The organism is Corynebacterium sp. p3-SID1056 (assembly GCF_025152525.1).
Taxonomy (GTDB): domain Bacteria; phylum Actinomycetota; class Actinomycetes; order Mycobacteriales; family Mycobacteriaceae; genus Corynebacterium.
Map to the genome: position 1 here is coordinate 55,684 of NZ_JALXXL010000008.1, position 55,953 is coordinate 111,636.

Below are 55,953 nucleotides of genomic sequence, written 5' to 3' on the forward strand. Positions count from 1 at the left end.
ACCGAGCTCACCCCGGCGCTGGGCATCGGCTCGTTTGCCGAGAAGACCCTGGTCCACGAGCTGCAGTGCACCAAGGTGAACCCGGACGAAGACCCGGCCGCCGCGGGACTGCTCGGCTGCGGCATCATGGCCGGCCTCGGCGCCGCCGTGAACACGGGCGAGATCCAGCGCGGTGATTCCGTCGCCGTCTTCGGCCTGGGCGGCGTCGGCCTGGCCGCCGTCGCTGGCGCGGCGCTCGCGGGCGCGACCACGGTCATCGCCGTCGACCTTGACCAGCGCAAGTGTGACGCCGCCACCGAAACCTTCGGTGCCACCCACGCCATCTGCTCGAAGGGCTTGAGCGAGCAGGAGGTCATTGACAAGGTGCGCGAGCTTAGCGACGGCTTCGGCACCGACGTCGCCATCGACGCCGTCGGCATCCAGCCCACCTGGCGCCAGGCCTTCTACTCGCGCGACCTGGCAGGCCGCATGGTCATGGTGGGCGTGCCTAACCAGACCGACCACATCGACGTGCCCGCCATCGACGTCTACGGCCGCGGCGGCTCGATCAAGCCCGCCTGGTACGGCGACTGCCTCCCGGAGCGCGACTTCCCCACCTACGTCGACCTGCACCTGCAGGGCCGCTTCCCGCTCGGCGAGTTCGTCTCCGAGCGCATTGGAATCAGCGATGTGGAAGACGCCTTCGCCAAGATGAAGCGCGGCGACGTGCTGCGCAGCGTCGTCGAGTTCTAGCCCGCCCAACCCTGAAAGGACCACCATGACATTCCGTGTAGAAAACGTTGTCACCTCTGGCTTGTTCAAGCTCGACGGCGGTGAGTGGGAAGTGGACAACAACGTGTGGATCGTCGGCGACGACAGCGAGGTCTACATCATCGACGCCGCCCACGACGCCAAGGCGATCGCCGCCGCGGTGGGGGGCCGCCGTGTCAAGGGCATCATCGCCACCCACGGCCACTCCGACCACATCGACGCCGCCCCCGAGCTTTCCCGCCTGGTCAACGCGCCGGTCTACCTGCACCCCACCGACGGCTTCCTGTGGCAGCGCGAGAACCCCAACACGCACTACGAGCAGCTTCTCGACGGCGCGACGTTCACCATCGCGGGCACCGACCTCAAGGTCTTGTCTACCCCGGGCCACTCGCCCGGCTCCGTGGTGATCTACGCGCCCGAGGCAGGCGAGCTCTTCTCCGGCGACACCCTTTTCCAGGGCGGGCCGGGCGCAACGGGGCGTTCCTTCTCCTCCTTCGACACCATCATCCACTCGCTGCAGACCTCCGTACTGGACCTGCCAGCGGAGACGGTGGTGCGCACCGGCCACGGCGACCACACCACCATCGGTGATGAGGCACCGCACTTAGAGGAGTGGATCCGCCGCGGCTACTAGGGCGGCGGTTTAGAAGCCTCGCTCGTCTGCTATCTTGGCAGGGCGAGTGGGGCTAGCGCCTCTCGTGCAAGCCAAGACACAACCGGTACCGCTACCGCGTCGCCAAAACCGTAGTGGACCTGGGACTCACGCAGGCCACTGAGGTTGTACCACCCGGCACCCATGAGGCGTGCGTACTCGAGTCCGGTCATCCAGCGAACTCGGATCTGGCCGTGTCCCATAACCGCTACCGCCTGCTTCGATGAACCGCCGCGCGCTGTGCGCAAGCAACCCGCGATGTCTTCAGCGCGCATTTCCCAGGTGGGAACGCCGTTGCGGGTTCTCCGGTAGGCAGTACGCGCGGTCATAGCTCGCGCGTTGATAAACCCATCGGCGCGGAGCCGCTGCGTTGGCGACATGGAGCTGATGAAAGCCTCGGTACGCTGGCTGTCCCACCACCGCGGATCGTCGTCTGCAAGGTGCTCGATCTCGCTGCTGAACCCGTCTTTGCGGGGAGCAGCGATAGTTGGGAACGGAAACTTGAAGGTGCGCAGGTCATCTTCCTGGTGTACCCACGCCACAGAATCTGGTCGCAGCGCTGTGTCGTCTTTGCCGCCGTCAAGCGGTTGCTTTGCACCGATAAGGAAGAGTCTTGGGCGGGACTGCGGGACAAACCTGCGTGCGTCGATGGTGACGACATCCACCGCGTATCCGAGTTCGTTGAATTCCCTGATTGCAGCGCGAAGATCGTCGCCACCGTGGGAAGAAGCCAGGCCAACGACATTCTCTAAGACTGCGACGTTTGGTCTGCGATCTCTCATTCCACGAAGGACGTTGGTGAAACCAAAGAACGCAGATGATTCCCGCCCGCTGATCCCACCCCGCTTCCCAGCCAGTGAGAGGTCCGTGCAGGGAGATGAGGACCAGGCAATGTCCGCAGATGGCACCCGGTCTGGGGCAACGTCGAATACGTTCTCCAGCGCAAAGTCATCGTCGCCCCACTGGCCCGAGTACATGGCGAACTTGTTCTTGTCGTAATCGTTCGCCCAGACCGTCGAGATTCCTGCGTCAGCCATCCCAGCCCGCGCGAGACCGATGCCTGCGAAAAACTCAATCGCGGTCAGCCGGTCGGTGGCGTGGACGGGGACGGGGTGCAAATGCGGCATAGGAGGCTCGCCCTAGGACCCTACGCCCCGGCCTTCTCCAACTCGGCGTCGATAACCTCGGCGAACTTCCCGTACGGCAGCGCGCCCTCGAGGACCTGGCCGTTAATGGAGAAGCTCGGGGTGGCGTTGAAGCCGGCCTGCTGGGCGAGCTTGTTCGATTCGGTGAGCGCCTGGTCGTACTTGTCGCTTTCCATATCCGCGCGGAACTGCTCGAGGTCCGGCACGCCTGCTTCTACTGCAAAGCCAGCCAGCTCGTCGAGGCTGAAGTCCGGGTGGCCTTCCACCTTGGAAGCGGCCGCCACGTAGGCTTCCTGGAACTCGAAGAACTTGCCCTGGTCGGCGGCGGCGCGGCCCGCGCGTGCGCCGTTGAGCGCGCTTTGGCCGTTGATGACAAAGTCGTTCATCTCGTAGCGCACCTTGCCGGTCTCTACGTACTGCTTCACAATCTCCGGCATCGTCTCCGCCGCGAAGCGCATGCAGTAGGGGCAGGCCCAGTCGGAGAACTCGGAGATGACGACGGGCGCATCGACGCTACCAAGCGCCATCGGGTCATCCGCTTCTCGACGAGCAACCTCCACCTTCGCTTCCTTGTCCTCGCCCGCGGCCGGCGCCTGCTGCGACTCAGTCGCCGTCGGCGGGGTAGCGCTCTGGCTGCCGAGCACATAGCCGCCCACGCCCGTACCGAGCGCCAGCACGGCGGTAAAGGCCCACATCAGCGGCGGGATTTTCGTATCACTCACGCGGAATTACTCCTTGCTTGTCTTGTCTGTGATGCCAAGCGTATCTTCCGGGCGCACCGCGTTTTGCAAGGCCACCGCTCGCGCGAGGCGCGCGTAGCGCAGTTCCTGCTCGCGGAAGCGCGTCCATGTGGAGATAGTGGTGAAGAAGAACGCGAAGATCAGCGCGTAAAGCATCAGATCCGTGCCCCGCGAGACGCCAAGCCAGTTGGCCAGGACGGTCACGTCGTCGGGGCGCAGGATCGCCCAGATCGCCGCGAACACGAGCACGACGAACCCGAGCTTGACCCATGCTTTTGCGTTCGCCTTCTTGCGGTGGGTGAAGAAGTAGATGGCCAGCACCACGGTGGCCAGGATGAGGAAGAACTGGATCACGGCAGCCTCCTTGCCACGATGCCGTCGGCGAGGATATTCACGCCGTTGATCAGGGATTGGCCCTTGCTCATGGAGTACTCCGTGTACAGAATGTCCACCGGTTCCTCGGCGACCCGCCAGCCGTGCTCATCGATCATGGTGACGATCTCGGAGGCGTGCGACATCCCGTTCATCCGGATGTTCATCTCGCCTGCCACCTTGGCGTTGAAAGCGCGCAGCCCGTTGTGCGCGTCCGTCAATCCCAGCCGGCGGGTGCGCGGGGAGAGGAACACGACGGTCTTCAGCACGACCCGCTTGATCCACGGCACCTGCGTGTCTTCCTGCCCGGCGAAGCGGGTGCCCACCACGATGTCGATGGGCTCGGTGCGCAGCCGGTGGATCATGCGCTTGACGTCTTTGATCTGGTGCTGGCCGTCGGCGTCGAAGGTGACAAAGAACTTCGCGCCGGGCTGGGCGCGGGCGTACTCCACGCCCGTCTGGATCGCCGCACCCTGGCCCAGGTTCACCGGGTGATTGACCAGGTGCGCGCCCGCGGCGTGGATAGCTTGGGCGGAGTTGTCGCGGGAGCCGTCGTTGACCGCCACGATGTTGGGGAACGTCTCGCGCGCACTCGCCAGCACCTCTTGGATAACCTGCCCCTCGTTGTAGCAGGGGACGATCAGCCAGGTGTCGTCATAGGACTCCTGGCCTGCGTCCTGGAAAGCGTCGCGGGAATCGTTCATAGCGTGCAATACGTTACCGCGCGCGGTGGAAAAGTAGGGCGTACACGCGTGTGAGCAGCCTGTGAGGAATAGTTGGCGGAAAATCGCCTTTACTGGCGCTCACTTACCTCGATGGAACAGCAAACTGTACGCACGCTGCATAAGCTGTAACGGGAGCGCTCGGTAAAGGTTTCGGAGTACGAAGTTGAGACGCGCTCGCATCGGCGAGACAAGGCCATATTGGACCAGGGCCGACTGAAGTTCCCTTTCAGCTTCGCGCACGTTTTTCGCGGAACGGCGCCTGAACTGCTCTTGATCAACCCGGAAGTATGTCAGGGGTTCCGGAAGATTATAAAGCTTTTTCCCCTGCGAGATCATGCGTGCCCATAGGTCATAGTCCTCCATGCCATGCAGGTCACGGTAGCCTCCTGCGGCACGGACGTCGGCGGTGCGAAACATTACTGAAGGGTGGTTCATTGGGGAATTCAGACGGACGTACTTTGCGATTGCAGCGGAGGTTTCCGGCAGTGCTCTGACATTACCGTGACCCGAACCGTTGAATTCCCTCATGGATGAGCCGACTACCGAGATATCGGGATGCTCGTTAAGGAAGTGGAGCTGGGTTTCGATGCGGTGCGGGAAAGCGGCATCATCTGAGTCGAGGCGTGCGACAAACTCGGTATCGACTGTATGGAGACCTACTGCCAGAGCTTTCCCGAGACCGACATTTTCCGGCAGTGGCAGTGTATCGACTGTGTGGAGAAGTGCGCGGACTTCCGGGGCGACCGGTCCGTCGAGAACCACGAGGATGCGTTCGGGGGGCCGAGTCTGTGCTTGCAGGCTCTCCAAGGCGAAAGCAAGGTCGCCAGGCTGCGTTTTTGCGTACACGGACATGAGTACTGTGACTTCGCCTACGCGCAATGGCTTGACCTGCTTTTCTTGATCCAAAGTTGATTCATCCTTGTCTGACATAGCCGGCGTACTCTCAGCGAGCGTGGACATACCGGCTGAGTCTAGTCCCGCGCCGCGTCCAGCAGGTAGCGCCCGTAGCCCGACTTCAGCGTGGCGCGGCCAAGCTCTTCGAGCGCCTCGCGCGAGATGAAGCCCTCCCGGTAGGCGGCCACCTCGGGTGAGCCGATGATGGTGCCGGTGCGTTTCTGGATGACCTCCACGTACGCGCTGGCTTCGCTCATGGAGTCGATTGTGCCGGTATCGAGCCACACGTCCCCGCGGTGCAGGCGGTGGACTTTCAGCGCGCCCTCGCGCAGGTAGGCCTCGTTCACGCTGGTGATTTCCAGCTCGCCGCGCGCGCTCGGGGTGATCTGCTTGGCGATGTCCACGACCCGGTTGTCATAGAAGTACAGGCCCACCACCGCGAAGTTGGACTTCGGGTGCGCGGGCTTTTCCTCGATGGACAGGGCGGTGCCGTTGGCGTCGAAGTCGACGACGCCGTAGCGCTGCGGGTCCGAGACCTCGTAGGCGAAGATCGTGCCGCCGTCCACGTCGCGGATTTCGCCCAGGATGCGGGTCAGCTGCGCGCCTTCGAAGATGTTGTCGCCGAGCACGAGCGCGACCGAGTCCTCGCCGATGAAATCCTCGCCGATGATGAAGGCCTGCGCGAGTCCATCTGGGGAGGGCTGGACGGCGTAGCTGAGCATGATGCCGAAACGCGAGCCGTCGCCAAGCAGGCGCTTGAACGCGTCCGCATCCTCCGGGGTGGTGATGATGAGGATCTCCCGGATCCCCGCGCTGATCAGGGTGGTCAGCGGGTAGTAGATCATCGGCTTGTCGTAGATGGGCATGAGCTGCTTCGATATGCCCTGCGTGATCGGGTACAGCCGCGTGCCGGACCCGCCGGCCAAGATGATGCCTCGCATGCGTCCCAGACTAGCTGGTCGTTTATCCCTCGGACATCTCCTTGAGGAAGTCCTCGAACGTGTAGCGCCCCGCGGCGATCTCGCGCACGTCGAACTTCACGGCCAGGCCGAGCACCGTGGTCAGCACACCGAGGATGAGCAGCGCGATCTGCGGCTTGCTGATCTTGGAGAAGTCACCGCTGGACAGTGCCAGCATGATGTCAGGCGCCGCGGTCGTGCTTGTCGACGTCGCAGGCGTCACCGTCGGCGTGACCGTCACGGTCACCGTTGGCGTGGGCGTTGCAGTGCCAGTCGGAGTTGCAGTCGGCGTCGCAGTGCCAGTCGCGGTGGCTGTTGCGGTGTGAGTCTCGCTCGCGCTTTCAGGAGCAGCCTGCGCCGGCGCGATCACACACGCGGCACCGAGAGCAGCGGTAGTGGCAATAGCCGCGAAAAGCTTCTTCGACATTGGGAGCTCCTTTAATGTTTCTGGCAGCGAAGCAAGTACAGGGTTTAAACCTACTGCATCGCAAGGTAGAGAGCGAGTGCTGCGCGCCAATTCATCGGCGCAAACCCGGTCGCCTTGATCTTGTCCAAGCTCAGCGTGGACTCCGCCGGGCGCGGCGCTTCAGGGCCGTTGAGCTCGGCATACTGCGCGGTGGTCACCGGGTGTACCTCGGAAGGGTCGTGGCCAACCCCGATGAATACGGCCATGGCGATCTCGTCGCGTCCCACCGCATCCCCGTCCGAGGTGAGGTTGTACACCCCGTACTCGGCCTTCGTCCGCAGCAGGTGCGCGATACCCTTGGCCAGGTCCTCGGCGTAGGTGGGGCGGCCTCGCTGGTCCATGATCACCTTCGGCTCCACCCCGCGCGCGGCTAGGCCCGCCATGGTGGACATGAAGTTGTTCCCGTCGCCGAAGACCCAGGCGGTGCGCACCACGTAGTGCTTGCGCGCTACCTGCGCTGCCGTATCGCCCGCGGCTTTCGACGCCCCGTAGGCCGACAGCGGCGACGGCAGCTCCGTCTCGTCGTGGACCTCGTTGGTGCCGTCGAAGATGTAGTCGCTGGAGACGTGCACGAGCGTCAGGTCGTGCGCGTTGCAGATCGCCGCCAGGCGCGCCGGACCTGCAGCGTTAATGGCCCAGGCGGTAGCCCGGTCGTTCTCGGCACCGTTGACGTCGTTGTAGGCCGCGCAGTTGATCACCGCCCAGTACTGGGAGAAGTCCAGCTCCGGCATATCGGTCAGGTCGAACTCGGCGCGGGTGAAGAAGTCGGCCTCGTCCTCGCTGTAGATCTGCTTGAGCGCCCGGCCTAGCTGGCCGTTCGCGCCGGTGACGAGGATTTTGCGGGGCGGGACGGGCGTGGCGTCGGCAAGCGCAGGGTGCGCCTTGTCGGCCTCCGAGAGCTCGGTAGGCTGCAGCGGCCACTCGATCTCCTTGTAGGAGCAAAACGCGTACCTGCCGTCCGGGTTGTAGCGCTGATTCACCAGGTAGATGTAGGTGGTGTCGTCCTCGAGCGCCTGGAAGCCGTTGGCCACCCCGCGCGGGACGAACACCGCCGTGTCCGGGCCGACCTCGAGCCCGAAGGTTGCACCAAAGGTGGGCGAACCCGCGCGCATATCCACCCACGCGGCGTAGACGCGGCCGTTGGCGACTGAGACCCACTTGTCCCAGGGCTCGGCGTGCATCCCGCGGGTCGCGCCGCGCCGGGCGTTGAAGCTCACGTTCTGCTGCGCGGGCACAAGCGCCTGGCCGGCCCAGTTCTCCTTGAACCAGCCGCGGTTGTCCTCGTGCACGCGCAGCGAGTGGATTTGCAGGCCTTCAATCGGGGTGTCAACCATGTGGGTCAGTCTACTGGCCGCGCGCGGCGTAGCCCGCCTCTACCTCGGCCTTGCCGCCCGCCCACCAGGGCTCGTTGTCGCGGTACCACTCGATGGTCTGCTCCAGGCCCGCCCGCAGGTCCGTGTAGCGCGGGGCCCACCCCAGCTCGCGGCACAGCTTCGTGGCGTCCATGGTGTAGCGCTGGTCGTGGCCGGGTCGGTCCGCCACGTGCTCGTAAGTGCCGCCCATGAGTTCACAGATTTCCTCGATGACCTGCTTGTTCGTCACGTGCACGGCGTCCGCGCCAGTGTGGGCCCCGATGTTGTAGGTCTCGCCGAGTGTGCCGCGCTCAAGGATCGCCAGCACCGCGTCGTTGTGGTCGTCCACGTGGATCCAGTCGCGCACCTGCGCGCCCGTGCCGTAGAGCTTCGCCGGCTGCCCCGTAAGCAGGTTGGTGATCTGGCGGGGGATGAACTTCTCCACGTGCTGGTAGGGACCGTAGTTGTTGGAGCAATTCGAGATCGTCGCGTTGATGCCGAAGGAGCGGACCCAGGCGCGCACGAGGTGGTCTGAGCCGGCCTTGGTGGCCGAGTACGGCGAGGAGGGGTTGTAGGCGGTGGTCTCGGTAAACGCGTCCTTAGCGCCGAGTTCCAGGTCGCCGAAGACCTCGTCAGTGGAGATGTGGTGCAGCCGCACCTCGTGTGCGCGCACCGCCTCAAGCAGCGCGTAAGTGCCGATGAGGTTGGTGTGCACGAAGGAGGAGGGGTCGCGCAGCGAGTTGTCGTTGTGGGATTCGGCCGCGAAGTGCACCACGGTGTCCGCGCGGGCCACAAGCTTATCCACGAGCACCGCATCCGCCACATCACCCTGCACAAACTCCACGTCGCAACCCTCGAGATTCGCGCGGTTGCCCGCATACGTGAGCTTGTCCAGCACGATCACTTTGCCCGCCGTACCACGGGAGAGCACCATGCGCACGAAGTTGGACCCGATGAACCCGGCACCTCCGGTGACCAGCATTGTTTCCATGGGGGTCTACCTTACCGCCCGGCGCAGGCCCGCGATGTGCACCAGCGCACCCGCGGCCGGGCCCAAGAAGAGGGCTGTGCTTACCGACGCCACGTGGCCGCCCGCAGCCGCAGGTGCACCAAACACGATGCCGAAGGCAACGACCGTTGCGGTGAGCCAGCCCGCCACGTACCAGCCGTGGCGCTCCAGGGCGAGCACGGCCACCCCGGTGATCATCAGCGCGCCCATCCACGCGGACGCGAAGGTGAGCACGCCGAGGGTAAGCCCGCCCATGGCGTACTCCGGGGAAAAGAGCAGCCGCAAAATCAGCGGGCCGAGGGCCCAGGCGGCCATGAACCCGACCGCGCCGAGCGCGAGTACCGCGGCGATCGGCATGGCCAGCGCTGAATAGATGCGGTCGCGGTGCTCGACGAAGCGCACCACCAGCGCGGACTGGAAGCGCTGCAGCGGCACGAGCACCGGCGCGCGGGTGAGGATCACCGCGTTGATCAGCGCGGCGACCGGCGCGGCCGGGAAGGCGGCGTTGATCACGGCCGGGAAACCGGTGATCAGCACGGCCGAGGCCCCGGAGGCCACCATCGCGCTGAGCATGCGGCGTACGAACATCCCGCGGTTGACATCCACCGGCACGTGCAGGTACTCGCGGCGCAGGAGGACGAGCCAGCTCGCGGCGCCGATGACGGTGATGACGAGGAAGACGGTGACTCCCCAGCCGGCAGCCCAGGCCGCCACGGCCAGCACCAGGCGCACGCCGGAGTCCAGGGCGAACAGGCCTGCGTAGCGGTCCCACGACTGCAACCCGGAGAGGATACCCGCCAGCACCGCTTGGAAGGCGTAGCTGGCCAGCCCGATCGTCATGAGCGCGGTGGCGGTACCGGGGGACTGCGGCACGACCAACCCCATAAGCAGCACCCCGCCGAGCGCGACGACGACCAGCACGATCGCGGCGAGGCGTGCGCCGATGCGCCAGGGGTTCGCCGCGCCCAGCTTCTTCGTCTCGCGGGCGGAGGCGACTGCGCGGGTGGTCTCGTGCGTGATGCCGTCGATAAGCCCGGTGCCCGCGAAAAACACGCTCCAGAAGGCGGCGAAGTAGCGGTAGCCGGTCTCCGCGTCGAGGGCGCGGGCGGCGACCCACAGGACGACGAAGCCGCTGATCGCGGCGAAGATCGTCGCCAGCGTCAGGTTCCTCACTTGGAAGACTCCGCGGCAGTATCGCCGATCTTTTCCTCGAGCCAGGCGTAGATCATGGCCTCCACGCGCGCGACCTGCTCGTTATCGGCCGCGCCGGCGTGGCCGCCCGCGGTGTTTTCAAAGTAGTCCACCGGCTGGCCGGCCTCCCACAGCGCGAGCGCGAAAGTGCGCGCGTGTGCGGGGTGGACCCTATCGTCGCGGGTCGAGGTGGTCACCAGCGCCGGCGGGTAGGCGGGCGTACTCGCCACGTTCTGCAGTGGTGACCAGGTCTCGATGAAGGCGCGCTGCGCGTCATCGTCCGGGTCGCCGTACTCGGCCATCCAGGACGCGCCCGCGGAAAGGGTGTGGTAGCGCAGCATGTCCGTCAGCGGCACCTGCACCACGGCCGCGCCGAAGCACTGCGGGTACTGCGTGAGCGCCCCGGAGGTGAGCAGCCCGCCGTTGGAACCGCCCCGGATCCCGATCTGCGCAGGTGTTGCGTAGCCGCGAGCCACCAGGTCCTCGAGTACGGCGCGGTGGTCCTCCCACACCTTGTGGCGGTGCTCCTTAACCGCCTGCGAGTGCCAGTGCGGGCCGAACTCGCCGCCGCCGCGCAGGTTGGGCTGGACGTAGAAGTAGCCCTTGGACAGCCAGGCCAGCCCGCGCAGGTTGGAAAAGCCCGGCGTGAGTGAGACCTCGAAGCCGCCGTAGCCGCCCACCAGCGTGGGCCGCGCACCAAGCGAGAAGTCGCCGGTGATGTAGTAGGGGATCTTGGTCCCGTCCGCCGAGGTGGCCCAGTGCTGACGGGTGGTCAGCCCTTCCGTGTCGAACAGGGCCGGGGCGTGCTTGGCTTCGGTGAGCGTGGCGTCGAGAAGCATAAGCGTGCTCGGCGTGGTGAAGCTGGCGACGTTGAGCCACACCTCATCACCGTCGAGCGGGCTGGTCGCCACAATCGACGCGGTCGCCGCCTCGGGCAGCGCTACCTCGGTGCGCTCCCACGTGCCGAGGGCGAAGCGGTAGATGCGCGTGGCGACGTTTTCCAGCGTGGTGACGTAGACGCCGGTGGCGGTCAGCGAGAGGTCCTCGACCGCGGCGTCACTGACGAGCAGCGTGAACTCGCGCGCGCCGTCGAGGAAAGCGTCGAGCTCGATCACCGCGAGCGCCCCGGCCGGGATCGTCTGGGGGCCGGCTTGGTAGTCCGTGCGCGGCAGGATGAACAGCCACTGCTTGTACGTCACCGCGGTGCAGTCGGTCGGCAGGTCGAGCTCGACGCCGTCGACCCAGGTCCGCGAGGTGTAAAAGTCCAGGGCGCGGGTGCATACGGTGCGCTCGAACCCCGGGGTGGGGTCGAAGTGCGCGCCGACGGCGACGTCGGTCGGCTCGCCGCGGAAGATCTCCTCGGCCTGGTCAAGTGGGGTGCCGCGGTGCCAGCGCCGCACTTGCGCGGGGTAGCCCGACTGGGTGAGCGAGTTCTCGCCCAGGTCGGTGCCCACCAAAAGCGTGTCGCGGTCGACCCAGCTCACATCCGTCTTCGCCTCGGGCAGGGAAAAGCCCCCGTCGACGAAGCTGCGCCGTGCCAGGTCGAACTCACGGATAACCACGGCGTCGGCCCCGCCGCGCGAAAGCCTCAGCAGCGCGCGGTCGTGCGTAAGCGGCAGGACGGTCGCGCCCTTCCACACCCAGTCCTCGCCCTCGGCCTGGGCGAGCGTATCGACGCTCACCAGTACCTCCCACCGCGGCGTGGGCGACAGGTACTCGTCCAGGGAGGTGCGGCGCCAGACCCCGCGCGGGTTGTCCGCGTCGCGCCAGAAGTTGTAGAGGTACTCGCCGCGGCGCACCACGTAGGGGATGCGGTCGTTGGTGTCTAAGGCGTCGCGCAGGCGAGCCCGCAGCTCGGCCGTGTCTGGGCTGTCGAGTGCGTCTTCGGTCGCGCGCGACCACTGCGTGGCCCATTCCAGGGCTTTCGCGCCGGTGATGTCGTCTAAGAGGTGCGGATCAATCGAGCGCATTTACATCCCAAAAGCCGGGGCGATCGTGGTGTACCAGGCCTTCTTGATGTCCTGGCGCCAGTAGCCCCACGAGTGCGTCCCGGCGTTGCGGAACTCGTAGTGGGCCGGGATGTTCAAGCCCTCCAGTTTGGCGCGCAGGTCGTGCGAGCACTGGTTGATCGCGGCTTCGATCGCGCCGCCTTCCACCTGCAGGGTGGTCGCTGCGATACCGGCGGCGACCTCCGGCACGCCAGCTTCGCCAACCAGGTAGCTGACCTGGTCCTGACGCCCTGCCAGACCGGTGGAGGTGGAGATGTAGAGCTTCGTGCCGCGCAGGCGCTCCGCGTTGAGCAGCGCGTCGTTCCAGCGGTTCTTCGGCCCGCCCATCGGGCCCCACATCTGCTCCGGGGTGATCTGCTGGAAGTTCGGCACGTGCGAGGCGCGGTTGACGGTGACGCGGCCGTAGTTGTAACCGTGCGGCGAAGAGGTCGAGGCGCACCCGGAGAAGGAGGCAGCCGCGTCGTAAAAGCCGGGGCGGTGCTCCGGCAGCACCAGGGAGGTGGTGCCGGACATGGAGAAGCCGACGATGGCGCGGCGGTTATCCGCGTTGAGCGTGCGCTCGATCGGGCCGGGCAGCTCCTTGGTCAGGAAGGTTTCCCACTTCTGCGGACCCTTGAGGTAGCGGCCCTGGGGGTTGGGATCTACCCAGTCCGTGTAGTAGGAAAACGCGCCTGCCTGCGGGATGACCACGTTGACGCCCTTGCCGGCGAAGAACTCGCGGACCTCGAAGGACTTCAGCCAGTCCTGGTCCTGCTCCGCGCCGCCGGCGCCGTTGAGCAGGTAGATGATCGGAGCGTTTGCGACGCGCTGGCCCGCCGGATTGGTGGCGGGGACCACGGCGACGGGGATGTCGCGGCGCATCGATGGCGAGTACACCTTGTAGGACAAGACGTTGCGGTGGTCGACCTGGGTGGTCCAGGACTGCGGCTTATTCAGGTTCAGCGCCAGCGGTGGGTTGCTGCGCGCATCCCACGGCTTGACGACGCCAACGGGGCTGTCGCCGGCAACCTGGCCTGCGGTGACGGTGGCGGCGTCGGCTTCGGCGACCACGCCGCAGGTCAGTGCCAGCGTCGAGGCGACAGCGGCGACTATGCGCTTGATCTTCATCGGTCCAGGTTTTCCTTACATTTATGCTCGGGGGACGCGGGTGAGTCGGGTAAGTACTGCTCCGCGCGGCCGTGACGGAAGTTCATCATACGTTACCCGTGGGACAATTGGGGTTTGCGTGTGCGACAATCGGGCACACAGTTTGTAATATTTGTGCCAGCAAACGCGAACATAGAGATGTGTGCCTTGCAGTCCACTGCAAGTCCCACTGGCACCTGCCCCAAAAAGAGAAAGAGGCCCCAATAATGAACGGTTTGGAAGCACTCCAGGTCCAGATCAACACCGTGCTCGGTGAGCTCATCCACGTCGGCTCGTCGATGTCTTCCACCATCGCGTACGGGATGGGCATGTTCTAGCCCCTTCGTGGCGCAGAAAGCGCCCTGGCCGCAGCTCATCAGTTGCAGCCAGGGCGCTTTACTTTGTCAGGCCGTGTGTTAGGCGTCCGGGAGGAGCGCCGGACGGATCACGGTCTTCCAGGACTCGCGCATGTCCTCCAGCCAGGACGGCCAGGAGTGGGTGCCGGTGGCGCGGAAGTTGTAGTGGGCGGGGATGCCCTTGGCGTCAAGCTTGGCGCGCAGGTCGTGCGTGCAGGCATTCATTGCGCCCTCGATCGCGCCGCCTTCCACCAGCAGCGTCATGTGGTTCGCAAAAGCTTGGCTCGAGTTCAGCCCGCGCTGGTTCTTCAAGTAGCCGATCATGTCGGTCTCGCTGGTCAGACCGGTGCCGGAGGAAATGTAGAGCTTGGTGCCCCGCAGGTGCTCCGCCATCACCAGTGCGTCGTTGTAGCGGTTGTACTCCGAGCCCATCGGGCCCCACAGCTGATCCGGGGTGACGTTCCCGCCGGCGCGGTTGACCGTCAGGCCCACGAAGAAGGAGGGCAGCGGGGTAGAGGTGGCGGCGCAGCCGGAGAAGGATCCGACCGCGTCGTAGAACCCCGGGTTATGTTCGGCGAGCAGCAGCGACGAGGTCGCCGACATAGAGAAGCCGGACACGGCGCGCTTGTCGTTCGCGTTCATGTACGGCTCGATCGACTGCGGCAGTTCCTTGGCCAAGAATGTCGACCACATCTGCTTGCCGTTGAGGTAGCGGCCCTTTTCGGGCACGGTGAGCCAATCCACGTAGTAGGAGAACGCGCCCTCCATCGGGATGACCACGTTGACCGGCTCTTCGCCCAACGTCTTGTAGATCGTGCCGGCGGCCTGCGCCAGCCAGTCCGTGTTCTGCTCCGAGCCACCCGCGCCGTTGAGCAGGTAGTACGTGGGCGCGTTGTCGATCGGCTGCCTCTGGGCATCCGTCGCGCGGATGACTGCGACCGGGATGTCGCGCTCCATCGACGGCGAGTAGACCTCGAGCGCCTCGCCGCCCGGGAACTGCTTGACCTTCTGAATCCACGTCTGCTCCCCGCCGTCGGTAGAAGGCAGCGAGCGCGTCAGGGGCTTGACGGTGCCGGCGGTACTGTCCGTCTCCTCCGGCATGTTGGCCAGCTTCTCCGGGTCGGTCTCTGGGCCAGCCAGCGCCCGATCTACGACCTCGCCCAGGTCACCTTCCTCGCCGGTGGGCTTGGACGCGCCGATATCCTCGCCCTCGGGCATGTCGGCGTCGACGGGTGCTGCAACCTCAACGACCTCGTCAACGACCTCGGTCGTGGTGACCACGGAGTCAGCCGGCTCAGCGCTCGGCTCGACGTTTGGCTCAGCGCTTTCCGACGGCGCGTCGGCCGCGGCTGTCTCTGCAGCGCTGGTGGGGGTGGAGGTCTCCGGCACGGTCGCCTGCGTGGTGGACTGCGCCGCGGCGATGCGGGCAGTGTCCGTTTCAGGCGTGCTCGAGGCGGTGAAGTGGGCGGCGGTGGGAATCGCAGTCGCAGCGAGAGTAAGGGCGGCGGCAGCAGCGATAGCCGGACGCGTCATTTTCACAGGTGGGCTCGCTTTCCTGAATCAAGAGTGGGGATCGTTAACGTATATAGTGCCAGATCGCTGAAGCGTTACCCAAGGGCGGAGCGCGCGGCCGTTCGGGGCGCACACGCAAATCCGGGGGAAGCGTACCCAAAGTGCGTGAATCCACGTATCCTGATGGGCGTGAGTAAAGAACATTTTGACGTTGTTGTCCTCGGCGCGGGCCCCGGTGGCTACGTTGCCGCCATCCGTGCAGCGCAGCTGGGTAAAAAGGTTGCAGTTGTAGAGAAGCAGTACTGGGGAGGTGTCTGCCTCAATGTGGGGTGCATCCCCTCCAAGGCGTTGATTAAGAACGCCGAGGTTGCTGAAATTTTCAACCACGATGCCAAGACCTTCGGCATCAAGGGTGACGTGGAGTTCGATTACACGGACGCCCACAAGCGCTCCCGCCAGGTTTCCAAGAAGATCGTCGGCGGCGTGCACTACTTGATGAAGAAGAACAAGATCACCGAGATCAACGGTCTTGGTTCTTTCACCGATGCGAACACGCTGGAGATCACCGACGGCGACGATAAGGGCAAGGTCGTGACCTTCGACGATTGTATTATCGCTACCGGCTCCGTCGTGCGCACCCTCCCGGGCATCGAGCTGTCCGAGAACGTGGTGTCCTACGAAGAGCAGATCCTCAACCCGGAAGCCCCGGAGAAGATGGTCATCGTCGGTGCCGGTGCCATCGGCATGGAGTTCGCCTACGTGCTGTCCAACTATGGCGTGGACGTCACGGTTGTGGAGTACATGGACCGCGTTCTGCCGAACGAGGATAAGGACGTGTCCAAGGAGATCGCCAAGAAGTACAAGAAGCTGGGCGTGAAGCTGCTGACCGGCCACGCCACCACCGCGGTGCGTGACAACGGCGACTCCGTTGAGGTGGACATTAAGAAGAACGACACGGATAAGACCGAGACGCTGACCGTGGATCGCGTGATGATCTCCGTCGGCTTCGCCCCGCGCACCGAGGGCTACGGCCTGGAGAACACGGGCGTCGAGCTCACCGAGCGCGGTGCCATCGCGATTGATGAGCGGATGCGCACCAACGTTGACCATATCTACGCAATCGGCGATGTCACCGCCAAGCTGCAGCTAGCGCACGTGGCCGAGGCGCAGGGCATCATCGCCGCGGAGGTCATTGCCGGGGCGGAGACCCTCGAGATCGAGGACTACATGATGACCCCGCGCGCAACCTTCTGTAACCCGCAGGTCGCCTCCATGGGCTACACCGAGGAGCAGGCGAAGGAGAAGTGGCCGGACCGCGATATTAAGGTCGCGACCTTCCCGTTCACCGCAAACGGCAAGGCAGTGGGCTTGGCTGAGACCGCTGGCTTTGGCAAGCTCGTCGCGGACGCCGAGTTCGGCGAGATCCTCGGTGCGCACCTCGTGGGCCCGCACGTCTCCGAGCTGCTGCCGGAGATCACCCTGGCGCAGCGTTTCGACCTCACCGCCGGTGAGATCGCGCGCAACATCCACATCCACCCGACCCTGTCTGAGGTGCTCAAGGAGATCGCGCACGGCATCGAAGGCCACATGATCAACCTGTAAGACAACGAACGTGTCTGCAACCCGCCCCGGTTTTGCCGGGGCGGTTTTCATGTCCCGGAAAAGGACACGTGGGCGTCGTTAAGCGATAGCTCAACCTCAGGTTGACTCTTAGGGTGAACTTACCAACCAAAGGTTGACACATTAAGGGGTGAAGTGAGGGGCGCTTTCAACATTGTCCGTGCAAGGTGTGCAATGTCACAAAGTGGCATGGGGGAACCTGGCAAGGTTGAAATCTGCTGGGAGTACGGAGCGATCCGCAAAAGATATGCCCATTGCGCGAGGTGGGAGGGGGTGGCTGAGGGGAAGAAGCGGGCAACAAAGTAGGTGACGAGGCCAAAGGTTGCCTACAGTAGTAGCGACACTGGAGGTGCCATGACTGTACAAAACGCAGACCGTGAAGCAATTCGTCACGGAAAAATCACTGAAAAGCCGCTGCGCGAGCGGCCGTCCTACCCAACGTGGGCTTTGAAGCTGACCATGGCCATCACTGGCCTCATCTTTGGTCTTTTCGTGCTTGGCCACATGGTGGGCAACCTGAAGATCTTTATGCCGCTCGATGCAAACGGGGAGGCGCCGATTGACGCGTACGGCCGCTTCCTGCGCGAGATCGGCGAACCGCTGTTCCCGCCGGAGGGCTTCCTCTGGATCGTCCGCATCGTGCTGCTTGCCTGCCTGGTGCTGCACGTCTGGGGCGCATTTGCGCTGAAGGCGCGCTCTGCGAAGTCCCGCGGCAAGTTCAAGCGCACGGGCCTGATGGGCGGCTGGCAGTCCACCGCCACCCGCTGGATGCTGATCACCGGCATCATCCTGCTGCTTTTCGTGGTGTTCCACCTGCTGGACCTCACCGTCGGCCAGGTCGTTGCCTCTGACCAGTTCATGGCCGGCGAGGTGCGCAACAACCTGCTCGCCACCTTCGCGCCTGAGCGCTGGTTCGTGACCCTGTTCTACGTAGTGGCCAACCTGTGCCTGCTGCTGCACCTGACCCACGGCATCTACCTCGCTGTGTCCGACCTCGGTTGGCTGGGTGAGCGCGGTCGCGGCCTGATGGTGCTGCTGGCATACGTCCTTCCGTTCATCGTGGTCATCGGCAACGTCGTGATGCCGATCGCCATCATGCTCGGCTGGGTCCCAGGCTTTTCCCGGTAACGGCTGATAGAGGAGAATTACAACTATGACTACCGCATTTAACGCCAACCAGGGCGCACAGAGCGGCGAAGCCGACACCGCTGCCACCGCTACCGCTGGCCAGGGCACCGCGCAAGGCTTCCGCCAGCCGGAGTCCGTCGCACCCGGTGTGACCCCGGGGCACATCCTCGAGTCCAACGAGCCGAACCGCGACGAGGTTCGGATGAAGGACATGTGGGCCTACCAGAAGGACCACATGAACCTGGTCTCCCCGCTGAACCGCCGCAAGTTCACCGTGCTTGTGGTGGGCACCGGCCTGTCCGGCGGCGCCGCCGCCGCAGCGCTCGGCGAGCTGGGCTACAACGTCAAGTCGTTTACGTACCACGACGCTCCGCGCCGCGCGCACTCCATCGCCGCACAGGGCGGCGTCAACTCCGCCCGCGGTAAGAAGGTGGATAACGACGGTGCGTACCGTCACACCAAGGACACCGTGAAGGGCGGCGACTACCGTTGTCGCGAGTCCGACTGCTGGCGCCTGGCCATCGAGTCGGTCCGCGTGATCGACCACATGAACGCCATCGGCGCGCCGTTTGCCCGTGAGTACGGCGGCACCCTGGCCACCCGCTCCTTCGGCGGCGTGCAGGTGTCTCGTACCTACTACACCCGTGGCCAAACGGGCCAGCAGCTGCAGCTGTCCACCGCATCGGCGCTGCAGCGCCAGATCCACCTGGGCAACGTGGAGATCTTCACCCACAACGACCTGATGGACCTGGTCATCACGGAGGAAGACGGCAAGAAGCGCTGCCGCGGCATTGTCACCCGCAACCTGATCACCGGTGAGATCGTGCCGTTTACCGGCCACGCTGTCATCCTGGCGACCGGCGGGTACGGCAACGTCTACCACAAGACCACCCTGGCGAAGAACTCCAACTCTTCCGCCATGATGCGCGCCTACGAGCGCGGTGCGTACCTCGCATCCCCGGCCTTCATCCAGTTCCACCCGACCGGTCTGCCGGTGAACGCGAAGTGGCAGGCGAAGACGACGCTGATGTCGGAGTCCCTGCGTAACGACGGTCGCATTTGGACCCCGAAGGAAAAGGGCGACGACCGTAACCCGAACGACATCCCGGAGGAGGAGCGCGACTACTTCCTCGAGCGCCGCTACCCGGCGTTCGGCAACCTGGTGCCGCGTGACGTGGCATCGCGCGCCATCTCCCAGCAGCTCAACGCCGGCTACGGCGTGGGCCCGCTGCACAACTCCGCGTACCTGGACTTCGCCGACGCGATCGAGCGCCTCGGCGAGGACACGATCCGCGAGCGTTACTCCAACCTGTTCGAGATGTACGAGGACTCCACCGGTGAGGACCCGTACAAGGCGCCGATGCGTATCGCCCCGACCGTCCACTTCACCATGGGCGGCCTGTGGACCGACTTTAACGAGATGACCTCCATCGACGGCCTCTTCGCCGCCGGTGAGTGCTCCTGGACGTACCACGGCGCAAACCGCCTGGGCGCGAACTCGCTGCTCTCGGCTTCCGTCGACGGCTGGTTCACCCTGCCGTTCACCGTGCCGAACTACCTGGCCAACCACCTCGGCGAGGAAGTGCTGGCAGAGGACGCGCCGGAGGTGACCGAGGCTGTCACCCGTGCCAAGGACACGATCGAGCAGATCATGAACGTCAAGGGCAACGACCCGCACGGCCCGGAGTACTTCCACACGCAGCTCGGCGAGATTCTCTACGCACACTGCGGCGTGGCCCGCACCGTCGAAGGCCTGCAGGAAGGCATCGAGAAGATCCGCGCCCTGCGCGAGGACTTCCGCGCCAACATCTCGATCCCTGGCTCCGCAGACGAGATGAACCAGACCCTCGAGGCTGCGCTCCGCCTGGCTGACTACATCAACCTGGGCGAGCTCATGTGCATCGACGCGCTTGACCGCGACGAGTCCTGTGGTGCGCACTACCGCATGGACCACCTCTCCGAGGACGGCGAGGCTGAGCGTGACGACGAGAACTGGTGCTTCGTCTCCGCGTGGGAGCCGGCTGGCGAGGGCGAGTTCATCCGCCACGCAGAACCCCTGTACTTTGATTCGATCCCGCTGATGACAAGGAACTACAAGTAATGAAACTGACACTTGAGATCTGGCGTCAGGCCGGACCCGACACTGACGGGCACTTTGAGACGGTGCAGGTAGATGACGCCGTCGAGCAGATGTCCATCCTGGAGCTCCTCGACCACGTGAACAACAACCTGGTCGAGGAAGGCAAGGAACCCTTCGTCTTCGCTTCTGACTGCCGCGAGGGCATCTGTGGCACCTGTGGCCTGAGCGTGAACGGCCGCCCGCATGGCGCCGACACGAACATCACTGCCTGCCTGCAGCGCTTGTACAACTACAACGACGGCGACACGCTGAAGATCGAGCCCTTCCGCTCCGGCGCGTTCCCGGTGATCAAGGACCTCACCGTGGATCGCTCCGCGCTGGACCGCGTAATGCAGCAGGGCGGCTACGTCTCCATCAACGCTGGTACCGCTCCGGACGCGGATACGCTGGCTGTGAACCACCACGACTCGGAGACCGCGCTGGACTACGCTGCCTGCATCGGCTGCGGCGCCTGCGTGGCTGCCTGCCCGAACGGTGCTGCGCACCTGTTCACCGGCGCGAAGCTTAAGCACCTCAAGCTGCTGCCGCTGGGCAAGCAGGAGCGCGGCCGTCGTGCGCGCAAGATGGTCGACGAGCTGGAGACCAACTTTGGCCACTGCTCGCTCTACGGCGAGTGTGCAGACGTGTGCCCGGCGGGCATCCCGCTGGACGCGGTCGGCGCGATCAACGCCGAGCGCGCACGCGCGGCCTTCCGCGGTGGCGACGACTAGGCCGTCGTATAATAACGACAGTATTGATCCAGTATTTGACGCAGGACTAGAGAAAAGAGTCATCATGGCTTCCGAGCACGCTGTTGCAGACATCAGGAGCGAATCCTTCCCGGACTATGCACCGGCAATTCAGGACACGTACATCGAGGGCTACGACCCGGTTTCCCTCTCCGCGCCGCATTCTTCGCTGAACAAGTACTTCACGTGGATCGCGATGGCGCTCATCCTGGGTTCCCTGTACGGTTTCGGCATCGCCGTGTGGGGCGGCGCCGCAATGTTGTACGGCCTCGGTGCCCAGGAAGGTGACTACGGTCAGCTCCTGCTGATCCTCGGCCTGGTCGAGATGGCCGTCACGCTGGGCGGTGCCGCGTTGCTGCTGGGCCTAGGCCGGAAGGACTACAAGTCCTACCGCAAGGCAACCGGCCGCGTGAACTAGCCACTGCGCCGTATACGCACTCCCCGCCAGAGAACGTGGAAGTTTTCCGGCGGGGAGTTTTGCGTGTGCAGCCCGCCCTTCTAGCCCGGCAACCGCCCTGCCATAATCGGGGTATGGCTCAGCACGCGCTCATGCCCGCGCCCGCGAACGAGGCGGCGCGGCGGCGGACTCTAAGAAACCACAAGATTTTTGTCACCAGCCTGCTCGGGCTGATGGCCGTGATTTTCCTGTCGTGCTCGTGGTGGCAGTCCACCGGCACAGCCCCCGGCTGGGTCGGCTACGTGCGCGCCGCCGCCGAAGCCGGCATGGTCGGCGGCCTCGCCGACTGGTTTGCCGTGACGGCGCTGTTTCGCTTCCCCATGGGGATTCCGATTCCGCACACGGCCATCATCCCCAATAAGAAAGACCAAGTTGCCGACGCGCTCAGCGAGTTCGTCAGCGAAAACTTCCTCAACGCCCGGACCATTACGCAAAAAGTGATGGAGGCTAAGCTCCCAGAGCGCGTCGGCGTGTGGCTCTCGGAGCCAGCGAACGCGCAGCGCGTGAGCGAAGAGGCAGGTGTTTTCGCCGTGCGCCTGGTCCGCGGCATCGACCCCGCAGATGCGGAGGCACTGATCAACGCACAGCTGATCGACCGCCTCGCCGAGCCGACGTGGGGCCCGCCGCTCGGCCGCGCGCTCGACGGCTTCATCGCGGACGGCAAGGCCGAGCCCATCGTCGACGACATCATCGCCTGGTCTCGCACCAAACTGGGCGGGATGGAGCAGAGCATCATCACGCTTATCGACGAGCGCATGCCCCGCTGGGCGCCCAAGTTTGCCAAAGACTTAGTCGGGGAGAAGGTCTACACCGAGCTGGTGAAGTTCATGGCAGAAGTGGACCATGACCCGAACCACGAGGCGCGCCGCGCGATCCGCCGCCAGCTCACTCAGTTCGCCCAAGACCTCCAGTTCGACGGCGAGATGATCGCCCGCGTCGAGGCGCTAAAAACCGATGTGATGGGCTCGCATGCGGTGACGTCCGCCGTCGGCAACATCTGGGCACAGCTCTCGGAAGCGCTCATTGCCAACGCCGAGGACGAAGACAGCCTGCTGCGCCGCAAGGTCGCGAGTACGGCGCAGGAGTGGGGCGAGAAGCTGGCGCACGACGAGCAGGTGCGCACGGCGGCCGAAGCGAAGCTGGAGAAGGCGGTGCACTACGCCGCGGACAACGGCGCCGATCAGATCGTGGGCATCATCGCGGAGACGATCCAGCGCTGGGATGGGCGCGAGGCCTCCGACAAGATTGAGCTGATGGTGGGCAAGGATCTGCAGTTTATCCGTCTTAACGGCACGATCGTGGGTGCGCTCGCCGGTCTGGTTATTTACACTGTGTCTCAACTGCTCTTTTTCTGACAAAGGATGGACCATGACTGATCACACCCCGCAGGGTAAGCACGCCGCACACGAAGAGAACACCGCCGCCGATGGGCTGCGCGCAAATCTGCGCGACGCCGGACAGGCCCTGCTTGCCGCAGGCTCCTCGCTCGGCTCGCTGCTGAGCAAGCAGGCGGACAAGTACGCCGGGGATCTGCCGGGCAAGCTGAAGGCGGCCACCGCGAGTGCGCGCGAGCGCCTCGATCACGCCTCCAATGAGGGCGAGGTGCGCGCCGCAGCCTCCAGCTTTGTCGCCGAGGCCGAGAAGCAGTTCCAGGCGTTCCAGCAGCGCGACCTGGAGTTCTCCGATGAGCTCAAGCGCACCCTTCGCAGCACGCTGGACGAGGCGCGCGGGACCTTTAACACCAAGATCGAGGAGCTGCGCGCGAAGGACACCGACGGCGTGCTCGAGGACGTCCGCCAGCGCCTGGAGGAGCTGTTCGGGCGCGTGCAGGAACAGTTTGGTGGCAAGGAAGAGACGCCGGATATTATCGAAGGCGAAATCGTTGCCGAGGACGGAAAGTAATCCATGCCCATTCCCTTTGACATGAGCACGGTCGGGTTGATCGCGTCGATTCCGAATTTGTGTAGCGCCGCGCTTTTCCTCCTGGTGGGAATCGCCGGTTTCGTCGGCCTCTATTTTGCCGCCACAACCCGCCCCGATGCATTCGAGGCCGCAGACCGGCAGTCGAAGGGCGCATGGTGCGCGATCCTGGGCCTGTCTGGCCTGGTTTGCCTGCTGAGCTTCCCCTTTGTGATGTGGTTTGGTGCCGTGGCGATCGGCATCTACTGGTTTGACGTCAAGCCGCAGATCGACGGCATCCTCAACGGCAACTACGGCTACTAGGGTTTGACCCGCGCATGGATGACTTGGAGTGGCTGGCTACCCGCCGCGGCACCTGTGTCGCCGGCGGGCCTTTCCATGTACCGGATGATCCGGGCGCGGCCGGGGTGGTCGTCGAGCCGACCCAAATCCCTCAGGCGGTACGCGCCGGGCTACCTGTGATCGCGGTGGTTGGCTGGCCCACGGGACGGCACCACAGTGTGATTAAGGCGGCGGAGGCGCGCCTTGCCGCAGAGTCGGGCGCGGATGCGCTGTGGCTGGCTTTGGACCCCGACGCGACGGAAGAGGCGATGCTCGCAGACGCCATCGCGGTGCACCAGTCACTCGAGGTAGAGGTGGGGATCGTTTGCCCCGCGGCGCCGGAGCCGGCTGTGGTTCGGGTGGCGGAAACACTTGGCGCGTCGTGTCTCGCGCTGCCCGCGACAGCGCCGCTGCCGGAGACCTCCTTGGACATCTGCGTCTTCGGTGCCGAGCCGGGCGATCAGGCCGCGATCGCGTGGCTGGAGGCGGGGGCGGCCTACGTGTTTGCCGCTTGCGCCTAGCTGGCGAAGTTTTGGCCCTGCATCTGCTGCAGCTCGTTGAAGTTCACGTTTTCGCCAGCCATCGTCACGCGCACCCCGCCGGGGATGACGGTGAATTCCTCGATGCGCATCTGGCCGGTGCTTTGGCCCTCCATGCCCTTGTTCATGGCGTCGCTGAGCGCGCCGGCTGCCTCATCCGGCAGGTCGAAGCCGAAGAGTTGGGTGCCGGTGGCCTCGAAGCGCATGTGCCCGCCTTCGGTGATCGGCTTGAGGTCTAGGCTGGCCGCACCGCCGCTGAAGGCGATGTGGATGGTGCCAGCCTCAGGGTCCGTGTTGACCTCGGAGACGTTGATGATGCCGCTGAGGAAGGAATCCTCGCCCATCTGCTCGCGCAGTTGCTGGTTGAGCATGGCGCGGATCAGGTCGTTGGTCAGCTCGGTATCCAGGCGCAACGAGTCCGCGATCGGCTCGCCGTCACCGTAGCGCATGTTGTCCATCTGCACGTGCGAGGCGGGCTCGCCTGTGACCTCGTCGCCGTTGACCACAAGGGTCGAGGGCGTTTCGATATCGATGTGCGGCAGCGTGCCCGACGCTAGCCCGAAGAGCACCGGCTGCGGGCCAAAGGAGACCTTAGGATCAGCAGGTTCGGCACCCTCACCGGACTCAGCCGTAGACGCCGCGCCCGCCTCGTATTCGGAGGTGATCTGGTTGGCCATGAACATGCGGATCCCGCCCTCGGCGATAAGCAGCAGGACGAGCAGCACGGCAAGGATGCCGACGATGACTTTCCACGCAGTTTTCATGCGGCCTAGTGTACGGCAGGGTCCACCGCCGCCCACTTCACTGTGAGCACGTTGTCGCGCAGCGGCCGGCGCACAGGTTGGATGGGCCACCCTAAGGCGATGAGTTCCTTGCGGGCCTCGCGCCAGCGGACCCGGGGCCCGTAGGGCTCGAATGCGGCTGCGTGGGCGTAGGCGGCGTCGGCGTCGGCAAGCAGGGCGTGGATGCGCTCGCCCGGCACATTGCGGTGAATGAGCACCTTGGGCAGGCGCTCGGCGACGTCGCCGGGGGTGGCCACGTCGAAGGGGTCCCAGGCGAGGGTGAGTGAGCGCGGGCCGGAGGCGTCGAGAAGCACCCAGGTGGCGCGGCGGCCGATCTCGTCGCAGGTGCCCTCGATGAACATGCCGCCGGGTGCGAGGCGCTCGCAGACGGTGCGCCAGGCCGCGTCGACTTCCGCGACGTCGTATTGGCGGAGCACGTTGAAGGCGCGCACGAGGTGGGGGCGGTAGCCGGCGAGCTCGAAGCCGCCGAGCTCGAAGCGCACGCCGTCGCGCGGCGGCAGCACCCTATCCGGGTGGATTTCTAGCCCCACGACCTCGGTGGATACGTTGATGCGGCGCAGCCACCGGGCCCACTCGACGGTGGTGGTGTGCGAGGCGCCGTAGCCCACGTCGAGCGCGAGCGGGGACGGTGCGCTACGCAGAAGGGAACGGATCGCGGGGTTGTAGAAGGCCCAGCGATCGCAACGGCGCAGGCGGTTATACCCGGTAGTGCCGCGGGTGATGACCCCGTACGGCTTACCGGGACCGGCCTGCGCCTTGAGGTTGTGGTGGTGCGGGGAGATTTACAGGTTCTCCGCAATCCACTGCTCGGTGAGCTTCGCTTCGTTTTCCACGATCTCCTCGAGCGCTTCGGCCACCTTCGGCTCGAGCGCGGCACCCATGAAGGGGATGTCCACCTTTGCCTCGTTGTCGTAGGCCAGGGTGGTGGTCTCGCCCTCGCCGGTCATGGTGATCTCGCCGGAGAAGTCGACCGGGGTGCCCTTCACGTCACCGGTGAAGGTGTGGTTGGCGGTGTTGCCGTCCAGCTTGCCGATGTTGACCACGCGCTTGAGCTTGAGATCCTGGCTGATCATAGCCTGCGCGGCCTCGGGCAGGATGGACTTCGGCAGCACCTCAAACAGGGTGGCGGTCTCACCGGTGAACTCGTGCAGCTGGCCCGGCTCCGGGGAGAGCTTCTCCGCGATGAATTCCCAGTACGCCTGGGTAGCGTAGGCCTCGGCGACCTTCTCGGCCGGCTGGTTGATGGTTACGGTGGTTTCACTACGTGCAGTCATGACCAACAGACTACCGTTGGTGGGGTGTCTGATTCATCTTTTGCCTCCCTGACCACGCTCCGCGTCGGCGGTACCCCCGCTGACCTGATTCGTTGTGCAAGCGCCGAGGAGCTCGCCGCAACCGTCGCCCGCCTCGATGCGGCAGGCACCCCGCTGCTTGTGGTGGGCGGCGGCTCGAACCTGCTCGTGGCCGAGGGGCAGTTGGACATCGTCGCGGTTGTCGCGGAAAACGCGGGCATTTCGCTTCTCGACGCCACCTCGTCCCCCTCCCACGCCACCCTGCGCATCGGCGCTGGCACCGTGTGGGACGACGTCGTGGCCTACGCGGTCGAGCACGGCCTGGGCGGCATCGAGGCGCTCTCCGGCATCCCGGGTTCCGCGGGCGCGACCCCGGTGCAAAACGTCGGCGCGTACGGCGCGGAGATTGCCGAGGTGCTCACGCGCGTGCGGCTGTACAACCGCGAGTCGAAGACCGACGAGTGGGTGCCCGCCAGCTCCCTGGACTTGGCGTATCGCTACTCCAACCTGAAGTTCACGCACCGCGCGGTGGTGCTCGAGCTCGAAATCGAGCTGGAGCGCCGGGAGCTGTCGGCGCCGCTGCGCCACCTTGGCGGCGCACGCGTCCCACTGGCCGAGGCGCGCGCTTCTGTGCTGGCCACGCGCAAGAAGAAGGGGATGGTGTTGGACCCGCAGGACCACGACACGTGGTCGGCCGGCTCCTTTTTCACCAACCCCGTCGTGGACTCGGCAACCGCGGACGCGATCGAGCGCGAGGTCGGGGAGGAGGGCATGCCGCGCTTTGCGCAGCCAGACGGCAAGGAGAAGCTGTCGGCGGCCTGGCTCATCGAGCGCGCCGGGTTCCCGCGCGGCTTCCCCGGCGAGGACGCGCCGGCGCGCTTGTCGACGAAGCACACGCTCGCCCTGACCAACCGCGGACAGGCGACCGCGGACGACATCGTGGACTTGGCGCGGCGGGTGCAGCGTGGCGTCGAGAAGCGCTTCGGCGTCGTACTCGTGCCCGAGCCTGTGTGGGTGGGCCTTTAGCCCAGCATCCGCAGCAGGTCGTCGCGGACCTCGCGGCGGCGAATCTTGCCCATCTGATCGCGCGCGAGCTCCTCGAAGTGGTAGAAGGTGCGCGGGACCTTGTAGCGGGTGAGGTTCTCGCGCGCGTGCTCCTTTAAGCCCTCCGGGTCGAGCGCGGCACCGTCGCGCAGCACGACGCAGGCGACGACGTCTTCCGAGCCGTCCTCGCGGGGGCGGCCCACCACGGCGACGTCGACCACGTCGCGGTGCTTGCGCATGACTTCCTCCACCTCGGCGGGGTAGACGTTAAACCCGCCGGTGATGATGAGCTCCTTGATGCGAGAGACCAGCTTGATAAAGCCGTCTTCCTCCATCACGCCCATGTCGCCGGTGCGGAACCAGCCGTTGTGGAAGGCGCGCTCGGTCGCCTCCGGGTTGTTGAGGTAGCCGCCGAAGACCTGGGGGCCCTTCGCCAGGATTTCGCCCTCCTCGCCGTAGGGCATGTCCTCGTCGAGGTTCTTTTCGTTGGCGATACGGATCTGGGTATCCGGGAAGGGGATGCCGATGTAGCCGGGGCGGCGATCCGCCGTGCGCGGGTTGCCCACGATGATCGGCGAGGTCTCGGTCAGCCCGTAGCCCTCCACCAGGTGGCCGCTGGTAATGGCCTCCCACTCCTCAATGACCTCGGCAGGCAGGGAGGAGGCACCGGAGAAGCCGATCTTCACATTGGACATGTCGACGTTCTGCTCGCGCGCGGCTTTCACAATGCGCTCGAACACGGTGGGTACGCCCGGGATGAAGCTCGGCGGGCGCTTCTTCAGCGCGCGCATGATCAGGTCCATCTTCGGGGCCGGGAGCAGGACGAGTTCGCTGCCCACCAGCATCATCAGCGTGAGGGAGAAGGTCAGCCCGTAGGCGTGGAAGAAGGGCAGCGTGGCCAGCATGCGCTGGCCAGGCTCCTGCAGCTCCTTGACCCAGGCGCGGCCCTGCAGGGGATTGGCGTGCAAGTTGGCGTGGGTGAGCACCGCCCCCTTCGGCGCGCCGGTCGTGCCGGAGGTGTAGAGCACCACGGCGGGCGAATCTGGGGTAAGCGTCTCCGGAATTTCCAGGTCCGTGCCCTCGCCCCCGATGGCGGAGCCGGTGAGCGCTTCAAAGGGAACCGTGTTGGTGCAAGGCCCGGTCAGCTGGGCGCGCGCGTCGCGGATCCGGGGGATCGGGATGCGCAGGGCGAGGCGCTGCAACCGCGGCATCGCCCGGGTCATGTCCACACTGACCACCGTTTCCAGCGCAGTATCCGCACGTAGCTTCTCCAGGGTGTCCGCGGTTTTATCCCACACGATGGCGATGCGGGCACCGTGATCGGCGAACTGCGGGCGCAGCTCGTTGGCGGTGTAGAGCGGGTTGTGTTCCACCACGACGCCGCCGAGCAGTTGGACTGCGTAGAAGGCGACGATGTGCTGTGGGCAGTTCGGCAGCATGATGGCCACGCGGTCGCCCTCGCGCACGCCGAAGGCTTTGAGGCCCGCGGCGGCGCGGCGGACGTCGCGGTCCAGCTCGGCGAAGGTGAGCGTGCGGCCGAAGAAGGTCGCCGCCGGCTTGTGGGCGTTTTTCTCCAGGTTCCGCTGGTACATCTCCGGCAGGGTGGTAGTGCCGTACTCCAGGTGGTGGGCGGTCCACTCCGGGTAGTACTGCAGCCAGGGTGTGTCGCGGTTCGGATCGTGTGCGGCGCCAGGGTGAGCGGGTTGCGCAGTTGAAGACATGCCACACACCTTACGCTCCCGTAGCTTTTGAGGCCGGATGTCGGCTGGCACCGGCTACGCGTCGTCGCGAAGCATCTGCATGAGTGTGTCTTGCACCTCGCGGCGGCGCACCTTGCCCGTTTGATCCCGGTTGAGCTCTTCGAAGTGGTAGAAGGTGCGCGGCACCTTGTAGCGGGTGAGGCGCTCGCGGGCGAAGTCCTTCATCCCTTCCGGGTCGAGCGCGGCACCGTCGCGCAAGGTCACGCACGCCACCACGTCCTCCGAGCCGTCGGCGCGCGGGCGGCCGACAACCGCGATGTCGGTGATGTCCGGATGCTGGCGCATGACCTGCTCTACCTCGTCCGGGTAGACGTTGAAGCCGCCGGTGATGATGATTTCCTTGATGCGGGCGACCAACTTGATCCACCCGTCCGCCTCCATCACCGCCATGTCGCCGGTGCGGAACCAGTCCTCGTGGAAGGCGCGCTCCGTGGCCTCCGGCTTGTTGAGGTAGCCGGCGAAGACCTGCGGGCCGCGGGCAAGCAGTTCGCCCGGCTCCCCAGCTGGCATGGTCTCGGCGGGGTTGTCCGGGTTGGCAATGCGGATCTCGGTGTTGGGGAAGGGCAGGCCGATGTAGCCGGGACGGCGGGTGCCATCGAGCGGGTTGCCGGCCAGGATGGGGGAGGTCTCGGTGAGCCCGTAGCCCTCGATCAGTCGCCCGCCGGTGGCCTGCTCCCAGCGCTCGATGGTGGGCGCCGGCAGGGTGGCTGCCCCGGAGATGGAGGTGTGGATGGAGGAAAGGTCCGCGCCCGACTCCACGGCCCAGTCGATGATGCGGTCGTAGAGCGTGGGTACCCCGGGCAGGACGGTGGGGCGAGTCTTGGTAATCGCGGGCTGGTAGAGCTCTGGCTTCGGCGCGGGTACGAGCACCATTTGGGCGCCGAAGGTCAGCGGCAGGCCGTAGTTGAGCGCAAACCCGTAGATGTGGAACAGCGGCAGGACGCCGAGCACCTTTTCTTCCACCGCGCCCCAGTCCTCCAACCAGGAGATGCCGGCGGTGAGTACGGAGACGATGTTCCGGTGGGTCAGCGGCACGCCCTTCGGTTCGCCGGTGGTGCCGGAGGTGTAGATCATCAGCGCGGTATCTTCGGGCTCCACCTGCGGCGTTGGCGCAGGTCTTTGGGGCGCGTGGAGCAGGCCGGCAAAGCCGATCGTGCCGGGCGCGGGCCCGGTGAGCTGCTCGCGCTTGGATTTGATCGGCCCGATCGGTACAGAGAGCACCGCCTTGGTGGTCCACGGCATCTCCTCGATCATGTTGACGGCGATGACCGTTTCCAGCGGCGTCTGCTCGGTCAGCGTGGTGAAGGTGGCGGCCTGTTTATCAAAGACGATGGCGACCTTTGCTCTGTGGTCTGCAAACTGACTACGCAGCTCGTAGGCGGTGTAGAGCGGGTTGTGCTCGACCACGATCGCGCCGAGGCGGAGAATGGCGGTGACGGCGATGATGTGTTGCGGGCAGTTTGGCAGGGCGACTGCAACGCGGTCGCCGGCGCGCACCCCATAGCCGTGCAGCTGCGCGGCAAGGCGCGAGACCTTGGTGTTGAGCTCGTCGTAGGTGAGCGTCTTGCCCATAAACCAGGTGGCGGGGCGCTTCGGGGTGGTGGCCACGACCCGGTTGAACATGTCGACGAGCGTGTCGCTCCCGATCTTGGGGTGGGGGTCGGTCCACGTCGCGTACTGCTGGATCCATGGTCGGTGTGCAGCGGTCTCGTGCGCTCCCATACGAAGTAACTCCTTAGTTGTCGGCAACTAACAGGGTGCGAGTATAACCTACGCAACTGTAGCTTCGGGTGGTTCGCGGGAAAATTATTCGTTAATGTTGCGTCGCTCACAGTCCTGGCATAGGCTCGGTGGCCGGCATTGATTGAGGGGATTTTTTGGGGGGAATTTTTCATGACCACGTACACCGAACACGTCGAAGACTCTGTGGAGCTTGCTCCGCCACCTGCGCTCGACCAGTCCAACTTGGTCGACCCAGTCAAGGCACCGCCCAAGCACGGTTGGCGCAAGCTCGTCCACACCGCCAGCCGGGGCAGGATCAACCCGGGAGGATCGCGCAAAGAGCTTGAACACGAGCGGCTCATCGCGGCGATCCGCGCCCCGCTGCGCGGCGACTACCGCATTGCCGTGATGAGCCTCAAAGGCGGGGTGGGCAAGACGACGACCACCGTGGCGCTCGGCGGCGTGTTCGCAGAAACCCGCGGCGATCGGGTCATCGCCATCGACGCCAACCCGGACCTGGGCACGCTCGCCCAGCGCGCCGCCGCGATGAGCCCGGCGACCATCCGCGATCTGCTCGCCGCGCCGGACACTTCGCGCTACCCGCAGGTGCGCGCCTTTACCAACCAGGCCACCTCCCGGCTCGAGGTCATTGGCTCCGAACGCGACCCGGCGGTCTCCGAGGCCTTTTCGGAGCTGGATTACCGCCGCTCTATCGACATCTTGCAGCACCACTACAACGTCATCCTTACCGACTGCGGCACCGGCCTGATGCACTCCGCCATGGCTGGCGTGCTCGACTTGGCCAACGCGCTCGTCCTTGTCACCTCGCCGGCGCTCGACGGGGCGCAATCCGCCTCCGCCACCCTGGATTGGCTCAACCTCCACGGCTACGACCAGCTCGCCGCCAACGCCACGGTGGTCATTTCCGCAGCCGCGCCGGGCAAGCCCACCGTCGATACGGCAAAACTTGCCGCGCACTTTGCCTCGCGCGCTCGGGCGGTGCACACCATCCCGTACGACCGGCACCTCGCCGAAGGTGCGGTGGTCGACCTCGACCGTCTCGCCTCCCCGACGAAGCGCGCCTACCAGTACCTCGCGGCGGATATGGCCAGCGACTTCGGCGCGTGGCACAAGCACGCCGCCCACTAACTACGCTTGAGCCTTATGGGCTCATTACGCGTCGCAATGATTTCAATGCACACCTCGCCGCTGGAGCAGCCGGGCGTAGGCGACGCCGGCGGGATGAACGTCTACACCTTCAACGTGGCCAAGGGGCTGGCACGGGTGGGCGTGCAGGTCGACGTGTACACGCGCGCCACCCGCCCGAGCCAGGGCGAGGTGGTTGAGGTGTGCGAGGGCTTTCGGGTGATCAACATCGTGGCCGGCCCCTACGAAGGGCTGGACAAAGAGGAGCTGCCCACCCAGCTCGCCGCGTTTGCCGGCGGGGTGGTGCAGTACACCCGGGCCCACGACCTGCACTACGACGTGATCCACTCGCACTATTGGCTCTCCGGGCAGGTCGGCTGGCTGCTCGCGGACCTCGCCGGGATCCCGCTCGTGCACACCGGCCACACCTGGGCCGCCGTGAAAAACGCCGCGTCGAGCGGCGCGATGGAGGGCGAGGCCCGGCGCATCTGCGAGCAGCAACTGGTGGATAATGCCGAGACCCTCGTCGTCAACACCAAGGACGAAATCGACGAGCTGGCGCGCCACTACGACGTCGACCCGTGCAAGATCAGCGTGGTCACCCCAGGCGCAGACACGGAGCTATACACCCCGGGGACGAACCGCAATACGGAGCTCGCGCGCCGCCAGCTGGGCATCCCGCTGCACGCAAAGGTCGTGGCGTTTGTGGGCCGACTTCAGGACTTCAAGGGCCCGCAGGTGCTCATCCGCGCGCTCGGGCAACTGCACCGCGAGCACCCGGGGTTACCGCTGCGGGCGATGATCTGCGGCGGGGCGTCGGGAAGCGGCGCGAGCGTCGAGCGCTACGCGGAGCTGGCGCGCGAGGAGGGGATCGCACACCTCGTGCGCTTCCTTGGCCCGCGGCCGCCGGAGGAGCTGGTGGCCGTCTACCAGGCCGCGGATGTCGTTGCGGTGCCGAGCTACAACGAGTCCTTCGGCCTGGTCGCGGTCGAAGCGCAGGCCACGGGCACCCCCGTCGTTGCGGCGCGCGTGGGCGGTCTCCCGCTTGCCGTCGCGGAGGGCACCACCGGCCTGCTTGTCGACGGCCATGCGCCGAACGCGTGGGCAGCAGCGCTCGGGACCCTGCTTCTCGACGACACGCAGCGCATCGCCATGGGCGAAGCCGCCGTTGCCCACGCCGCCACCTTCAGCTGGCAGGAAAGCGCGAAGACGCTGGTGGACGTGTACGAGCGGACGATCGCCGACTTCGCGCCGGGCGCGGGCGAGCGGCGCGCTATCGGCGGCTGAGCAGCGCGCTAGTGCGAGCTGCTCATGCCCGCGACGTTGCTGAGCGCGTAGTTCACGCCGGTGGCGGTGAGCTGGGCGGCGTGGTGGTTGGCCGCAAACGCCGCGGTGTCCGCCAGCTTTTGCGCGCTCTCGACTGAGTCGACCTTTCCGGCGCGGTCCGCCACAACGGCGGCGTCGGCCTGGGCGGTCTCGATCGCCTTGTTCCAGGCCTCCTCAGGCGTGTAGATGGGCAGGTCCGGGTTGTTCTGCCGGACCGTGTCGGTGATCTGCTTTTGCTCGGTGTCGAGCGGGGTGAAGTTGGTGTGCGGAGCAGTCGAGTCCTCGAGTTTGAATTCCTCGTTGACCTTGCCGTCGGGCACGCCGTAGGCCGTCTCGATGATGCGGTCGGCGGGCTGCGCCTTGCCCAGTGGGCCGAGACCCATGGAGGTGACGCCCACGACGGCCCCATCGGAAGGGTCGTAGTTGATGCCGCCGGAATCGCCGAAGTCGTAGTTCAGACCCCAGCTGTAGACGCCGTTGCGGCTGCGCCCGATCTGGGTGCCGCAGCTGCGGCCGGTGGTCGCCCCGTCCTTGCAGATCGGCTCGCCGAAATTATCGGTGCTGAACGTGTTGTGCGGCAGGGTGGAGCGATCACGAATGCTGCGCAGCTGCACCGGTGCGCCGTGGGCGCGGCCCTGCGCATCCTTGGACTGGGACAGGCTGGTGGCCGGCACGCCGTCGTGAAGCTGCACGATGCCCCAGTCATCGGTATTGATGGTGTCCCAGAAGAATTCGTGCGGCCAGACGGTGTTTTCGTAGTCGGTGGGCTTGTGCACCTTCCCGCGCGTGCCAATGGGTAGGTACTGGCGGTTGACGGGCACGGTGACTTCGTTGCCCATCTTCGGGCTGCCCTTCTCTTCCTGCAGGCAGTGCCCGGCGGTGAGCATGACTCGCTTGCCGCGGATCGTGCCATTGGGGCCCTGGGAGCAGGAGGCAGCGGAGGCTTCCGGGGGGATGGCGATGTTGACGCCCTTGCCCGCGGGCAGGTGCTTCGGCGGGTTTTCCGCGAAGACGCGGAAGGCGCCGCCAGGGGCGGCAAGCGCGGGCGTCGCCGCCTGCGCGGCGGGCGCAAACGGGGCGATCAGGGCGGTGGTCAGCACGGCGAGTGAGGCAGTGCGGAGGCGGCGAAACTTCACGGGGCTCCCTTCGGTTGAAAGACGTAAAAGTAGCGGGTGGTAGATGTGACGATTCTAAGGCACGCGCCTGTGTTTCGTGGCATGCTGGGGATATGAGCAACGGAAAGCTGATTCTTGTCCGTCACGGGCAAAGCGAGTGGAACAAGTCCAACCAGTTCACCGGCTGGGTCGATGTGAACCTGACAGAGCAGGGCGAGCAGGAAGCGGTGAATGCAGGCAAGCTGATGAAGGAGCACGGCGTCGAGCCCGACGTGGTGTTCACTTCGCTGCTGCGCCGCGCGATCCGTACCGCCAACATCGCGCTGAACGCCGCCGACCGCCACTGGATCCCGGTGCACCGCAACTGGCGTCTCAACGAGCGCCACTACGGCAAGCTGCAGGGGCTGAACAAGGCTGAGATCCGCGAGGAGTTCGGTGAGGAAAAGTTCATGACATGGCGCCGTTCCTACGGCACCCCGCCGCCGGAGATCGACCCGGAAAACGAGTACTCGCAGACGCACGATGTGCGCTACGCCTTCCTGCCGGAGGTGCCGCGCACCGAGTGCCTGCAGGACGTCGTGGCTCGCTTCCTGCCGTACTACATCGACGTGATCCTGCCGGAGGTGCTCGCGGGCAAGAACGTCATGGTTGCCGCGCACGGCAACTCGCTGCGCGCGCTGGTGAAGTACCTGGACAACATCTCTGAGGAAGAGATTGCGGGCCTGAACATCCCAACCGGCATGCCGCTTGTCTACGAGATCGACGCGGACGGCAAGGTGCTGAACCCGGGTGGCACGTACCTGGACCCGGAGGCGGCCGCCGCCGGTGCCGCAGCCGTGGCAAACCAGGGCCAGAAGTAGTCAGCGCACTGCTGTTTGTATGAGCCCATTGATCGCCTTTCTGCTGGGCATCGCTGTTGCAGCGCTCGCAGCACCACTGGTGCGGCGAGCGCTGCGTTGGCGTGAGCGCAATAGCGACTACAACGCGGAGCTTCACGAGGAGACCAGCTCGATCAGCCAGATGTACCACCTGGCTATTCAGGGCTCCACCACCGGCGTTGCGGTGGTGGAGCGCTCCGGGCGCGTGGCGTTATCCAACGCGCGCGCTCACGACATGTCGATCGTGCACGACGGGACGGTCAACCCCGAAGTGTGGTCGGTCGCAGTCGAGGTCTTCGAGGACCAGGAGGAGCGCGTGCTCAACCTGGACCTGCCGCAGCGCGCCACCGGCAGCCGGATCAGAAATGTCCGCGCGGTGATCAAGCCGCTGACGCTCACGCAAAATACCTACGCTGCGGTGTACGTGACCGACGAATCGGAGAACGTACGCATGGAAAACGCGCGCCGCGATTTCGTCGCCAACGTGTCCCACGAGCTGAAAACGCCGGTCGGGGGCATGGCCCTGTTGGCTGAAGCGCTGATGGAAGACCCCGCCGATGTGGAGATGGTGGACTACTTCGGCACAAAACTGCAAAACGAGGCGCAGCGGATGGGCGAGATGATTACCGACCTGATCGCTCTGTCGAAGTTGCAGGGGGCGGAAGCCCTGCCGGACATGTCGCCGGTGCGCATCGACGAGATCATCGACGACGCGATAGAGCGCAACCACGTCACCGCCGAGAACCGCGACATTGAGTTGATCCGCGGCGAGCGCACCGGGCTGCATGTGCTGGGGGACCGCTCGCTGTTGACGGCAGCGGTGTCGAACCTGGTTTCCAACGCGATTAACTATTCGCCGGACGGGCAACCGGTGAGCGTGACGCAGAAGGTGATGCGGGGCACGGTGCTCCACCTGCGCGTCACGGACCGGGGCATCGGGATCGCGCCGGAAGACCAGAAGCGCGTTTTTGAGCGCTTTTACCGTGTGGACAAGGCGCGCTCGCGCAGTACTGGGGGCACTGGGCTTGGCCTGGCCATCGTCAAGCACGTGGTGGCGAACCACGGGGGTAACATCAAGCTATGGTCCCGTCCTGGCACGGGGTCGACGTTCACCATCGAGCTGCCCATCTTCGACCCGGAGCGCTCCTCTGTAGGCACAGCAGACTCAGCAGACGCAGGAGATTCTGGGGCGCAGCCGCGGGCCGTGGGTGCGCAGGGCGAGGCGGACGCGAAGTCTCCGGCGCGTGCCGCTCGGCGCCGGATGACGGCTGAGCAGCATCCGATGCAGAGCTAGGAAGATGTAAGGAACAACAGTGACCACCATTCTCATCGTTGAAGACGAAGAATCTTTGGCTGATCCCTTGGCGTATCTCTTGCAGAAGGAGGGCTTTGACACGCTCGTTGCGCCAGATGGGCCGAGCGCGCTGGACTCTTTTGCCGCCAATGATGTTGACCTGGTGCTTTTAGACCTCATGCTGCCGGGCATGAGCGGCACGGAGGTGTGCAAGAGCATTCGCGCGACGTCGATGGTGCCGATCATTATGGTCACTGCCCGTGACACCGAAATTGACAAGGTGGTGGGCCTGGAGCTCGGCGCGGACGACTACGTGACCAAGCCGTATTCCACCCGTGAGCTCATCGCGCGCATCCGTGCGGTGCTGCGCCGCGGCGGCGAGGGGGACACCTCGCAGTCCGGCGGTGCAGAGATCCTGGAGGGCGGCCGCGTCAAGATGGACATCGAGCGGCACACCGTGCTTATCGACGGGGCAGCGGTCCCCATGCCCCTCAAGGAATTCGACCTGCTGGAGTACCTGATGCGCAACGCCGGCCGGGTGCTGACCCGCGGCCAGCTCATCGACCGGATCTGGGGCGCGGACTACGTCGGCGACACCAAGACCCTGGACGTGCACGTCAAGCGCTTGCGCACCAAGATCGAAGAGGAGCCGTCGAAGCCTAAGCAGCTGGTGACGGTGCGCGGCCTGGGCTACAAGTTCGAGGCTTAAACGTTATTCGCCGCTGCGGCGCCAGCCGCGGGGTGGATGGATTTCGCCTCGGCCGGGACTTTTGCTCGCGCGGCGCAGTGGCGTGCCACAACCTCGTAGGGTTTTTCGCCGATGAGTGCGGTGAGCTCGTCCTTCATGGATTGCCACACCGGGGTCGCCGCGCCCTCGCCCCGCGGGGCGTGGCAGCTGGGGGCGCTGGTGCACCACCAGTCGAAGTCCTCGCCGCCCCCGCCCCACTGGCGGCGGTCGTACTCGCCGATGGTGGTGCGCAGGATTTCCTCCCCGTCGGAGCGCTCTTCGTAGGCGTCCTCCCGGGAGAAGGGGACCTGCCAGCACACCTCTGGCTTGGAGCCGATGATGTTGCGGCCTTCCGCCACGGCCCACTGGTGCAGCGCGCACCCCGGCCCGGTGCCGTCGGTAGTGCGGTTGGCGAAGATGCAGGCCCCATCCACCACGCGGGTCTTGATGTGCGGGCCGTCGTCCTCTTCTTCTGTGTCGTCCCATTCCAGCCAGGGCTCGAGCACGGTGGGGTCGGCGTTGGCGATGTAGGAGTCGGTCTCCGCCGGGCGCAGCTGCCAGTATTTTGCTGGCATTTCTGCGACGGCGTTGTAGAGGTCGTCGCGATCGGTTTCGTCGGCGATGTAGGCGCCGTGGATGCAGCAGCCGACGACGGGGAAGCTCTCGTCGATACCCAAGCACTCGGGCGTGCCGAAGCGGCATGACCAGGTAGATTCCAGCCAGGTCAGGTCCAGGCTGAAGTAGTGGGTGGGGTCGTCGGGGTGGACGAATTCAAACCATTCGCGGGGGAAATCCGGGGTGGTTTCCCGTCCTGCCTGGATGGATTTGCCGGCCGGTGAAGTGGCGGGAAATCCAAGAAAAACTTCATTGGAGGCTGGTTGATTCACACCTCAACACCGTAGACCCATTACCCTGGTGGTGTGCGATTAGGTGTATTAGACGTAGGCAGCAACACCGTGCATTTGGTGGCGGTGGATGCACACGCGGGTGGTCGCCCCACCCCGATGAGTGACTGGAAGCAGCCGCTGCGGCTCGTGGAGCAGCTTGATGCGGAAGGCAACATCGAGGATAAGGGCGTCGACAAGCTTATCGACGCAGTGGACGAGGCCCGCGGCTTGAGCGAGAACCTCAAGTGCGACGAGCTGCTCGCCTTCGCTACTTCCGCGGTGCGTTCGGCGACGAACTCTGAGGCCGTGCTGAAGAAGGTGGAGAAGAAGACGGGGGTTGCCCTCAAGGTCATCTCCGGCGAGGAGGAGGCCCGCACGACCTTCCAGGCGGTGCGCCGCTGGTACGGCTGGTCCGCCGGCCGGATCACCAACTTGGACATCGGGGGTGGCTCGCTCGAGCTGTCCACCGGCTCTGAAGAGGTGCCGGACCTGGCCGTCTCGCTCGACCTGGGTGCCGGGCGTTTGACCCACGAGTGGTTCGAAACGGATCCGCCGGAGCGGAAGAAGATCAACGCGTTACGCGACTACATCGACGCGGAGCTGGCGGGCCCGGCGGAAAAGTTCCACGCGCTGGGCGAGGTCGGCTTGGCCGTCGGCACCTCCAAGACCTTTCGCTCCTTGGCGCGCTTGACCGGTGCTGCGCCCTCCTCGGCGGGCCCATACGTGCAGCGCACGCTGACCGCGCCCGGTCTGCGTCAGCTGATTGCCTTCATCTCGCGGATGACCGCAGCCGACCGCGCTGAGCTGGAAGGCATCAACGCGGATCGCTCTCACCAGATCGTTGCAGGGGCCCTGGTCGCAGAAGCTGCCATGCGAGCCCTTAATCTTGATAAGTTAGAGATCTGTCCTTGGGCGTTGCGCGAAGGCGTCATTCTGAAGCGGATTGACCAGGGACTTGCCCCAGGAGATGACGAAGGAGACCACGCCTAATGTCTGAGGATCAGCAGCTGACAGTTGCGGAGCTGCTCGCCCGGGCCCAGAAGGATAACCCCGAGGCGGGCAAGCGCCGTCGGCGTCGCCGGAGCTTGGAAGACGGCGGCGTCTCGGTTGCTGAGCTCACCGGCTCCCTGAAGCGAGTGGACGCTCGGCCGCAGGAATCGAAGCATTCGAGCGTGCCGATCGACCCGCCTGAGGAGCAGGCCCCCGCGAAGGAGAAGAACAAGTCCGCGGCCGCGGACTCCGCTGCTTCCACCCCGCGCAAGGTCGAGGTGGAAAAGGTAGAGGTGAAGCGCCCGGCGCAGAGCAAGGATGCGCCCGCGCCGTCGGCAGGCGACACTGCGGTGTTGCGCAAGGTGGAATCCGGCGGGGTGTCGCGCCCGGTCAAGGTGAAGCCGGAGGCACCCGCAAAGCCGACCGAGGACGCAGAGGCGACGGGCAAGATCCCGGTCGTCGAGGAAGCGCCCAAAAAGTCCGCCGCCGCGGACTCGGCAGACTCAGCAGACCTGGCGGACCGCAAAAAGTCTGCGGCCGCAGACTCCACAGTGCCGGCCGAGGTGGAAGATGGAGACGACTCGATCAACCCGATCATGCTGGTGCTGCTCGTGTTCTGCGGGCTGATCCTCGGGGTGCTGGGCTTTTTGGCCTTCCAGTGGATCTGGGCACACGCGGCGACGGCCGTGGCTATTATCGCCGGCATTGTCGCCGTGGTTGCGGTGATCTTCGGTGTCAAGGCGCTGCGCACCGGCAACGACGCGTTGACGGTGTCCATGGCTGCCATTGCCGCCGCAGTGATGGCCTTCGGTCCGGCCCTGATCTAGCTGGCGCAACGCACTCTTTTTGCCCTCCGCCGAGCGCGTGCTTGGTCGGAGGGTTTACGCTGTGCAGCATGGAACACAGCACAACCATGTCTACGAGCACGGCGACGAACGAGCGCGAAGAGGCTGCGGAGCAGCAGGCAGAGCCTTCCGCGCCCGCGTTTCGCGGCCGGATCGCAATCATCGGTGCGGGAAGCATCGGCGAGTCCCTCCTGGCGGGCCTGGTGGCCAGCGGGATCGACCCGAAGCGGATCACGGCGACGAACCGCACCGTGGAGCGCGGGCAGGAGCTCGCCGAGCGTTACGGCGTGCAAGTCACGGACGACAATAACGGTGCCGTCGCGGAGGCGGACGTGGTCTTTCTGTGCGTGAAGCCGCACCAGATCCTGGAGCTTTTGGAGGATGTGAGCACCGATATCGCCGACGCTGACACGCAGCCGGTGTTGGTGTCGATGGCGGCGGGGATCTGCCTGCACGCGATGGAGGAGGCGGTCTCCTCGGCGGGCGCGCCGATTGTGCGCGTGATGCCGAACACCCCGATGCTGGTGGGCAAGGGCGTCCTCGCCGCCGCTTTCGGACGCTTTGTCGACGATGAGCAGCGCGAACAGATCGCCGAGCTGCTTTCGGCCGCCGGCACGTACGTCGAGGTCAAGGAGAGCCAGCTGGATGCGGTCACCGCGCTTTCCGGCTCGGGCCCGGCCTACTTCTTCTTGCTCGCCGAAGCGCTTGTCGACGCCGGCGTGTCCCTCGGCCTGCCCCGCGACCTTGCCGCCGAACTCGCCTCCGCCACCGCCGCGGGCGCAGGTGCCATGCTGGAGCGCACACCGGACCCGGCCGCGCTCCGGGCGGGCGTGTCCTCGCCGGCGGGCACCACTGTTGCGGCGATCCGCGAGCTGGAGGAATCCGGGCTGCGCGGTGCGCTGTACCGGGCGACGGAGGCGTGCGCGGAGCGCTCGGCGGAGATGGGGCGTAAGTAGGTCGGCGCTGCGTTCGCCCCACCTTTCACACGAGTGTGTTGGGGTCGACTGGAAACACTCTGAAAAATTTTGGCACTTGAGTCGCATTTGGCCCTAGTTTCACGATAGGGTGGTTCAAGCACGTGCGTGTTCGTCCTGTGGGAGGGGAAGCCTACAGCGCGACCGTGCTGAAGGGTTAAATATTTCATGGCAAACGAAGATAAAGGTAAGTTTCTGACAGTCGCAGAGGTCGCTGAGATCATGCGCGTTTCGAAGATGACGGTGTACCGCCTGGTGCACTCCGGCGAGCTGCCGGCAGTGCGCGTGGGTCGGTCCTTCCGCGTGAACGAGACCGCGGTCAACGAGTACCTCGAGTCCTCCGTCTACGACGTGGGGTAAAGCACTGCGCGAAGCGCTACCAATCCCTCCGGCGTCGGGTTCCCAAGAGTCATGGGTGCACGGCGCCGGATTTTTGGTCGCGGCGCGCCGGACTGTATGCTGTCAACCATTGATGTTGGCGCGCGCCCGGCAGAGCGTGCACCTCGTGCTGGCCCGCTAGCCCCGCCTACGCGGGGATGGTGGTCGCGCTGACTCGCACTGTACGTACACGAGAAATGAGGAAGCCTCATGGGTTCTGTTATCAAGAAGCGCCGCAAGCGCATGTCCAAGAAGAAGCACCGCAAGATGCTGCGTCGCACCCGCGTGCAGCGCCGCAAGCTGGGCAAGTAAGCTTATGCCTGTGCACCCGTCCCACCGCGCTGGGGCGGGTGTTTTGCTGTCCGCGTGAGGAATCGCGCATCAGTCCCGGGGTGGATTCCTCGTTCCCCCAGGTCGCCAAATGGTCATACGTGAAATTTTTCACGGCCCGCCACGAGTCCACACGACAAAGCAACCACACCAGCCACAACGGCCCCAAGCGCAACGCGATTCCGGGCGAGCTTGCGCATCGGCCGGTACTCGCGGATGGCCCAGCCGGCCTCGCGCGCGTGGCGGCGCAGCGCACGGTCGGGGTTGATCGCCACGGGGGAACCCACCATGCCCAGCATCGGCAGGTCGTTGATGCTGTCGGAGTAGGCGGTGCACTTTTCCAGGTCAAGGCGCTGGATAGCGGCCAGCGCGGCCACCGCGTGGCGCTTTCCGGGCCCGTGCAGAATATCGCCGACGAGCCGGCCGGTGAACACCCCGTCCTCTTCTTCCGCCACGGTTCCGAGCGCGCCGGTAAAGCCGAGCCTTTCCGCAAGCGCCTGGCCGATCTGCACCGGCGTGGCGGACACGAGCCACACCTGCTGGCCTGCGGCGATGTGCATGGCTGCCAGCTCGATGGTGTCCTGGTAGGCCTTGCCCACGATCTGGCGGTCGACGATCTCGCGGCACAGCGACTGCAGCTCGTCGACGCGCTTGCCCTTGACCAGACTCAGCGCGTGCTCGCGGCCGGAGGCGATGTCGTCGTGGCTCTCCGCCCCGCGCAGCCGGAAACGCAGCTGCTTGACCAGGGCCGGGATGAGCTCGCTGGCGGTAATGAAGCGGCGCCTGGCCAGCCCCTCGGCGAGCAGGATGAGCGAGGAACCCTGGATGAGCGTGTTGTCCACGTCGAAGAAGGCGGCGGCACCTGCATCCTGGGGTACATCCGGGTCGGGCGGGGTGATGGTGGAGGCACCGGCGGTGGCAAAGGCCCCGCCGACGGAGTCGACGCCCAGGGCGAAGTCGTCGATCGCGAGGCCGAAGGTTTCCTCGACGGCGGCTGCGGCGGCGGCTTCGCCGGCGGTGCGCTGCGCTTCGTCGTCAAGCGGGCGCACGGCGAGATCCTCGAGGAAACGCCGCAGGTTGCCGTGGGAAACGGACCACGCGGCGAGCAGGTCGCCGTGTTCGCTCATGTCCTCACCTTTCGCTGTGCCTTCCGCTGTGGGTGTTAGCTTGGAATATCGTACCGCTTGAGTCAGATTCGGTCAGGAGGAGCGATGGGCAAGCACGTGGAGCTGATGGTGCGCGAGGGATGCGGGTCGTGCGTGCGCGTGGCGGAGCAGATCCGCCCGCTGGTGCGCGAGTGCGGCGCAAAGCTTTCGCTTGTCGACGTCGACTCGGCCCCCGAGCTGGCCGCCGAGTACGGCGACCACGTGCCGGTCGTGGTGATCGACGGCGAGGAGTTTGCCTGCTGGGAGGTCGACTCCGACGACCTCGTCGCGGAACTGAAGTCATAGCGGGGTATCCTTTAGTTTGATTTTCTGGCAGGGGAAGGTCTGACTGGAGTGATTGTGTGAGTGTGCTCGTCGTAGGGATGTCGCACCGTTCTGCGCCCGTGGCGCTGCTGGAGCGCCTCAGCATGGACGAGAAGGTGCAACACGACACTGCCGCATCGCTGGTGCAGCAGCCTTCGTTGACCGAGGCGATGATTATTTCCACCTGCAACCGGCTCGAGGTCTACACGGTGGCCACCGCCTTCCACTCCGGGGTGGAAGACGTGCTGACGGTGCTCGCGCGGGTCTCCGGGGTTCCGGAGGACGAGCTGCGCGGCTACCTGTACGTGCGCTACGCGGATGCTGCCGCCGAGCACATGTTTACCGTGGCCGCGGGCTTAGATTCGATGGTGGTGGGGGAGCAGCAGATCATCGGCCAGGTGCGCGCCTCCTACCTCGATGCGGCAGAGCGCGGCACGGTGGGGCCCACCTTGCACTCTTTGGCGCAGACGGCGCTGCACACCGGTAAGCGTGTGCACTCGGAGACGAGCATTGATGATTCCGGGGCGTCGATGGTCACCTTCGCCCTCGACGAGGCCCGGCGCATCTTGGGCATCGACGACTTCCGCGAGCGCACCGCGCTCGTGTTGGGGGCCGGGGCGATGAGCTCGCTGGCGGCCACGCACCTGGGCAAGCAGGGGATTGACCGGCTGATCATCGCCAACCGCACGCGTTCGCGCGCCGAGCGGGTAGCAGAGCACGCGCGCGAGGCGGGGGTGGCCGCCGAGGTGGTGGACTTCAACGCCCGGGCAGGGGCGATCGGCCGCGCTGACATTACGGTTTCCGCGACTGCCTCGGACGACTTCACCATTACTCCGGAGGATCTCTCCGGCCCGACGATGCTGGTGGATCTGTCCCTGCCGCGCGATATCGACGACGCGGTGACCAAGCGCGAGGGCGTGCACCTGGTCAATATCGAGTCGCTCCATGCCTCGCTGCGGGACGCGGACACGGAGGACTCGCGTGCGCTGGTCAAGGCCGAAGCAATCGTGCGCGAGGAAGTCGACGCGTTTAGCTCCGAGCAGCGCGTCCGCGAGGTCGCGCCCGCGGTGACCCGGCTGCGGCGCACGGCCAACGAGGTCCAAGCGCAGGAGCTGACCCGCCTGCGGGCGCGCCTGCCCGAGCTTTCCGAGCAGGACTTTGAGCAGGTCGCCAGGTCGGTGAAGCGTGTCGTCGATAAGCTTTTGCACACGCCGACAGTCAAGATCAAAGAGCTGGCCGCCACCGCCGAGACGGTCAGCGTGGAAACCGCGATCGAGGAGCTCTTCGGGCTCGGCGGATCGTCGGTGGCCGTGGATGCGCAGCACTTGCCGCGGCCGGAAGAAATGCACGCGAAGGAGAACTGATGCTCAAGATTGGAACGCGCGGATCCCACCTCGCCACCACCCAGGCAGGCCACGTGCGCGACGCGCTCATCGCCAACGGGGTCGAGGCCGAACTGCACATCGTGACCACGGCGGGCGACGTGAACATGTCCCCGGTCGAGCGCATTGGCGTCGGCGTGTTTACCACGGCGCTGCGCGACGCGCTCGCCGGCGGCGAGGTGGACGTGGCCGTGCACTCCTTCAAGGACCTGCCCACCGCGCCGGATCCGCGCCTGCACCTGATCACCCCGCAGCGGGAGGACCGCCGCGAGGCGCTCATCGCGCGCGACGGGCTGACGCTTGCACAGCTGCCGCAGGGCGCGAAGGTCGGCACCTCGGCGCCGCGGCGCGTCTCCCAGCTGCGCGCGCTGCGCCCCGACCTGGACATTCGCCCGCTGCGCGGCAACATTGAGACGCGGATGAGCTACGTGGAGCGCGGCGAGCTCGACGCCATCATCCTGGCGTACGCGGGCCTGAGCCGCGGCGGCTACGCGGACCGCGCCACCGAGGTCTTTGCGCCCGAGACCCTGCTGCCAGCCCCGGCGCAGGGGGCGCTCGCGGTGGAATGCCGCGCCGCGGATGCGGAGAACGTGCGCGCGCTTGACGCGCTTGTCGACGAAGATGCGACCGCGTGCGCGGCGGCCGAGCGGCAGGTGCTCGCCACGCTGCAGGCTGGCTGCACCGCCCCGGTTGCGGCGTACGCGACGCGGAAGGAAAACGGCGAGCTGACCTTGCGCGCCGGCGTGTTCGCGCTCGACGGTAAGACCCAGCTCGTTGAGACCGTGACCGGCACCGATGCGGTAGCAGTTGGCACCCGCGCGGCGGAGGCGCTTGTCGCGCGCGGCGCCAAGGAACTCATGGAATAGCGTCACGAGTTTTGTTTTCAGCGGTCTTGCATCTTAAGGTGTAGTTACCATACGTCGGATTGCCCCGACGCAACTGGGGGCCACACAAGGCACCGGAAGGTGTTTGCGGGTGGCTCCTTGCATGCTGCGCGTTTTGCGCGTGTGCCGCCGGGGCTACTATTTCGCGCCTTAGAAAAGATCGTTCTATGACATTGCCCTCGATTACGCCCCCGCCGGGGAAGGTCATCTTCGTCGGTGCGGGACCGGGCAACCCTGACCTTTTGACCGTGCGGGCCCGCGAGGTGATGGAAAACAATTCTATCGCCCTCGTTGATCCGGAGGTCGCTCAGGGTGCCCGAGACGTCGTCGCCGCCGCTTTGCCTGTGCCGAAGGCGAAGATGGATGCCGCCGACGAAGCTTATGCACGCCTGGTTGCCGAAGCGAAGGAGGCCGGCGCGCGCCGCAAGCCGCCGCGCCCCGAGGACCCGACCGCGGCCGAGATCGAGGAGGTCGCGCTTTCCGGTGAGGCGATCGTCGCAAAGCTGAAAGATGCACTCGACGAGGCTGCCGCCGCCATCGAACGCGGCGAGGCCGGCGACGGCGACGTGCTGCGCCTCGTGCGCGGCAACCCGCTGACCCGCGACCAGGTGATGGAAGAAATCTCTGCGGTGGCGGCGGCCGGGCTCGAGTTCCAGGTGGTGCCGGGGATGAGCCTGCCTTCGACGGTGCCCTCCTTCGCCGGCATCGCGCTGGGCTCGACCTATACCGAGGCTGACCTGACCCAAGAGGTGGACTGGGACATGCTCGCCGCCGCCCCCGAACCGCTGGTGCTGCAGGCGCAGAAGTCGCAGCTGGGCGAGATCGCGGAGCAGCTGCTGGCGCGCGACATGGCGCCGTCCACCCCGGTGGCGGTGACCACGAACGGCACGACCCGCCTGCAGCGCACCTTCGACGCCACGCTCGAGACGGTGGGCAAGCTCGACGCGGAGCTGCTGGGCTCGCTCGTGGTGACGGTGGGAACCGTTGCCGACGACCGCTCGAAGTACTCCTGGTGGGAGAACCGGCCGCTCTACGGCTGGCGCGTGCTCGTGCCGCGGGCGAAGAACCAGGCCGGCCCGATGAATGCCCGCCTGAGCTCCTACGGCGCGATCCCGCAGTCGGTGCCGACGATTTCGCTGGAACCGCCGCGCAACCCCGCGCAGATGGACCGCGCGATCAAGGGCATCGTGGAGGGCCGCTACCAGTGGGTGCTGTTTACTTCCGTCAACGCGGTCGACGCGGTGTGGAAGAAGTTTGAGCAGCTGGGCCTCGACGCCCGCGCCTTTGCCGGGGTGCACCTGGGCGCGGTGGGGCAGAAGACCGCCGACGCGCTGCGCGCTTTGGGCATGTTCCCGGAGCTGGTGCCGCACCGCACGAAGCAGAACGCTGCGGGCATGGTGGAGATCTTCCCCGAGTACGTCGAGGATATCGACCCGGTCTCCCGCGTCCTGTTGCCGCGCGCCGACCTGGGCACGAATGTGCTCGTCGACGGGCTGGTGGAGAAGGGCTGGGAGGTCGACGACGTGGTGGCCTACCGCACGGTGCGCGCCGCCCCGCCGGCCCCGGAGACCCGCGACATGATCAAGACCGGCGGCTTCGACGCGGTGTGTTTTACCTCCGCTTCCACGGTGAAGAACCTGGTGGGTATCGCGGGCAAGCCGCACCAGCGCACGATCATCGCCTGCATCGGCCCGTACACGGCCGAGGAAGCCAAGGCGCAGGGCTTGCGCGTCGATGTCGTGCCCGAGGTCGCCGATGTGCCCTCGCTTATCGACGCCCTGGCGGCGCACGTCGCCTCCCTGCGTGCGGCGGGCCAGCTGCCGCCGCCGCGCAAGAAGCGCCGCACCCGTCGGAAAGCGGAGCCGGCGAAAGCCTCCGGCGAGTAGGAGCGAAAAGGCGCGGGGCCTATGATGGGGGCCATGTCTACCTACGATTTGCCCCGCCGCCCCCGCCGCCTCCGCCAAAACCCCGCGATGCGAGCGTTTACGGCGGAGACGCGCCTGCACCCGGAGGATTTCATCCTGCCTATGTTTGTCGCCGATGGCATCGAGGACAAGCGTGAGATCGCGTCCATGCCCGGCGTCTACCAGCACACCAAGGACACGCTGAAGGCTCTGTGCCACGAGGCACTCGAGGCCGGCGTGAAGTGCGTCGACCTCTTCGGCGTGCCGCGGGATGAGGACAAGGACGCGACCGGCTCGGTCGCGTGGGACGAGAACGGTGTGCTCAACCGCAACGTGCGCGCGCTGCGCGAGGAGTTCGGCAACGACCTGCTCATCATGGCGGATACCTGCCTCGACGAGTTCACCGACCACGGCCACTGCGGCGCGCTGAGCACCGACCGCTTTGGCAACGAGATCGTGGACAACGACAAGACCCTGCCGCTGTACGCCAAGATGGCCGTGGCGCAGGCCGAGGCCGGCGCCCACATTGTGAGCCCGTCGGGCATGATGGACGGCCAGGTCGCCGTGATCCGCGAGGCGCTCGATGCGGCCGGCTTCCAGGACGTGGCGATCATGGCTTACTCCGCCAAGTACGCCTCCAAGTTCTTCGGCCCCTTCCGCGACGCGGTGGGCTCCTCGCTGACCGGCGACCGCCGTACCTACCAGCAGGACCCGGCGAACATCCGCGAGTCGATCCTGGAGACGCAGCTGGACATCGATGAGGGCGCCGACTTCGTCATGGTCAAGCCCGCCCTGCCGTACCTGGACGTGCTGCGCGAAATCGCCGACATGTCCCCGGTACCGGTGGCGGCCTACCAGGTTTCCGGCGAGTACGCGATGATGGCGGCGGCCGGCCGCAACGGCTGGATCGACTTCGAGGAAACGATGATGGAGTCGCTGGCGTCGATCAAGCGCGCCGGCGCGGACCAGATCTTCACCTACTACGCCATCGAAGCAGCAAAGGAAGTTCGGTAGCGCCTATGGTGAGCCTCCCGCCACACAACCCGCAGTCGCCCAGCCACATCGCTCCGGCGGCTGCGCCGCAGCCTGACCCGCACGGGAAGAAGGACTCCCAGCCGGAGTCGGTGCGCCTCATGCTCGCCTGCTGGGCGGTGATGATCGCCGGGGAACTGCTGCACCAGATCCTCACCGTCGTCGTTACCGTGCTCGACCCGGCTGCGTTGCGCGAGAGCGCCAAGCAGGCGGCCGAGGGGCGCGGCGAAGAGCTGAGCGACGCGATGCTTACCTTCGGCATGTACGGCTCGGTTGTGCTCATGGCGCTCATCCAGCTGACCATCCTGGGCGTGTTCACCTACGCGCTGCGGACGGTGGCCAAGCGGGGGAAGTGGGCGGCCAACGCGCGTCGTCTGCTGCAGGTGTTTGCAGCCTTTTTCGCCTTGCGGATTCTGAGCCTGTTCATGATGGCGCCGGCCTCTGCGACGGTGCCGGTTGCACTCTATGCCGCGGACGGGGTTATCCAAATCATCCTCGGTGTCGCGGGCGCGCTCGGACTGTTCTACTCTACCCGGAAGGAATCGGTCGACTGGGCGGAGCCGAAGCAGAAGAAGCAGCCCAGCCAAGAGGGCGAGTAAGGAGCGCACATGGCGGGAATGTTTCCCACCTTCGTTGCTGACCCCAACGACAGAAACCGGCGGTATCACTCCACGGCCGGCCCAACCTGGCCCGGCAGCTTGCGCGCGGCCTATTACGTGGCGCTTGTCGCTGCGGTACTGCTGTTGCTCAGCGGCATGCTCATGCTTGCCAGCGGCGCCCCGAAGGACGCGGACGCGGAGTTCGCGCAGGCCTTCGCCACCAACATGCGCATCGTCGCCTGGGCAGACATCCTGCTAGGGCTGGTCGTGGCCGGCTGCGCGGCCTTCTTCGAGCGCGGCTCGAAGGGCGCACGCCGCCTGTTTGCGGCGGCGGTCGCAATAGCCGTGTTTGTCAACCTGGCCGGATTCTTCGTCGGCGTGGCTGGCTGGTCGGCGTTCGCTGTCACCCTGCTGCTCGTCGCCGCCCTGTTCTTCGCGTTCCGCCCGGCGGCGAACGCTTTTGTCGACGCGCGCAGTGGCGACCTCTGGCGCAACGTGGAAGGGCAGTAAGCCATGACCAAAGAGCAGCATGCCGCGCTGGAAGCGTCCATCGATGCGGCCCGCGAGGCAGCACGGGACTGCGGCATCGACGTAGATTCCCCGCGTATCGGCGCGGACGGCAACCCGCAGTACCCGAACACCTCCTACGCCTTCGAGATGGAGGGGCTGGAAGACGGTCCCCAGCTCAAAGAGATTGAAGAGGCCCTCGAGGCGCTCGAAGGCGTCTCCGCGCGCTTGGTCTACAGCACGAAAACCGCGTGGGTGACGGTCCCCAGCACCACATCGATTGTGGAGCTCGAGGAGGTCTTCGCGCGCTTCGGGGTGACGGCGACGCTCACGGATTCCACGCTGCGCCGCAGCGTGCTCGGCCGCACCGTTGCGACGCGCCCCTCCCCGCGCCGCGGTGTGCGGGGCTTAAGCGGCCGCCGCCGGAAGCTGCGCCGCGACGAGCAACTGAGCCTGCGCCGCGCCCGCGCCCAAGGGTTTGTGCGCAGATCGGGAGAGGCGGCGCGGCGCTCGCGGGCGAAGGAGGACGTGCTCTTTACCGCCCGCGACCTGGTCACCCCGCTGCGCATGTGGGTGGCGGTGCTGCTAACGCTGCCCGTCTTGCTGCTCACCTACGTCTCCGCGCTGCAATTCGACGGGTGGCAGTGGGCCTGCTTCGCGCTGAGCACCCCGGTGGCGCTGTGGTGCGCGTTCCCCTTCCACCGCGCGATGGCGGGCGGAGTGCGCCGCGGCATCTCGGCGCTGGACGGCGCCAGCTCCTTCGCCATTCTGGCCTCCTACGTGTGGTCCGCAGCGGTGCTGGTGTTTACCGACGCAGGCACACTCACCTGGCGCAACTACGGCGGGTGGCTGCCCTTGCGCATGCCGGAAGAACCGGCGCTCTTCTTCGAGGTCGCCTGCGCCGTGACGTCGCTGCTTTTGGTCGGCCGCTTCTTCAGCATGCGCGTGCGCCCGCACTTGCAGCAGGAGCTTGCGGCGCGCGTGCCGGACTCGGAGTCGGAGTACCTCGTCCGTCGCCGCTCGCGCAGCGGCAAGGTGATCGAGGAGCCGCTGGCGGCCGCGGAGATCAACCGCGGCGACGACATCGTCATTGTCCCGGGCGCGATCATCCCCGCAGATGGGGAAGTGGTCGGTGGTTCGGGCGAGCTGGAGCCCGAGCTTATCGACGCCCACGAGTCCCGCACCCTCAAAGTCGGCAGCAAGGTCTACGCCGGCTCCATCTTGCGCACAGGCAAGGTGAAGATGCGCGTTTCGCGCGTGGGGCACGCGACCCGCTTGTCCACGGTCAACCGTTGGCTGGAACGTGCCTCCCACCACCAAAACGCCACCACCATGGTGTCGACGCAGGCAGCGAGCCTGCTCATCCCGGCGGCGTACGTGCTCGCCGTGCTGGACTTTGGCATGTGGTGGCTGCTCACCGGCAACGTCAACGCCGCCTTCGCCACCGCCCTGGCGATCCTCGCCGTGGTGGCACCAGTCGCTCTTGCCATTTCGACGGCGCTGGCCATCCGGCTGGGCATCGAGTCCGCGGCCCGCAACGGCATTCTGGTGCGCGACGGTGCCACCTTCCGCATCTTGGAAGCCACCGACGCGGTGGTGTTTAACCGGGTGGGCACCCTGGTGGAGCCGACGATGACGGTGGAGACCGTCACCGCTGAGTACGGGGAGGACCCGGACCTCGTCTTGTCCGTCGCGGGTGCGCTTTCGGTGGAGTCCGACCACCCCTCCTCGCGCGCGCTGGTCAAGGCGGCGCGCGAGGCGCGCGATAAGCGCGACAAGCAAGACGGCGGGCCGACCTGGATCGAGCTGAGCCAGGAGGACACGACACCGGACGGTGCAGTCCGCGGCCGCCTCACGCTGACCTACGAGGACCAGCACACCGAGAACCTCGAGGCGATCCTCTGGCGCCCGACAAACCTCTCCCAGCTCAAAGGCCGCCTTTCGCTGGCGGCAACGGCCGGGGGCACGCCCGTCGTGGTGCGCTGGAAGGGGCGCGATCGCGGCGTGATCACCCTGTACGACCCGCCGAAGGCGGACGCGATTACGGCGATCGACCGGCTGGAGTCCATCGGGGCGGAAACGGTCATGCTCACGCGCGACACCTACCCGGTGGCGCGCCGCTTCGCCGACTTCTTGGGCATCTCGAAGGTGCTCGCCGGCATTACCGCCCCGGACAAGCCGCACGCGGTGCGATCCTTGCATACGAAGGGGGCCACGGTGGCGATGGTGGGCGACCACACGGCCGCGCGCACCCTGCGCGTGGCCGACGTGAGCATCCTGTACGCCGACGACGCCATCCTGGGCGCCGACATCGGCAAGGTGGATCAGCTGTGCAACGTCCTGCTCATCCGTCGCGACGTCACCGCGGTGCCGCAGTTGGTCGAGCTCTCGCGCCGGGTGTGCCGCACCATCGACTCCAACATGCTGGTGGCCTGGACGTACAACCTCGTCGCGGTGCTCTTAGCCATCGCCGGCGTGTTACCCCCGGTGGGCGCGACGGCGCTGATGCTGGGCAGCTCTTTGGTTATCGAGTTGCGTTCGGTCCGCGTGCGCCATTTCCCGGCCTAATTTTTCCCGCGTAAGCTGGGTGACCATGACCAGACGCGACCTTTCTTCCGCCCCGCTTCTTGAGGCTGCCAACGGCCGCACTCCTTCGCGCACCCCGGTGTGGTTTATGCGCCAGGCCGGCCGCTCGCTGCCCGAGTACCGCAAGGTACGCGAGGGCATCCCCATGCTCGATTCCTGCTTCATGCCGGAGCTGCTCGCAGAGATCACGCTGCAGCCGGTACGCCGCCACGACATGGATGCGGCGATCCTCTTTTCCGACATCGTGGTGCCGCTGAAGGCGGCCGGCGTGGGCGTGGAGATTGTGCCCGGCCGTGGGCCGGTGATGGGGCAGGCGATTCGGACGCGTGCGGACGTCGAGAAGCTGCCCGTGCTCGAGCACAATGTGGACGAGGTAGCCAAGGGCATCGAGATCATCCTGGGGGAGCTGAGCGACACCCAGGCCCTGATCGGTTTTGTCGGCGCGCCCTTTACGCTGGCCAGCTACCTCATCGAGGGCGGGCCGAGCAAGAACCACGAGAAGACGAAGGCGATGATGCACGGCGATCCGGAGACCTGGCACGCGCTGATGCGCCGCCTCGTCCCCACGATCACGACGTTTTTGCGCACGCAGGTCGACGCCGGCATTGACGCGATGCAGCTCTTCGACTCCTGGGCCGGCTTCCTCACCGAGGCGGATTACCGCGAGCACGTGCTGCCGTACTCGACGGAGATCCTCAAGGAGGTCGAGGGCGTGATCCCGCGCATCCACTTCGGCGTGGCGACTGGCGAGCTGCTTGGCGCGATGTCCGAGGCGGGATCGGAGGTGATGGGCGTGGACTGGCGCGTGCCTCTCGACGTCGCTGCGACCCGGTTCACCTCACCGCGCGTGCTGCAGGGCAACCTCGACCCCGCGATGCTCTTCGCTGGGCCCGACGTGGTGGAGCAGGAGGTCCGCCGCATCAAGGACGAGGCCGCGCGCGCGATTGAGGCAGGCACCGCGACCGGCCACATCTTCAACCTCGGCCACGGCGTACTGCCCACCACCGACGCCGGTGCGATCACCGACGCCGTCGCAATGATCCACGAAGCATAAGCGAAGGAGTGCTCCATTGAATATCGCCATTGTCGGTGCAGGCCTTGCCGGGTTGACGGCAGCGTTTGAGCTGCGGGGCTCCGGCCACACCGTCGACGTCTACGAGGGCAGCGACCGCATCGGCGGCAAGCTCTACACCGTGGCTTTTGACGGCGGGCCGACCGATATGGGCGCAGAAGCGTTCATCGCGCGCCGCCCGGAGGCCAAGCAGCTCGTCGATGAGCTGGGCCTTGCCGACTCGCTGGTCGCGCCCTCGGGCATGCGCTCGCTGCTCTACGTCGACGGCGAGACCCGCGCGATGCCGGCAGGAGGGATGATGGGCATCCCGTCCACCTCCGAACCCGTGGCACACCTGGTGAGCGAGGAGACGGCGCGCCGCATTGATACGGAAGGACAGCGCGAGGGCTTCGAATGGACCGTCGGCGGCGATATGAGCGTCGGCACCCTGGTGCGTGAGCGCTACGGCGACGACGTGGTGGACAACATCGTGTCCTCCCTGCTTGGCGGCGTGTACTCGTGCACCGCCGACGACCTGGGTGTGCGCGCCACCGTGCCACAGCTGGCCGAGGAGTTCGACCGCCTGGCCGCCGACGGCCCGGTGCACTTGTCCACCGCCGTGGCCAACCTGGAGGCGGCTCGTAAAAAGTCCGCTCCTTCGGGGAAGCCGGCACCGATCTTTGCCACGTTCCGCGAGGGCTACCAGGAACTCTACGAAGCGCTCGCCGAAAAGTCCGGCGCCAATATCTACGTCGACGCGTTCATCTCCGCGATCAGCCGCGAGGGCGAAGGCTACCGGCTCAAGGGCGGCGAGGACACCGTCTACGACCGTGTTCTTCTGGCCACGCCGGCACCGACGACTGCGCTGCTGCTGCGCGGCATCGCCCCGGAGGCCGCCGAGACGCTGCGCACGGTCAAGCTCGCCAACTCCGCCGTTGTCGGCCTGCGCTTCGCGACCGACGAGGGCCTGCCCGAAAACTCCGGCGTACTCGTGAGCACCGACGCCAAGGACGTGCACGTCAAGGCGTTTACGCTTTCCTCGCGCAAGTGGCCACACCTCGCGGAGCGCGGCGGCGCATTGGTGCGCGCCAGCTTCGGCCGCTACGGCGATACCGTGGCGATGACCGCCAGCGAGGACGACCTGGTGGATTGGGCCCTCGACGATTTGAAGACGATCACCGGCTTCGACGGGCGCGCGGCAGGCGTGGAGGAGATCTTCGTGCAGCGCTGGTTCGGCGGCCTGCCGCGCTACGACGAAACGCACTTGGCGACGGTGGCCAGCGTCAAGGACGAGCTTGCGGATATCCCGGGCGTTGGCGTTGCCGGCGCCTGGGTCGCCGGCGTGGGCGTGCCCGCCGTGATCGGCAGCGCGCGTGAGGCTGCTCGCGGGCTGGTGTAGGGGCGGCGTTTCTCGTCATGTAGCCAGGCCACCGGCTAGATAGCGATAGTTGGAGCTCGATTATCTCGAAAAATCCGGGACTATCGAACTCCAACTTGCGAACTTTGCAGACCCCTACACCAGCGGCGTGCCCTGCTGCTCCGGCAGGACGAACGCGGCGGCCGCGGCCACGGTAAACGCGACGGCGAAGACCGCGAAGACGCCGGCGTGGCCACCAAAGACGAGCACCGGTGGGACGATGAGCGGGGCGAGGATGGAGCCGACGCGCCCGAAGGCCGCGGCGGCACCGGTGCCGGTGGCGCGGATCTGAGTGGGATAGAGCTCCGGGCCGATGGCGTAGAGCGCGCCCCAGGCACCCAGGTTGAACAGGGAGAGCATGCAGCCGGCGGCGATGATCTGCCAGGGCGCTGCGGCGAGTCCGTAGAGCCCGGCCGAGATCGCGGAGCCGACGAGGAAGACGGCCAGGGTGGTGCGGCGTCCCCACACCTCGATGAGCCAGCCGGCCAGGGCGTAGCCGGGCAGCTGGGCGAGCGTGATGAGCAGGGTGAAGCTAAACGAGCGGACCAGGCTGAAACCCTGGTCGACCAGCAAGGACGGGATCCAGGTAAACGCACCGTAGTAGGCGAGCGAGACGCAGAACCACACCGTCCAGAAGGCGGCGGTGCGGGCGCGTAGTTCGGGGCTCCAAATGTGGGTGCTGGTGCTGGCGGGTGCATCCGGAACCTCAACGTTGGCGAGCTGCTCCGCCGGTACGCCCTCCTCAAAGCTGCGCACGACCGCCTCGGCCTCTTCCTCGCGGCCGCGCGACTCGAGGAAGCGGACGGATTCCGGCAGCTGCATGCGCACATACAGTGCGTACAGCGCCGGGACGGCACCGAGTGCCAGGCCCCACCGCCAGCCGTTTTCGCCCTCGGCGACGATGAAGGTGCCGATAACGGCGGCCAGGATCCAGCCCACCGCCCAGAAGGCTTCGAGCCACACCACCATGCGCCCGCGCACCTTGAGCGGGGCGAACTCGCTGACCAGGGTGGAGGCGACGGGCAGTTCCGCGCCGAGCCCGAGGCCGGTGAGAAAGCGGAAGATGAGGAGGACGGCGACCGAGCCCGCCAGTGCGGAGGCGCCCGTGGCCAGGCCGTAGAGCAGCAGGGTGATGGCGAAAACGTGGCGTCGCCCGAGCTTGTCGGCGGCGAGCCCGCCCAGGGAGGCACCGATGGCCATGCCAATAAAACCGATGGAGGCGATCCAGCTGGTGGTGGTCTTCTCCAGGTCCCAGTGCACGGCGAGTGCGGCGATGACGAAGGAGACGAGCCCGACGTCCATAGCATCGAGCGCCCAGCCGAGTCCCGAGCCAACCAGGAGTTTCTTGTGTTTGGCGGTGACGGGGAGCCGGTCGAGTCGTTGCGTGCGGGTGAGGGACTGAGTCATAGGCGAAACTCTAGCCCACACCTTGGGCGGAACTGGGTAGAGGCTGCTAATCTGCTGGTATGAGGAAGTATCTTGGACTTGTGCTGGCCGCGAC

General features: G+C 66.0%; 55 protein-coding genes (2 of these 55 cut by a window edge). 33 read left to right on the forward strand and 22 right to left on the reverse strand.

Going from position 1 to position 55,953, the window contains the following annotated elements; translation table 11 throughout:
* Together M3G14_RS08295 and M3G14_RS08300 are read left to right on the forward strand one after the other, a co-directional pair.
* Positions 1–732: the 3' portion of an S-(hydroxymethyl)mycothiol dehydrogenase gene (locus M3G14_RS08295; RefSeq protein WP_259926065.1), read on the forward strand. Its footprint begins 369 nt before the window's first position; the window shows 732 of its 1,101 coding nt (coding positions 370–1,101); the start codon falls outside the window, past its left edge; it ends in the stop codon at positions 730–732.
* A gap of 25 nt (positions 733–757) precedes the next feature.
* Complete coding sequence (locus M3G14_RS08300) at positions 758–1,384, forward strand: MBL fold metallo-hydrolase (RefSeq protein WP_259926066.1); 627 nt, start codon at positions 758–760, stop codon at positions 1,382–1,384.
* Between the two features lie 29 nt (positions 1,385–1,413).
* Here the strand turns inward: M3G14_RS08300 and M3G14_RS08305 are convergent, their stop codons facing one another.
* The 13 genes from M3G14_RS08305 to M3G14_RS08365 all read right to left on the reverse strand — a co-directional run bounded on the left by M3G14_RS08305 (position 1,414) and on the right by M3G14_RS08365 (position 15,278).
* Entirely contained in the window at positions 1,414–2,529 is a 1,116-nt protein-coding gene (locus tag M3G14_RS08305) for a DNA cytosine methyltransferase (RefSeq protein ID WP_259926067.1), read from the reverse strand.
* A gap of 20 nt (positions 2,530–2,549) precedes the next feature.
* On the reverse strand, positions 2,550–3,269 hold the full coding sequence (locus M3G14_RS08310; protein ID WP_259926068.1) for a DsbA family protein: 720 nt from the start codon (positions 3,267–3,269) through the stop codon (positions 2,550–2,552).
* A 6-nt stretch (positions 3,270–3,275) separates the two neighbouring features.
* Positions 3,276–3,641: a DUF2304 domain-containing protein gene (locus tag M3G14_RS08315; RefSeq protein ID WP_259926069.1), complete on the reverse strand. Its 366-nt coding sequence runs from the start codon at positions 3,639–3,641 to the stop codon at positions 3,276–3,278.
* Positions 3,638–4,363: a glycosyltransferase family 2 protein gene (locus M3G14_RS08320; protein ID WP_259926070.1), complete on the reverse strand. Its 726-nt coding sequence runs from the start codon at positions 4,361–4,363 to the stop codon at positions 3,638–3,640. Before M3G14_RS08320 ends, M3G14_RS08315 begins: the two co-directional genes overlap by 4 nt.
* A gap of 99 nt (positions 4,364–4,462) precedes the next feature.
* Positions 4,463–5,344, reverse strand: a complete 882-nt coding sequence (locus tag M3G14_RS08325; protein ID WP_259926071.1) for a glycosyltransferase — start codon at positions 5,342–5,344, stop codon at positions 4,463–4,465.
* An 11-nt stretch (positions 5,345–5,355) separates the two neighbouring features.
* The gene (gene rfbA / locus M3G14_RS08330; RefSeq protein WP_259926073.1) at positions 5,356–6,219 is read right to left on the reverse strand and encodes a glucose-1-phosphate thymidylyltransferase RfbA; all 864 of its coding nucleotides are present in this window, start codon (positions 6,217–6,219) and stop codon (positions 5,356–5,358) included.
* A gap of 22 nt (positions 6,220–6,241) precedes the next feature.
* Positions 6,242–6,664 carry a hypothetical protein gene (locus M3G14_RS08335; RefSeq protein WP_259926074.1) on the reverse strand — a complete coding sequence of 141 codons (423 nt, stop codon included), beginning with the start codon at positions 6,662–6,664 and terminating at the stop codon, positions 6,242–6,244.
* A 50-nt stretch (positions 6,665–6,714) separates the two neighbouring features.
* Entirely contained in the window at positions 6,715–8,037 is a 1,323-nt protein-coding gene (locus tag M3G14_RS08340; protein ID WP_259926075.1) for a sugar nucleotide-binding protein, read from the reverse strand.
* Between the two features lie 10 nt (positions 8,038–8,047).
* A complete protein-coding gene (gene rfbB / locus M3G14_RS08345; protein ID WP_259926076.1) occupies positions 8,048–9,046 on the reverse strand; it encodes a dTDP-glucose 4,6-dehydratase in 999 nt (332 codons plus the stop codon).
* Positions 9,047–9,052: 6 nt separating this feature from the next.
* Positions 9,053–10,237, reverse strand: a complete 1,185-nt coding sequence (locus tag M3G14_RS08350) for a hypothetical protein (protein ID WP_259926077.1) — start codon at positions 10,235–10,237, stop codon at positions 9,053–9,055.
* Positions 10,234–12,225, reverse strand: coding sequence for a prolyl oligopeptidase family protein (locus M3G14_RS08355; RefSeq protein ID WP_259926078.1), 1,992 nt, complete (start codon positions 12,223–12,225; stop codon positions 10,234–10,236). The genes M3G14_RS08350 and M3G14_RS08355 overlap by 4 nt, the downstream gene beginning before the upstream one ends.
* Positions 12,226–13,371 carry an alpha/beta hydrolase family protein gene (locus tag M3G14_RS08360; protein WP_259926079.1) on the reverse strand — a complete coding sequence of 382 codons (1,146 nt, stop codon included), beginning with the start codon at positions 13,369–13,371 and terminating at the stop codon, positions 12,226–12,228.
* A gap of 434 nt (positions 13,372–13,805) precedes the next feature.
* Positions 13,806–15,278 (reverse strand): alpha/beta hydrolase family protein, encoded by a 1,473-nt coding sequence (locus tag M3G14_RS08365; RefSeq protein WP_259926080.1) that lies wholly within the window; start codon positions 15,276–15,278, stop codon positions 13,806–13,808.
* Positions 15,279–15,440: 162 nt separating this feature from the next.
* Here M3G14_RS08365 and lpdA point away from each other — a divergent pair, with 162 nt between their 5' ends.
* The 9 genes from lpdA (at position 15,441) to M3G14_RS08410 (ending at position 24,092) form a co-directional block, all read left to right on the forward strand.
* Complete coding sequence (gene lpdA, locus M3G14_RS08370; RefSeq protein ID WP_259926136.1) at positions 15,441–16,859, forward strand: dihydrolipoyl dehydrogenase; 1,419 nt, start codon at positions 15,441–15,443, stop codon at positions 16,857–16,859.
* 372 nt (positions 16,860–17,231) lie between these two features.
* Positions 17,232–18,005 carry a succinate dehydrogenase cytochrome b subunit gene (locus M3G14_RS08375; protein WP_259926081.1) on the forward strand — a complete coding sequence of 258 codons (774 nt, stop codon included), beginning with the start codon at positions 17,232–17,234 and terminating at the stop codon, positions 18,003–18,005.
* Positions 18,006–18,030: 25 nt separating this feature from the next.
* Positions 18,031–20,106: a fumarate reductase/succinate dehydrogenase flavoprotein subunit gene (locus M3G14_RS08380; RefSeq protein WP_259926082.1), complete on the forward strand. Its 2,076-nt coding sequence runs from the start codon at positions 18,031–18,033 to the stop codon at positions 20,104–20,106.
* Positions 20,106–20,855, forward strand: coding sequence for a succinate dehydrogenase/fumarate reductase iron-sulfur subunit (locus M3G14_RS08385; protein WP_259926084.1), 750 nt, complete (start codon positions 20,106–20,108; stop codon positions 20,853–20,855). The genes M3G14_RS08380 and M3G14_RS08385 overlap by 1 nt, the downstream gene beginning before the upstream one ends.
* A gap of 64 nt (positions 20,856–20,919) precedes the next feature.
* Positions 20,920–21,291, forward strand: a complete 372-nt coding sequence (locus M3G14_RS08390) for a hypothetical protein (protein WP_259926085.1) — start codon at positions 20,920–20,922, stop codon at positions 21,289–21,291.
* Between the two features lie 113 nt (positions 21,292–21,404).
* Positions 21,405–22,685, forward strand: a complete 1,281-nt coding sequence (locus tag M3G14_RS08395; protein ID WP_259926086.1) for a DUF445 domain-containing protein — start codon at positions 21,405–21,407, stop codon at positions 22,683–22,685.
* A 13-nt stretch (positions 22,686–22,698) separates the two neighbouring features.
* Positions 22,699–23,232, forward strand: a complete 534-nt coding sequence (locus M3G14_RS08400; RefSeq protein ID WP_259926087.1) for a CGLAU_01105 family protein — start codon at positions 22,699–22,701, stop codon at positions 23,230–23,232.
* A 21-nt stretch (positions 23,233–23,253) separates the two neighbouring features.
* A complete protein-coding gene (locus tag M3G14_RS08405; protein ID WP_396122223.1) occupies positions 23,254–23,553 on the forward strand; it encodes a DUF2516 family protein in 300 nt (99 codons plus the stop codon).
* A gap of 14 nt (positions 23,554–23,567) precedes the next feature.
* A complete protein-coding gene (locus M3G14_RS08410; RefSeq protein ID WP_259926089.1) occupies positions 23,568–24,092 on the forward strand; it encodes a hypothetical protein in 525 nt (174 codons plus the stop codon).
* Here M3G14_RS08410 and M3G14_RS08415 read toward each other — a convergent pair.
* Genes M3G14_RS08415 through M3G14_RS08425 form a run of 3 tightly spaced genes read right to left on the reverse strand, consistent with a single transcriptional unit; the run spans position 24,089 to position 26,187 of the window.
* Positions 24,089–24,874, reverse strand: coding sequence for a DUF2993 domain-containing protein (locus M3G14_RS08415; protein WP_259926090.1), 786 nt, complete (start codon positions 24,872–24,874; stop codon positions 24,089–24,091). The two genes, M3G14_RS08410 and M3G14_RS08415, sit on opposite strands and share 4 nt — an antisense overlap.
* A 5-nt stretch (positions 24,875–24,879) precedes the next feature.
* Positions 24,880–25,695: a class I SAM-dependent methyltransferase gene (locus M3G14_RS08420; protein WP_259926137.1), complete on the reverse strand. Its 816-nt coding sequence runs from the start codon at positions 25,693–25,695 to the stop codon at positions 24,880–24,882.
* Positions 25,696–26,187, reverse strand: coding sequence for a DUF2505 domain-containing protein (locus tag M3G14_RS08425; RefSeq protein WP_259926091.1), 492 nt, complete (start codon positions 26,185–26,187; stop codon positions 25,696–25,698). It abuts the gene before it with no gap.
* Between M3G14_RS08425 and M3G14_RS08430 the strand changes: the two genes are divergently transcribed.
* Positions 26,149–27,231 (forward strand): UDP-N-acetylmuramate dehydrogenase, encoded by a 1,083-nt coding sequence (locus M3G14_RS08430; RefSeq protein WP_259926138.1) that lies wholly within the window; start codon positions 26,149–26,151, stop codon positions 27,229–27,231. The two genes, M3G14_RS08425 and M3G14_RS08430, sit on opposite strands and share 39 nt — an antisense overlap.
* Here the strand turns inward: M3G14_RS08430 and M3G14_RS08435 are convergent.
* Positions 27,228–28,970, reverse strand: a complete 1,743-nt coding sequence (locus M3G14_RS08435; RefSeq protein ID WP_259926092.1) for a long-chain-fatty-acid--CoA ligase — start codon at positions 28,968–28,970, stop codon at positions 27,228–27,230. The two genes, M3G14_RS08430 and M3G14_RS08435, sit on opposite strands and share 4 nt — an antisense overlap.
* A 54-nt stretch (positions 28,971–29,024) precedes the next feature.
* A complete protein-coding gene (locus tag M3G14_RS08440) occupies positions 29,025–30,731 on the reverse strand; it encodes a long-chain-fatty-acid--CoA ligase (protein WP_259926093.1) in 1,707 nt (568 codons plus the stop codon).
* Between the two features lie 171 nt (positions 30,732–30,902).
* Here M3G14_RS08440 and M3G14_RS08445 point away from each other — a divergent pair, with 171 nt between their 5' ends.
* Together M3G14_RS08445 and mshA are read left to right on the forward strand one after the other, a co-directional pair.
* Positions 30,903–31,880, forward strand: a complete 978-nt coding sequence (locus tag M3G14_RS08445; protein WP_259926094.1) for a MinD/ParA family protein — start codon at positions 30,903–30,905, stop codon at positions 31,878–31,880.
* Positions 31,881–31,916: 36 nt separating this feature from the next.
* Positions 31,917–33,164: a D-inositol-3-phosphate glycosyltransferase gene (gene mshA / locus M3G14_RS08450; protein WP_259926095.1), complete on the forward strand. Its 1,248-nt coding sequence runs from the start codon at positions 31,917–31,919 to the stop codon at positions 33,162–33,164.
* 8 nt (positions 33,165–33,172) lie between these two features.
* On the opposite strand, the gene M3G14_RS08455 is transcribed toward mshA, so the two are convergent.
* On the reverse strand, positions 33,173–34,339 hold the full coding sequence (locus M3G14_RS08455) for a S1 family peptidase (RefSeq protein WP_259926096.1): 1,167 nt from the start codon (positions 34,337–34,339) through the stop codon (positions 33,173–33,175).
* A gap of 92 nt (positions 34,340–34,431) precedes the next feature.
* Here M3G14_RS08455 and M3G14_RS08460 point away from each other — a divergent pair, with 92 nt between their 5' ends.
* The 3 genes from M3G14_RS08460 to M3G14_RS08470 are packed head-to-tail and all read left to right on the forward strand — an operon-like array spanning position 34,432 to position 37,199.
* Complete coding sequence (locus tag M3G14_RS08460) at positions 34,432–35,178, forward strand: phosphoglyceromutase (RefSeq protein WP_259926097.1); 747 nt, start codon at positions 34,432–34,434, stop codon at positions 35,176–35,178.
* 19 nt (positions 35,179–35,197) lie between these two features.
* A complete protein-coding gene (locus M3G14_RS08465) occupies positions 35,198–36,490 on the forward strand; it encodes a cell wall metabolism sensor histidine kinase WalK (protein WP_259926098.1) in 1,293 nt (430 codons plus the stop codon).
* Positions 36,491–36,509: 19 nt separating this feature from the next.
* Positions 36,510–37,199, forward strand: a complete 690-nt coding sequence (locus tag M3G14_RS08470; RefSeq protein WP_259926099.1) for a response regulator transcription factor — start codon at positions 36,510–36,512, stop codon at positions 37,197–37,199.
* Here M3G14_RS08470 and M3G14_RS08475 read toward each other — a convergent pair.
* Positions 37,196–38,104, reverse strand: a complete 909-nt coding sequence (locus M3G14_RS08475) for a hypothetical protein (protein WP_259926100.1) — start codon at positions 38,102–38,104, stop codon at positions 37,196–37,198. The two genes, M3G14_RS08470 and M3G14_RS08475, sit on opposite strands and share 4 nt — an antisense overlap.
* A 33-nt stretch (positions 38,105–38,137) precedes the next feature.
* Here M3G14_RS08475 and M3G14_RS08480 point away from each other — a divergent pair, with 33 nt between their 5' ends.
* From M3G14_RS08480 to M3G14_RS08500, 5 genes are all read left to right on the forward strand, one after another.
* Positions 38,138–39,094 (forward strand): Ppx/GppA phosphatase family protein, encoded by a 957-nt coding sequence (locus M3G14_RS08480; protein WP_259926101.1) that lies wholly within the window; start codon positions 38,138–38,140, stop codon positions 39,092–39,094.
* Entirely contained in the window at positions 39,094–39,921 is an 828-nt protein-coding gene (locus M3G14_RS08485; RefSeq protein ID WP_259926102.1) for a hypothetical protein, read from the forward strand. Before M3G14_RS08480 ends, M3G14_RS08485 begins: the two co-directional genes overlap by 1 nt.
* Before the next feature lie 68 nt (positions 39,922–39,989).
* Positions 39,990–40,895: a pyrroline-5-carboxylate reductase gene (gene proC, locus M3G14_RS08490; protein WP_259926103.1), complete on the forward strand. Its 906-nt coding sequence runs from the start codon at positions 39,990–39,992 to the stop codon at positions 40,893–40,895.
* A gap of 186 nt (positions 40,896–41,081) precedes the next feature.
* Positions 41,082–41,273, forward strand: a complete 192-nt coding sequence (locus M3G14_RS08495; RefSeq protein WP_038588022.1) for a helix-turn-helix domain-containing protein — start codon at positions 41,082–41,084, stop codon at positions 41,271–41,273.
* Between the two features lie 228 nt (positions 41,274–41,501).
* Positions 41,502–41,603, forward strand: coding sequence for a 30S ribosomal protein bS22 (locus M3G14_RS08500; protein ID WP_003855542.1), 102 nt, complete (start codon positions 41,502–41,504; stop codon positions 41,601–41,603).
* A 113-nt stretch (positions 41,604–41,716) separates the two neighbouring features.
* On the opposite strand, the gene M3G14_RS08505 is transcribed toward M3G14_RS08500, so the two are convergent.
* A complete protein-coding gene (locus tag M3G14_RS08505) occupies positions 41,717–42,748 on the reverse strand; it encodes an HAD family phosphatase (RefSeq protein WP_259926104.1) in 1,032 nt (343 codons plus the stop codon).
* An 84-nt stretch (positions 42,749–42,832) separates the two neighbouring features.
* Here M3G14_RS08505 and M3G14_RS08510 point away from each other — a divergent pair, with 84 nt between their 5' ends.
* The 10 genes from M3G14_RS08510 to M3G14_RS08555 all read left to right on the forward strand — a co-directional run bounded on the left by M3G14_RS08510 (position 42,833) and on the right by M3G14_RS08555 (position 54,434).
* Complete coding sequence (locus tag M3G14_RS08510; RefSeq protein ID WP_259926105.1) at positions 42,833–43,072, forward strand: glutaredoxin family protein; 240 nt, start codon at positions 42,833–42,835, stop codon at positions 43,070–43,072.
* 56 nt (positions 43,073–43,128) lie between these two features.
* On the forward strand, positions 43,129–44,454 hold the full coding sequence (locus M3G14_RS08515; RefSeq protein ID WP_259926106.1) for a glutamyl-tRNA reductase: 1,326 nt from the start codon (positions 43,129–43,131) through the stop codon (positions 44,452–44,454).
* The gene (gene hemC, locus M3G14_RS08520) at positions 44,454–45,338 is read left to right on the forward strand and encodes a hydroxymethylbilane synthase (protein WP_259926107.1); all 885 of its coding nucleotides are present in this window, start codon (positions 44,454–44,456) and stop codon (positions 45,336–45,338) included. Before M3G14_RS08515 ends, hemC begins: the two co-directional genes overlap by 1 nt.
* A gap of 185 nt (positions 45,339–45,523) precedes the next feature.
* Complete coding sequence (locus tag M3G14_RS08525) at positions 45,524–47,242, forward strand: bifunctional uroporphyrinogen-III C-methyltransferase/uroporphyrinogen-III synthase (protein WP_259926108.1); 1,719 nt, start codon at positions 45,524–45,526, stop codon at positions 47,240–47,242.
* Positions 47,243–47,275: 33 nt separating this feature from the next.
* Positions 47,276–48,274: a porphobilinogen synthase gene (gene hemB, locus M3G14_RS08530; protein WP_259926109.1), complete on the forward strand. Its 999-nt coding sequence runs from the start codon at positions 47,276–47,278 to the stop codon at positions 48,272–48,274.
* Between the two features lie 5 nt (positions 48,275–48,279).
* Positions 48,280–48,891, forward strand: a complete 612-nt coding sequence (locus M3G14_RS08535) for a hypothetical protein (RefSeq protein WP_259926110.1) — start codon at positions 48,280–48,282, stop codon at positions 48,889–48,891.
* Positions 48,892–48,900: 9 nt separating this feature from the next.
* Positions 48,901–49,401: a hypothetical protein gene (locus M3G14_RS08540; protein ID WP_259926111.1), complete on the forward strand. Its 501-nt coding sequence runs from the start codon at positions 48,901–48,903 to the stop codon at positions 49,399–49,401.
* A 3-nt stretch (positions 49,402–49,404) separates the two neighbouring features.
* Positions 49,405–51,966 carry a cation-translocating P-type ATPase gene (locus M3G14_RS08545; protein WP_259926112.1) on the forward strand — a complete coding sequence of 854 codons (2,562 nt, stop codon included), beginning with the start codon at positions 49,405–49,407 and terminating at the stop codon, positions 51,964–51,966.
* 25 nt (positions 51,967–51,991) lie between these two features.
* Positions 51,992–53,038: a uroporphyrinogen decarboxylase gene (gene hemE, locus M3G14_RS08550; RefSeq protein ID WP_259926113.1), complete on the forward strand. Its 1,047-nt coding sequence runs from the start codon at positions 51,992–51,994 to the stop codon at positions 53,036–53,038.
* 16 nt (positions 53,039–53,054) lie between these two features.
* Positions 53,055–54,434, forward strand: a complete 1,380-nt coding sequence (locus tag M3G14_RS08555) for a protoporphyrinogen oxidase (RefSeq protein WP_259926114.1) — start codon at positions 53,055–53,057, stop codon at positions 54,432–54,434.
* A gap of 114 nt (positions 54,435–54,548) precedes the next feature.
* On the opposite strand, the gene M3G14_RS08560 is transcribed toward M3G14_RS08555, so the two are convergent.
* Positions 54,549–55,859 (reverse strand): MFS transporter, encoded by a 1,311-nt coding sequence (locus tag M3G14_RS08560; protein ID WP_259926115.1) that lies wholly within the window; start codon positions 55,857–55,859, stop codon positions 54,549–54,551.
* 59 nt (positions 55,860–55,918) lie between these two features.
* Between M3G14_RS08560 and M3G14_RS08565 the strand changes: the two genes are divergently transcribed.
* Positions 55,919–55,953, forward strand: partial view of a hypothetical protein gene (locus M3G14_RS08565; protein ID WP_259926116.1) — the 5' end (the start) only. The gene runs 1,474 nt beyond the window's last position; the window shows 35 of its 1,509 coding nt (coding positions 1–35); its start codon is at positions 55,919–55,921; its stop codon lies beyond the right edge, outside the window.

What these genes read in the sequence shown, in the direction of transcription:
- M3G14_RS08320 (WP_259926070.1), bottom strand. Translation starts at nt 4,363, where the DNA reads ATGAACGATTCCCGCGACGCTTTCCAGGACGCAGGCCAGGAGTCCTAT.
- proC (WP_259926103.1), top strand. Translation starts at nt 39,990, where the DNA reads ATGGAACACAGCACAACCATGTCTACGAGCACGGCGACGAACGAGCGC.
- M3G14_RS08385 (WP_259926084.1), top strand. Translation starts at nt 20,106, where the DNA reads ATGAAACTGACACTTGAGATCTGGCGTCAGGCCGGACCCGACACTGAC.
- hemC (WP_259926107.1), top strand. Translation starts at nt 44,454, where the DNA reads ATGCTCAAGATTGGAACGCGCGGATCCCACCTCGCCACCACCCAGGCA.
- M3G14_RS08535 (WP_259926110.1), top strand. Translation starts at nt 48,280, where the DNA reads ATGGTGAGCCTCCCGCCACACAACCCGCAGTCGCCCAGCCACATCGCT.
- M3G14_RS08325 (WP_259926071.1), bottom strand. Translation starts at nt 5,344, where the DNA reads ATGTCCACGCTCGCTGAGAGTACGCCGGCTATGTCAGACAAGGATGAA.
- M3G14_RS08415 (WP_259926090.1), bottom strand. Translation starts at nt 24,874, where the DNA reads ATGAAAACTGCGTGGAAAGTCATCGTCGGCATCCTTGCCGTGCTGCTC.
- M3G14_RS08445 (WP_259926094.1), top strand. Translation starts at nt 30,903, where the DNA reads ATGACCACGTACACCGAACACGTCGAAGACTCTGTGGAGCTTGCTCCG.
- M3G14_RS08355 (WP_259926078.1), bottom strand. Translation starts at nt 12,225, where the DNA reads ATGCGCTCGATTGATCCGCACCTCTTAGACGACATCACCGGCGCGAAA.
- M3G14_RS08440 (WP_259926093.1), bottom strand. Translation starts at nt 30,731, where the DNA reads ATGGGAGCGCACGAGACCGCTGCACACCGACCATGGATCCAGCAGTAC.
- M3G14_RS08545 (WP_259926112.1), top strand. Translation starts at nt 49,405, where the DNA reads ATGACCAAAGAGCAGCATGCCGCGCTGGAAGCGTCCATCGATGCGGCC.
- M3G14_RS08400 (WP_259926087.1), top strand. Translation starts at nt 22,699, where the DNA reads ATGACTGATCACACCCCGCAGGGTAAGCACGCCGCACACGAAGAGAAC.
- M3G14_RS08390 (WP_259926085.1), top strand. Translation starts at nt 20,920, where the DNA reads ATGGCTTCCGAGCACGCTGTTGCAGACATCAGGAGCGAATCCTTCCCG.
- M3G14_RS08435 (WP_259926092.1), bottom strand. Translation starts at nt 28,970, where the DNA reads ATGTCTTCAACTGCGCAACCCGCTCACCCTGGCGCCGCACACGATCCG.
- M3G14_RS08495 (WP_038588022.1), top strand. Translation starts at nt 41,082, where the DNA reads ATGGCAAACGAAGATAAAGGTAAGTTTCTGACAGTCGCAGAGGTCGCT.
- M3G14_RS08525 (WP_259926108.1), top strand. Translation starts at nt 45,524, where the DNA reads ATGACATTGCCCTCGATTACGCCCCCGCCGGGGAAGGTCATCTTCGTC.
- M3G14_RS08340 (WP_259926075.1), bottom strand. Translation starts at nt 8,037, where the DNA reads ATGGTTGACACCCCGATTGAAGGCCTGCAAATCCACTCGCTGCGCGTG.
- lpdA (WP_259926136.1), top strand. Translation starts at nt 15,441, where the DNA reads ATGGGCGTGAGTAAAGAACATTTTGACGTTGTTGTCCTCGGCGCGGGC.
- M3G14_RS08405 (WP_396122223.1), top strand. Translation starts at nt 23,254, where the DNA reads ATGAGCACGGTCGGGTTGATCGCGTCGATTCCGAATTTGTGTAGCGCC.
- M3G14_RS08560 (WP_259926115.1), bottom strand. Translation starts at nt 55,859, where the DNA reads ATGACTCAGTCCCTCACCCGCACGCAACGACTCGACCGGCTCCCCGTC.
- mshA (WP_259926095.1), top strand. Translation starts at nt 31,917, where the DNA reads ATGATTTCAATGCACACCTCGCCGCTGGAGCAGCCGGGCGTAGGCGAC.
- hemE (WP_259926113.1), top strand. Translation starts at nt 51,992, where the DNA reads ATGACCAGACGCGACCTTTCTTCCGCCCCGCTTCTTGAGGCTGCCAAC.
- M3G14_RS08300 (WP_259926066.1), top strand. Translation starts at nt 758, where the DNA reads ATGACATTCCGTGTAGAAAACGTTGTCACCTCTGGCTTGTTCAAGCTC.
- M3G14_RS08500 (WP_003855542.1), top strand. Translation starts at nt 41,502, where the DNA reads ATGGGTTCTGTTATCAAGAAGCGCCGCAAGCGCATGTCCAAGAAGAAG.
- M3G14_RS08395 (WP_259926086.1), top strand. Translation starts at nt 21,405, where the DNA reads ATGGCTCAGCACGCGCTCATGCCCGCGCCCGCGAACGAGGCGGCGCGG.
- M3G14_RS08380 (WP_259926082.1), top strand. Translation starts at nt 18,031, where the DNA reads ATGACTACCGCATTTAACGCCAACCAGGGCGCACAGAGCGGCGAAGCC.
- M3G14_RS08365 (WP_259926080.1), bottom strand. Translation starts at nt 15,278, where the DNA reads ATGACGCGTCCGGCTATCGCTGCTGCCGCCGCCCTTACTCTCGCTGCG.
- rfbB (WP_259926076.1), bottom strand. Translation starts at nt 9,046, where the DNA reads ATGGAAACAATGCTGGTCACCGGAGGTGCCGGGTTCATCGGGTCCAAC.
- M3G14_RS08375 (WP_259926081.1), top strand. Translation starts at nt 17,232, where the DNA reads ATGACTGTACAAAACGCAGACCGTGAAGCAATTCGTCACGGAAAAATC.
- hemB (WP_259926109.1), top strand. Translation starts at nt 47,276, where the DNA reads ATGTCTACCTACGATTTGCCCCGCCGCCCCCGCCGCCTCCGCCAAAAC.
- M3G14_RS08460 (WP_259926097.1), top strand. Translation starts at nt 34,432, where the DNA reads ATGAGCAACGGAAAGCTGATTCTTGTCCGTCACGGGCAAAGCGAGTGG.
- M3G14_RS08505 (WP_259926104.1), bottom strand. Translation starts at nt 42,748, where the DNA reads ATGAGCGAACACGGCGACCTGCTCGCCGCGTGGTCCGTTTCCCACGGC.
- M3G14_RS08425 (WP_259926091.1), bottom strand. Translation starts at nt 26,187, where the DNA reads ATGACTGCACGTAGTGAAACCACCGTAACCATCAACCAGCCGGCCGAG.
- M3G14_RS08510 (WP_259926105.1), top strand. Translation starts at nt 42,833, where the DNA reads ATGGGCAAGCACGTGGAGCTGATGGTGCGCGAGGGATGCGGGTCGTGC.
- M3G14_RS08335 (WP_259926074.1), bottom strand. Translation starts at nt 6,664, where the DNA reads ATGTCGAAGAAGCTTTTCGCGGCTATTGCCACTACCGCTGCTCTCGGT.
- M3G14_RS08465 (WP_259926098.1), top strand. Translation starts at nt 35,198, where the DNA reads ATGAGCCCATTGATCGCCTTTCTGCTGGGCATCGCTGTTGCAGCGCTC.
- M3G14_RS08360 (WP_259926079.1), bottom strand. Translation starts at nt 13,371, where the DNA reads ATGAAGATCAAGCGCATAGTCGCCGCTGTCGCCTCGACGCTGGCACTG.
- rfbA (WP_259926073.1), bottom strand. Translation starts at nt 6,219, where the DNA reads ATGCGAGGCATCATCTTGGCCGGCGGGTCCGGCACGCGGCTGTACCCG.
- M3G14_RS08410 (WP_259926089.1), top strand. Translation starts at nt 23,568, where the DNA reads ATGGATGACTTGGAGTGGCTGGCTACCCGCCGCGGCACCTGTGTCGCC.
- M3G14_RS08540 (WP_259926111.1), top strand. Translation starts at nt 48,901, where the DNA reads ATGGCGGGAATGTTTCCCACCTTCGTTGCTGACCCCAACGACAGAAAC.
- M3G14_RS08485 (WP_259926102.1), top strand. Translation starts at nt 39,094, where the DNA reads ATGTCTGAGGATCAGCAGCTGACAGTTGCGGAGCTGCTCGCCCGGGCC.
- M3G14_RS08305 (WP_259926067.1), bottom strand. Translation starts at nt 2,529, where the DNA reads ATGCCGCATTTGCACCCCGTCCCCGTCCACGCCACCGACCGGCTGACC.